This is a genomic window from Methylomonas sp. Kb3 (genome assembly GCF_002834115.1).
Lineage (GTDB): Bacteria > Pseudomonadota > Gammaproteobacteria > Methylococcales > Methylomonadaceae > Methylomonas > Methylomonas defluvii.
The window spans coordinates 1-55,604 of record NZ_PIZT01000028.1 but is presented as its reverse complement, the minus strand read 5'-3'; the positions used below and the strand labels follow the sequence as shown (position 1 = coordinate 55,604).

The 55,604-nt window shown below is 50.3% G+C and carries 57 protein-coding genes and 1 pseudogene; 13 read left to right on the top strand and 45 right to left on the bottom strand.

Going from position 1 to position 55,604, the window contains the following annotated elements:
* Nucleotides 1-459: 459 nt before the first annotated feature.
* Complete coding sequence (locus tag CWO84_RS14505; protein ID WP_033159438.1) at nucleotides 460-2,613, bottom strand: bifunctional TVP38/TMEM64 family protein/FAD-dependent oxidoreductase; 2,154 nt, start codon at nucleotides 2,611-2,613, stop codon at nucleotides 460-462.
* A 279-nt stretch (nucleotides 2,614-2,892) separates the two neighbouring features.
* On the opposite strand from CWO84_RS14505, the gene CWO84_RS14500 reads away from it, so the two are divergent.
* Nucleotides 2,893-3,387, top strand: a complete 495-nt coding sequence (locus tag CWO84_RS14500) for a MerR family transcriptional regulator (protein WP_051670526.1) — start codon at nucleotides 2,893-2,895, stop codon at nucleotides 3,385-3,387.
* Between the two features lie 166 nt (nucleotides 3,388-3,553).
* Here the strand turns inward: CWO84_RS14500 and CWO84_RS14495 are convergent, their stop codons facing one another.
* The 9 genes from CWO84_RS14495 to CWO84_RS14455 all read right to left on the bottom strand — a co-directional run bounded on the left by CWO84_RS14495 (nucleotide 3,554) and on the right by CWO84_RS14455 (nucleotide 10,789).
* Nucleotides 3,554-4,618, bottom strand: a complete 1,065-nt coding sequence (locus tag CWO84_RS14495; protein WP_033159439.1) for a cobalamin-independent methionine synthase II family protein — start codon at nucleotides 4,616-4,618, stop codon at nucleotides 3,554-3,556.
* A 67-nt stretch (nucleotides 4,619-4,685) separates the two neighbouring features.
* Nucleotides 4,686-4,985, bottom strand: a complete 300-nt coding sequence (nrtS, locus tag CWO84_RS14490) for a nitrate/nitrite transporter NrtS (protein ID WP_165786332.1) — start codon at nucleotides 4,983-4,985, stop codon at nucleotides 4,686-4,688.
* 230 nt (nucleotides 4,986-5,215) lie between these two features.
* On the bottom strand, nucleotides 5,216-6,178 hold the full coding sequence (gene arsS / locus CWO84_RS14485; RefSeq protein ID WP_033159440.1) for an arsenosugar biosynthesis radical SAM (seleno)protein ArsS: 963 nt from the start codon (nucleotides 6,176-6,178) through the stop codon (nucleotides 5,216-5,218).
* A 2-nt stretch (nucleotides 6,179-6,180) separates the two neighbouring features.
* Nucleotides 6,181-6,828 (bottom strand): DUF3047 domain-containing protein, encoded by a 648-nt coding sequence (locus CWO84_RS14480; protein WP_033159441.1) that lies wholly within the window; start codon nucleotides 6,826-6,828, stop codon nucleotides 6,181-6,183.
* A gap of 2 nt (nucleotides 6,829-6,830) precedes the next feature.
* Nucleotides 6,831-7,385 carry a DoxX family protein gene (locus tag CWO84_RS14475; protein ID WP_033159442.1) on the bottom strand — a complete coding sequence of 185 codons (555 nt, stop codon included), beginning with the start codon at nucleotides 7,383-7,385 and terminating at the stop codon, nucleotides 6,831-6,833.
* A 17-nt stretch (nucleotides 7,386-7,402) separates the two neighbouring features.
* On the bottom strand, nucleotides 7,403-8,164 hold the full coding sequence (locus CWO84_RS14470; RefSeq protein WP_101053409.1) for a putative DNA-binding domain-containing protein: 762 nt from the start codon (nucleotides 8,162-8,164) through the stop codon (nucleotides 7,403-7,405).
* Nucleotides 8,161-9,033 (bottom strand): DUF692 domain-containing protein, encoded by an 873-nt coding sequence (locus CWO84_RS14465; protein ID WP_033159444.1) that lies wholly within the window; start codon nucleotides 9,031-9,033, stop codon nucleotides 8,161-8,163. The genes CWO84_RS14470 and CWO84_RS14465 overlap by 4 nt, the downstream gene beginning before the upstream one ends.
* A gap of 15 nt (nucleotides 9,034-9,048) precedes the next feature.
* Entirely contained in the window at nucleotides 9,049-9,372 is a 324-nt protein-coding gene (locus CWO84_RS14460; protein WP_033159445.1) for a hypothetical protein, read from the bottom strand.
* Between the two features lie 115 nt (nucleotides 9,373-9,487).
* Complete coding sequence (locus tag CWO84_RS14455) at nucleotides 9,488-10,789, bottom strand: tetratricopeptide repeat protein (RefSeq protein ID WP_051670530.1); 1,302 nt, start codon at nucleotides 10,787-10,789, stop codon at nucleotides 9,488-9,490.
* A 207-nt stretch (nucleotides 10,790-10,996) separates the two neighbouring features.
* Between CWO84_RS14455 and CWO84_RS14450 the strand changes: the two genes are divergently transcribed.
* Nucleotides 10,997-11,905, top strand: a complete 909-nt coding sequence (locus tag CWO84_RS14450; RefSeq protein WP_033159446.1) for an HD-GYP domain-containing protein — start codon at nucleotides 10,997-10,999, stop codon at nucleotides 11,903-11,905.
* A 1-nt stretch (nucleotide 11,906) separates the two neighbouring features.
* On the opposite strand, the pseudogene CWO84_RS24985 reads toward CWO84_RS14450, so the two are convergent.
* The 15 genes and pseudogenes from CWO84_RS24985 to mobH form a co-directional block, all read right to left on the bottom strand.
* Nucleotides 11,907-12,064: pseudogene (locus CWO84_RS24985) on the bottom strand (GDCCVxC domain-containing (seleno)protein).
* Nucleotides 12,065-12,574: 510 nt separating this feature from the next.
* Complete coding sequence (locus tag CWO84_RS14440) at nucleotides 12,575-14,002, bottom strand: hypothetical protein (RefSeq protein ID WP_133120690.1); 1,428 nt, start codon at nucleotides 14,000-14,002, stop codon at nucleotides 12,575-12,577.
* The gene (locus CWO84_RS14435) at nucleotides 13,966-14,526 is read right to left on the bottom strand and encodes a carboxymuconolactone decarboxylase family protein (RefSeq protein ID WP_033159447.1); all 561 of its coding nucleotides are present in this window, start codon (nucleotides 14,524-14,526) and stop codon (nucleotides 13,966-13,968) included. The genes CWO84_RS14440 and CWO84_RS14435 overlap by 37 nt, the downstream gene beginning before the upstream one ends.
* A complete protein-coding gene (locus tag CWO84_RS14430; protein ID WP_051670536.1) occupies nucleotides 14,523-16,802 on the bottom strand; it encodes an NAD(P)-binding domain-containing protein in 2,280 nt (759 codons plus the stop codon). Before CWO84_RS14430 ends, CWO84_RS14435 begins: the two co-directional genes overlap by 4 nt.
* A 28-nt stretch (nucleotides 16,803-16,830) precedes the next feature.
* Nucleotides 16,831-17,571 (bottom strand): glycosyltransferase family 2 protein, encoded by a 741-nt coding sequence (locus CWO84_RS14425; RefSeq protein WP_033159448.1) that lies wholly within the window; start codon nucleotides 17,569-17,571, stop codon nucleotides 16,831-16,833.
* A gap of 12 nt (nucleotides 17,572-17,583) precedes the next feature.
* Nucleotides 17,584-18,432: a transporter gene (locus CWO84_RS14420; RefSeq protein ID WP_133120689.1), complete on the bottom strand. Its 849-nt coding sequence runs from the start codon at nucleotides 18,430-18,432 to the stop codon at nucleotides 17,584-17,586.
* Between the two features lie 25 nt (nucleotides 18,433-18,457).
* Complete coding sequence (locus CWO84_RS14415) at nucleotides 18,458-18,775, bottom strand: hypothetical protein (protein ID WP_033159450.1); 318 nt, start codon at nucleotides 18,773-18,775, stop codon at nucleotides 18,458-18,460.
* 299 nt (nucleotides 18,776-19,074) lie between these two features.
* Nucleotides 19,075-19,275 carry a zf-HC2 domain-containing protein gene (locus CWO84_RS14410; RefSeq protein ID WP_033159451.1) on the bottom strand — a complete coding sequence of 67 codons (201 nt, stop codon included), beginning with the start codon at nucleotides 19,273-19,275 and terminating at the stop codon, nucleotides 19,075-19,077.
* On the bottom strand, nucleotides 19,268-19,885 hold the full coding sequence (locus tag CWO84_RS14405; RefSeq protein ID WP_033159452.1) for a sigma-70 family RNA polymerase sigma factor: 618 nt from the start codon (nucleotides 19,883-19,885) through the stop codon (nucleotides 19,268-19,270). Before CWO84_RS14405 ends, CWO84_RS14410 begins: the two co-directional genes overlap by 8 nt.
* Nucleotides 19,876-20,919, bottom strand: a complete 1,044-nt coding sequence (locus CWO84_RS14400; RefSeq protein WP_033159453.1) for a methyltransferase domain-containing protein — start codon at nucleotides 20,917-20,919, stop codon at nucleotides 19,876-19,878. Before CWO84_RS14400 ends, CWO84_RS14405 begins: the two co-directional genes overlap by 10 nt.
* A 19-nt stretch (nucleotides 20,920-20,938) precedes the next feature.
* Nucleotides 20,939-22,060, bottom strand: coding sequence for an inorganic phosphate transporter (locus tag CWO84_RS14395; protein ID WP_033159454.1), 1,122 nt, complete (start codon nucleotides 22,058-22,060; stop codon nucleotides 20,939-20,941).
* 200 nt (nucleotides 22,061-22,260) lie between these two features.
* A complete protein-coding gene (locus CWO84_RS14390; protein ID WP_101053405.1) occupies nucleotides 22,261-22,893 on the bottom strand; it encodes a DUF4400 domain-containing protein in 633 nt (210 codons plus the stop codon).
* Complete coding sequence (gene traD, locus CWO84_RS14385; RefSeq protein WP_101053403.1) at nucleotides 22,890-24,734, bottom strand: conjugative transfer system coupling protein TraD; 1,845 nt, start codon at nucleotides 24,732-24,734, stop codon at nucleotides 22,890-22,892. The genes CWO84_RS14390 and traD overlap by 4 nt, the downstream gene beginning before the upstream one ends.
* Nucleotides 24,731-26,437, bottom strand: a complete 1,707-nt coding sequence (locus CWO84_RS14380) for a TraI domain-containing protein (RefSeq protein ID WP_240618061.1) — start codon at nucleotides 26,435-26,437, stop codon at nucleotides 24,731-24,733. Before CWO84_RS14380 ends, traD begins: the two co-directional genes overlap by 4 nt.
* The gene (gene mobH, locus CWO84_RS14375; RefSeq protein ID WP_165786331.1) at nucleotides 26,412-27,416 is read right to left on the bottom strand and encodes a MobH family relaxase; all 1,005 of its coding nucleotides are present in this window, start codon (nucleotides 27,414-27,416) and stop codon (nucleotides 26,412-26,414) included. Before mobH ends, CWO84_RS14380 begins: the two co-directional genes overlap by 26 nt.
* 245 nt (nucleotides 27,417-27,661) lie before the next feature.
* Here mobH and CWO84_RS14370 point away from each other — a divergent pair, with 245 nt between their 5' ends.
* Together CWO84_RS14370 and trfA are read left to right on the top strand one after the other, a co-directional pair.
* Complete coding sequence (locus CWO84_RS14370; protein ID WP_240618060.1) at nucleotides 27,662-28,012, top strand: hypothetical protein; 351 nt, start codon at nucleotides 27,662-27,664, stop codon at nucleotides 28,010-28,012.
* Nucleotides 28,013-28,022: 10 nt separating this feature from the next.
* Complete coding sequence (trfA, locus tag CWO84_RS14365) at nucleotides 28,023-28,892, top strand: plasmid replication initiator TrfA (RefSeq protein WP_033159458.1); 870 nt, start codon at nucleotides 28,023-28,025, stop codon at nucleotides 28,890-28,892.
* A gap of 650 nt (nucleotides 28,893-29,542) precedes the next feature.
* On the opposite strand, the gene CWO84_RS14360 is transcribed toward trfA, so the two are convergent.
* On the bottom strand, nucleotides 29,543-30,037 hold the full coding sequence (locus CWO84_RS14360; RefSeq protein WP_101053401.1) for a hypothetical protein: 495 nt from the start codon (nucleotides 30,035-30,037) through the stop codon (nucleotides 29,543-29,545).
* Nucleotides 30,034-30,540: a DUF6398 domain-containing protein gene (locus CWO84_RS14355; RefSeq protein ID WP_205800383.1), complete on the bottom strand. Its 507-nt coding sequence runs from the start codon at nucleotides 30,538-30,540 to the stop codon at nucleotides 30,034-30,036. The genes CWO84_RS14360 and CWO84_RS14355 overlap by 4 nt, the downstream gene beginning before the upstream one ends.
* A gap of 622 nt (nucleotides 30,541-31,162) precedes the next feature.
* Here CWO84_RS14355 and CWO84_RS14350 point away from each other — a divergent pair.
* Nucleotides 31,163-31,741 carry a TMEM175 family protein gene (locus CWO84_RS14350; RefSeq protein ID WP_036276723.1) on the top strand — a complete coding sequence of 193 codons (579 nt, stop codon included), beginning with the start codon at nucleotides 31,163-31,165 and terminating at the stop codon, nucleotides 31,739-31,741.
* A gap of 278 nt (nucleotides 31,742-32,019) precedes the next feature.
* On the opposite strand, the gene CWO84_RS14345 is transcribed toward CWO84_RS14350, so the two are convergent.
* The gene (locus tag CWO84_RS14345) at nucleotides 32,020-32,895 is read right to left on the bottom strand and encodes a LysR family transcriptional regulator (protein WP_036276725.1); all 876 of its coding nucleotides are present in this window, start codon (nucleotides 32,893-32,895) and stop codon (nucleotides 32,020-32,022) included.
* Between the two features lie 117 nt (nucleotides 32,896-33,012).
* Here CWO84_RS14345 and CWO84_RS14340 point away from each other — a divergent pair, with 117 nt between their 5' ends.
* From CWO84_RS14340 to CWO84_RS14330, 3 genes are read left to right on the top strand one after another with little or no spacing between them, the layout of a single operon-like run.
* On the top strand, nucleotides 33,013-33,339 hold the full coding sequence (locus CWO84_RS14340) for an EthD family reductase (protein WP_033159460.1): 327 nt from the start codon (nucleotides 33,013-33,015) through the stop codon (nucleotides 33,337-33,339).
* Between the two features lie 42 nt (nucleotides 33,340-33,381).
* Nucleotides 33,382-33,987, top strand: a complete 606-nt coding sequence (locus CWO84_RS14335) for a hypothetical protein (protein WP_064044749.1) — start codon at nucleotides 33,382-33,384, stop codon at nucleotides 33,985-33,987.
* Nucleotides 33,988-34,032: 45 nt separating this feature from the next.
* Nucleotides 34,033-34,926, top strand: coding sequence for a poly(3-hydroxybutyrate) depolymerase (locus CWO84_RS14330; RefSeq protein WP_101053411.1), 894 nt, complete (start codon nucleotides 34,033-34,035; stop codon nucleotides 34,924-34,926).
* 395 nt (nucleotides 34,927-35,321) lie between these two features.
* On the opposite strand, the gene CWO84_RS14320 is transcribed toward CWO84_RS14330, so the two are convergent.
* Nucleotides 35,322-36,572, bottom strand: coding sequence for an IS110 family transposase (locus tag CWO84_RS14320; RefSeq protein WP_033159462.1), 1,251 nt, complete (start codon nucleotides 36,570-36,572; stop codon nucleotides 35,322-35,324).
* 470 nt (nucleotides 36,573-37,042) lie between these two features.
* Nucleotides 37,043-37,498 (bottom strand): conjugative transfer protein MobI(A/C), encoded by a 456-nt coding sequence (gene mobI, locus CWO84_RS14315; protein ID WP_101053395.1) that lies wholly within the window; start codon nucleotides 37,496-37,498, stop codon nucleotides 37,043-37,045.
* 486 nt (nucleotides 37,499-37,984) lie between these two features.
* Between mobI and CWO84_RS14310 the strand changes: the two genes are divergently transcribed.
* From CWO84_RS14310 to CWO84_RS14300, 3 genes are read left to right on the top strand one after another with little or no spacing between them, the layout of a single operon-like run.
* Nucleotides 37,985-38,998 carry a conjugal transfer protein TraF gene (locus CWO84_RS14310; protein WP_033159474.1) on the top strand — a complete coding sequence of 338 codons (1,014 nt, stop codon included), beginning with the start codon at nucleotides 37,985-37,987 and terminating at the stop codon, nucleotides 38,996-38,998.
* On the top strand, nucleotides 38,995-40,518 hold the full coding sequence (locus tag CWO84_RS14305) for a conjugal transfer protein TraH (protein ID WP_240618059.1): 1,524 nt from the start codon (nucleotides 38,995-38,997) through the stop codon (nucleotides 40,516-40,518). The genes CWO84_RS14310 and CWO84_RS14305 overlap by 4 nt, the downstream gene beginning before the upstream one ends.
* Nucleotides 40,511-43,555, top strand: coding sequence for a conjugal transfer protein TraG N-terminal domain-containing protein (locus CWO84_RS14300; RefSeq protein ID WP_240618058.1), 3,045 nt, complete (start codon nucleotides 40,511-40,513; stop codon nucleotides 43,553-43,555). The genes CWO84_RS14305 and CWO84_RS14300 overlap by 8 nt, the downstream gene beginning before the upstream one ends.
* A 152-nt stretch (nucleotides 43,556-43,707) precedes the next feature.
* Here the strand turns inward: CWO84_RS14300 and CWO84_RS14295 are convergent, their stop codons facing one another.
* The 6 genes from CWO84_RS14295 to CWO84_RS14270 form a co-directional block, all read right to left on the bottom strand.
* A complete protein-coding gene (locus tag CWO84_RS14295; protein ID WP_240618057.1) occupies nucleotides 43,708-44,313 on the bottom strand; it encodes a hypothetical protein in 606 nt (201 codons plus the stop codon).
* 122 nt (nucleotides 44,314-44,435) lie between these two features.
* Nucleotides 44,436-44,924, bottom strand: coding sequence for a DUF3368 domain-containing protein (locus CWO84_RS14290; RefSeq protein ID WP_101053391.1), 489 nt, complete (start codon nucleotides 44,922-44,924; stop codon nucleotides 44,436-44,438).
* A complete protein-coding gene (locus CWO84_RS14285) occupies nucleotides 44,924-45,274 on the bottom strand; it encodes a UPF0175 family protein (protein WP_101053389.1) in 351 nt (116 codons plus the stop codon). Before CWO84_RS14285 ends, CWO84_RS14290 begins: the two co-directional genes overlap by 1 nt.
* Nucleotides 45,275-45,418: 144 nt before the next feature.
* Complete coding sequence (locus CWO84_RS14280) at nucleotides 45,419-45,976, bottom strand: FlhC family transcriptional regulator (protein ID WP_101053387.1); 558 nt, start codon at nucleotides 45,974-45,976, stop codon at nucleotides 45,419-45,421.
* Nucleotides 45,973-46,284: a flagellar transcriptional regulator FlhD gene (locus CWO84_RS14275; protein ID WP_101053385.1), complete on the bottom strand. Its 312-nt coding sequence runs from the start codon at nucleotides 46,282-46,284 to the stop codon at nucleotides 45,973-45,975. Before CWO84_RS14275 ends, CWO84_RS14280 begins: the two co-directional genes overlap by 4 nt.
* An 18-nt stretch (nucleotides 46,285-46,302) precedes the next feature.
* Nucleotides 46,303-46,950, bottom strand: a complete 648-nt coding sequence (locus CWO84_RS14270; RefSeq protein ID WP_101053383.1) for a transglycosylase SLT domain-containing protein — start codon at nucleotides 46,948-46,950, stop codon at nucleotides 46,303-46,305.
* A gap of 269 nt (nucleotides 46,951-47,219) precedes the next feature.
* On the opposite strand from CWO84_RS14270, the gene CWO84_RS14265 reads away from it, so the two are divergent.
* Nucleotides 47,220-48,626 (top strand): Fic family protein, encoded by a 1,407-nt coding sequence (locus CWO84_RS14265; RefSeq protein WP_101053381.1) that lies wholly within the window; start codon nucleotides 47,220-47,222, stop codon nucleotides 48,624-48,626.
* Nucleotides 48,627-48,682: 56 nt separating this feature from the next.
* On the opposite strand, the gene CWO84_RS14260 is transcribed toward CWO84_RS14265, so the two are convergent.
* From CWO84_RS14260 to CWO84_RS14250, 3 genes are all read right to left on the bottom strand, one after another.
* Nucleotides 48,683-49,873, bottom strand: a complete 1,191-nt coding sequence (locus tag CWO84_RS14260; RefSeq protein ID WP_101053379.1) for a site-specific integrase — start codon at nucleotides 49,871-49,873, stop codon at nucleotides 48,683-48,685.
* A 740-nt stretch (nucleotides 49,874-50,613) separates the two neighbouring features.
* Complete coding sequence (locus CWO84_RS24435; protein WP_165786330.1) at nucleotides 50,614-51,432, bottom strand: KilA-N domain-containing protein; 819 nt, start codon at nucleotides 51,430-51,432, stop codon at nucleotides 50,614-50,616.
* 751 nt (nucleotides 51,433-52,183) lie between these two features.
* On the bottom strand, nucleotides 52,184-52,729 hold the full coding sequence (locus CWO84_RS14250) for a hypothetical protein (protein ID WP_117433619.1): 546 nt from the start codon (nucleotides 52,727-52,729) through the stop codon (nucleotides 52,184-52,186).
* Between the two features lie 24 nt (nucleotides 52,730-52,753).
* Between CWO84_RS14250 and CWO84_RS14245 the strand changes: the two genes are divergently transcribed.
* On the top strand, nucleotides 52,754-53,113 hold the full coding sequence (locus CWO84_RS14245) for a hypothetical protein (protein WP_133120688.1): 360 nt from the start codon (nucleotides 52,754-52,756) through the stop codon (nucleotides 53,111-53,113).
* A 203-nt stretch (nucleotides 53,114-53,316) separates the two neighbouring features.
* Here the strand turns inward: CWO84_RS14245 and CWO84_RS14240 are convergent, their stop codons facing one another.
* From CWO84_RS14240 to CWO84_RS24430, 6 genes are all read right to left on the bottom strand, one after another.
* Nucleotides 53,317-53,769, bottom strand: coding sequence for a hypothetical protein (locus tag CWO84_RS14240; protein ID WP_101053373.1), 453 nt, complete (start codon nucleotides 53,767-53,769; stop codon nucleotides 53,317-53,319).
* A gap of 363 nt (nucleotides 53,770-54,132) precedes the next feature.
* Entirely contained in the window at nucleotides 54,133-54,582 is a 450-nt protein-coding gene (locus CWO84_RS14235; protein ID WP_101053371.1) for a hypothetical protein, read from the bottom strand.
* Nucleotides 54,579-54,812: a hypothetical protein gene (locus CWO84_RS14230; RefSeq protein ID WP_101053369.1), complete on the bottom strand. Its 234-nt coding sequence runs from the start codon at nucleotides 54,810-54,812 to the stop codon at nucleotides 54,579-54,581. Before CWO84_RS14230 ends, CWO84_RS14235 begins: the two co-directional genes overlap by 4 nt.
* Nucleotides 54,809-55,027, bottom strand: a complete 219-nt coding sequence (locus CWO84_RS14225; RefSeq protein ID WP_101053367.1) for a hypothetical protein — start codon at nucleotides 55,025-55,027, stop codon at nucleotides 54,809-54,811. Before CWO84_RS14225 ends, CWO84_RS14230 begins: the two co-directional genes overlap by 4 nt.
* Nucleotides 55,024-55,419, bottom strand: a complete 396-nt coding sequence (locus tag CWO84_RS14220; RefSeq protein ID WP_101053365.1) for a hypothetical protein — start codon at nucleotides 55,417-55,419, stop codon at nucleotides 55,024-55,026. Before CWO84_RS14220 ends, CWO84_RS14225 begins: the two co-directional genes overlap by 4 nt.
* The coding region (locus tag CWO84_RS24430; RefSeq protein WP_165786329.1) for a hypothetical protein at nucleotides 55,416-55,604 on the bottom strand (189 nt) is incomplete at its 5' end. The genes CWO84_RS24430 and CWO84_RS14220, both read right to left, overlap by 4 nt.

Here is a 55,604-nt window from a genome sequence, read left to right as displayed (position 1 = left end):
AAGACACGCTGTCGAAAATGCTCATCATACGTCTTCGGTGCGCCCGGCCGAGGTTCGTCTGACAGCCCCAAAAGCCCTTGAGTCATGAAACGGTTTCGTCACTTGATGACTGTATTGGCCCGCATTCGGCATTGCGCTGCAACCGCTTGGACTTGCGCGCCATCCAGGCAGCCCAGAATCATCCGGGCTCGCTCGACTACTCGAGCTTCTTCCGTACGGCTCGCTGCGCGTCGCTCTAACTCTGCCCGCACGTCCGCGGAACACTCAATTTTTGGGGCTACTCGTGACATCCCTACAAGATTACATTATTAGCGCTTAATAACGCAACTAAGCACTAGCACAAGTTGGCAACGGTCACGAAGTCCCTGCAAAGCCTGTAGTTCGCCGGCGAGATGTCCGGCTTCGTTGAGTACCGGGATGATGATGCTAATTGGGTAAGTCATGTTTGAAACTTGTCTCTCAAGCGTTGCGCCGCCAGGCGTGATAACGGCCCAGCCATTCCAGTACGCGCTGGGGCGCGTGATTGTGCTTCCAGACACCCGCTGCATATTTATTGGCTTCCGCCAGGGTGGGATAGATGTGAATGGTGCCGAGGATTTTATTCAAGCCGATACCGTGTTTCATCGCCAGCACGAATTCGGCGATTAAGTCGCCGGCATGTTCGCCGACGATGGTCACGCCAAGAATCTTGTCCTTGCCCGGCACGGTCAGCACTTTGACGAAACCATGGGCTTCGCCGTCGGCAATCGCCCGATCCAGATCGTCAATGCCATAGCTAGACACTTCGTAAGCGATATTCTGTGCTTGCGCATCCTGCTCGTTCAAACCGACGCGGGCCACTTCCGGGTCGGTGAAGGTCGACCAGGGAATCACCGAATAATCAGTGCGAAACTTCTTGAATTGCCCAAACAAGGCGTTGACCGCCGCATACCAGGCCTGATGCGCGGCGGTATGGGTGAACTGATAGGGGCCGGCTACATCGCCCACCGCGAAAATATTCGGATAATTGGTTTGCTGAAATGGGTTGGTCTCCAGTGTATTGCGCGGCGACAAGGCAATGCCCAATTCTTCGACACCGTAGCCTTTAATGTTGGCGGCGCGGCCGATGGCCACCAGTAATTGGTCGAAGGCAATTTTGACCGTTTGTCCGTCGTGCTCGGCCAGCAAAATATTTTCGCCATTTTCGATGATGAATGCCTTGGCGGTATGGTTGACTCGTACGTCCACGCCTTCCCGGCGAAACCGCGCTTCTACCAGCCCGGATACCTCACTATCTTCCCGCGCCATGATACGTGGCGCCATCTCCACCTGCGTGACTTGGCTGCCCAGGCGGGCGAAGGTTTGCGTCAATTCGCAGCCTATCGGCCCGCCGCCCAGTACCAGCAAGCGTTTGGGCTGCTCGCGCAGCTGCCAGACGCTGTCTGAGGTCAGATAGTCGATTTGCTCGATACCGGGAATCGGCGGCACGAACGGCCGAGCGCCGGCGGCAATCACGATCGAGCGCGTGGTCAGCGTTTTTTTTCCGCCTTCAGGCGTACTGACTTCGACTTCCCAGGGCGAAACGATTCTGGCGTTGCCCTGGATCACCTTGACGCCCAGTTCCGTGTAACGCTCCACCGAATCGTGTGGTTCAACCGTTTTGATCACCTGTTGAACCCGTTCCATCACCTCGGCAAAATCGAAATCGGCGGAGGCTGTGGCAATGCCGAATTCCGGCGCGCGTTGAATATGGGAGAGAAGCTTGGCCGAGCGAATCAAGGCCTTGGACGGCACGCAGCCGGTGTTCAGGCAATCGCCACCCATCTTGTGCTTTTCGATCAACGTGACTTTGGCTTTCAAGGCGGCGGCGATATAGGCACTCACCAGACCGCCGGCGCCGGCGCCGATTACGATCAGGTTGTTGTCGAAGCGTTTGGGCGTTTGCCAACCCGCATAGATTTTGCGCGCTTGCCAAACCGCCAACAGCTTTTTGGTCAGCAGTGGGAATAGCCCAAGCAAGGCGAACGACGCCAATAGCCCTGGCGACAGTATCCCTGACAGCGAGTCGATTTTCGCCAATTGGGTGCCGGCATTGACGTAAACCACGGTGCCGGCCAGCATGCCGATTTGGCTGATCCAGTAGAAAGTCCAGGTTTTCATCGGCGTCAATCCCATGGCCAGATTGATCAGAAAAAACGGGAACAGCGGCACCAAACGCAAGGTAAACAGATAGTAGGCGCCATCGCGCTGCAAACCGGCATTGATGGTCTGTAAACGCTGGCCGAACCGTGCTCTGACCCAATCGCGCAGTAGAAATCGTGCCGCCAAAAATGCCAGGGTCGCGCCGATGCTGGAGGCGAACGAGACGATCAGCGTACCCCAGAGCAAACCGAACACTGCGCCGCCGGCGAGCGTCAGTATCGTCGCTCCCGGTAATGACAACGCAATAACCGCAATATACAACATGGCATACAGTGCCGCCGTCAGCAATGGGTGAACCTGTCGGTAATAAGCAATGCCGGTCTGCCGGGTTTTTAAATTTTCCAGCGTCAAATAGTGCTGCAAATCCAGGGTTAAAAACGTCGCCATCAATGCGGCAATGCCCAGCATTAACAAAAGTCTGGATGTTTTCATGCCGACCTACCAATTCTGAGTGGGCTAGGCTTCGGAGGGTGTTTGCAAGTTGTCAGGCTAAACATCAGTGTTCCTTAAATACTATTGGGCTTGCCTGTTAGTCGTGTTTGCCGGTCATTCCTGACAAAAATCTCAACAAATTGAATTTAACAGGCTGAATAAATATCTTCACGAGTTAGTAGGCACCGTATCGGGCAGACGGTGTTGTAAGGGGAATTTGTATTCGGTTAATGCAATACCTACACTATGTGACGTCTACCTTATATTTTGTAACTCATTATGCGCCTTCCGCCCAAACACCAGCGCAATGTTCTCAAAATCGGTGAATTGGCCGAAGAGCTCGGCACTACACCAAGAACGATTCGCCTGTACGAGGAACTAGGACTGATCGCCCCCGACCGCACCGAGGGCGGCACACGTCTTTATGCTCGGAAAGATTTGAAACGTATGGCTATCGCGTTGCAGCTTGGTCGTGTCGGCATCGAACTGGACTCGGTTCAAAAGCTCGCTCAAACCCGGCAGAAATGTGCTTCCGGCAAAGAAGCATCGGCCGCGATGCAGCCGCTCCTGCATGATTTGCGTAAAAGAATTCGGGGATTGCTGGAAGATTTGCAGGAACTGGACAGTGATCTGGAGCGTGCGGATATGCTGATCCGCCAATGCGTAAATTGTCAAAATCGCCCCAATCGCCAGGATTGCCCGGAGTGTCCGGTCAACAAAAACGTTGATTTGACCAATATTGGTCGCCTGGTTTGGGATCCGAGTTGTCCATGACCGAGTTGTCGAGCCATTTCAAATATTACGTTAATGTAATTTATTGCTGTAGGGCGTAATCCGAAGGAGCTCAATTGTCATAGCCTTATTACGGCGTATGCATTTGTTTAACATTCGTTGCATTACCCGTTAGACATTGCGAGTTGTGGCCCGTTCGAACCCGCATTCAGTAATTCAACACCTTAGCAGCCATTTCCGTGCCGATGACGCGGGCTTTGATTTTGGCGAATGCCGTGTCCCGCCCGGTTGATGTGTCGTCTTCGAAAGGCGAAAAGCCGCAGTCGTCGGTGGTGCCGAGCTGATTTAGCGGGATGTATTCGGCTGCGCGCAATACACGATCTCGCACCAATTCCGGTTCTTCCACGTTGGGATTCAGCACGTCGATAACGCCGACAAACACTCGTTGGTCGGGACGAATATTGTCCTTGATGATAGCCAACACGCGCTCTGGCTCTTTTTCGTTAGCCATCTGCATGTAGAAATTACCGGCGTTGAGCTGGAACAAATTCGGTAGCAGCTCGGCGTAATCGACATCGGCGCTGTGGGTGGAATCATGGTCGCCGCCGGGACAGGTATGCACGCCGATGCGTTGGCGTTGTTCCGGGGTAAAGTGTGCCAATACCCGGTTGTTCAGGTCGATAAACTGCCGCAGCAATTGCTTGGATGGATCGAGTTTGACCGACAATCGCCCTTCGGTGAAATCGATTTGCACATGGTGTGCGCCTTGGTCCAAACAGCCGCGAATATCCGCTACCGTTTCCTTGACCAAGTCATCGATGAACGCTTCTCGTGAGTAACCGGTTATGCCTTCTGGCGGATAAAGCAGGCTCAAGGCGGAAGCCGAAATCACCGCCTGTTTGAGCGGGCGCGTGGTATAGCGTTTGGCGGCCTGCACAAATGCGCCGGCATAGACGCCGTAGCGAAATGGTCCCGTGGTTAATCGGGGTAATTGCCTGGTATGGCCATCGGCAAATGGAATCACGATGCCGTCTTCGGCGATATTGTGTAAACCTAGCAACGGGTAGGTGGCGAAGCTGGACTTGGTCTGTTCGCCATCGGAGATCACCGGTGATCCGGTGTCTGCAAAACGTTGTAAAGTGTCGCGTACCGCTTCGTCGTAGCAGGCATCGAGTCGTTGTTGCGATAGTCGGCCCGCGCGAAATTCCCGCAGTGCTTCCAGCAATTGCGGCGGACGGGGAATACTGCCAATAGATTCGGTGGGTATGGACATGTGGCGTTCCTGTATGGCGTTAAGGGAGTGGGTTGCAGAGGTTTTTAGGTCAAGTGAATGGCTGGGATTACGAGCCTGTCCGCTGCTCAGCAATGGTGGTTAAAGCACCGTAGGAAGCCACCAGAAATGGCACTCCATAGGTTAATAGCGCTTTGAAGACATCGAGTTGTTGCATGGCCGTGTAATCCAAAGACAGCAGGCCGAACACAGCTTGCGGCTGATTAATCAAATTCAACAGGGTTCCCACTACCAAAGCGACCTTGCCGGAGCGGCGGTATATGCCGAGTCGACCGGCCGTGCAATGCAGATCCAGTAATGTTGCAAAGAAATTTCCGACTGCTTCGTTGCAACCAAGCCACTTAACCATCCAGGATCACCTCTAACAAAAATGTAGATTTGGAGCGCGCTGTATGGCAAAAATCAATGCGCATAAAACCCTGCACTTAAGCGCTGACGATAAAAATGATAAGCCATGCTCTTTGTTCAAAATATACCATCAAGGTTACATTGTGTAAATTCTTGCATGTTTTATGTAATAGGCAGGACCTCCAAGCAAGCACTTTTGTATTGCTTGCTTAAGTCCGGGTAAGGCCAAAGTCAGAGCAAAGCCCCGCCGCAGCTGCTACCTTGGCCGGCGGTGCAACCGTAACAATGGGCTGCGGTGGCTATCGGTGCGTCTTGCAGTTGTTCCAGGTGCAATTCGTTAATATGTTGTTTGGGTTTAGCTGCGGCACCTAACGGCAAATCCAGCATCTGATTAAAATCGCAGTCGTAAACATAGCCTCGCCAATCGATGCTGAGAGTATTCAGGCACATCAGGTTTTCAAGATTTTCGGCGCGAAAACTGCCTTTTAATAACGCCAGGTAAGAATCGAAGCGGCCATGACTGATCAAGGTGCTACCAAAACGCCGAATCGGCATATTGGCGATGGCAAACAGGCGGTTGAAGACGATGCCGTAATGGTGCTGCAAGTGCTGTTTGTAAGCTTGTTCCAGTTGCTGTTGGTTGGGCGGCAACACGGCGTCTTGCGGGTTGAAAACCAAATTCAAGGCCAATCCGCTGTCCGGCTGACCATAACCCAGCCGATTCAGGCGTTGCAAGGCCGCCAGACTGTCTTTGAACACACCTTTGCCGCGCTGCTTATCAACATTTTCTTGCAAATAACACGGTAAGGAAGCAACGATCTCTACCTCATGTTCCGCTAGAAAATCGGCCAAAAATCGATAGCGTGGATCTTCCAAAATGGTCAGATTGCATCTGTCTATGACTTTAATACCCAATCGGCGTGCAGTACGAACCAGATACAAAAACTGCGGATGCATTTCCGGCGCGCCGCCGGTCAAATCCAGCGTGTCAATGTTAGCGGCCTCAGCCAAATCCAGCACCTGATCAATGGTTTCCCGACTCATCATCTCAGTGCGTTTGGGGCCGGCGTTGACATGGCAATGCACGCAACTCAGATTGCACAAATAGCCGAGATTGACTTGCAACACTTCCAGCGGCTTGCGGAATAGGGCCGGAAAGTCACTATTAATCAGCAGAGGTTTGGTGTCGTGCATGCTTAATCCTTGGAAAACCAGATGTCGCCATAAGTGGCAGCGGCTTGACCGCCATTGTTGTCGGTATCGGTCATGATGGCGACGGCATCGATAGCGGTGATGTCTTCACCGAATAGTTTCTTGAAATCGGCCCGGACATTGCGTTTTTCGGTTTGCCAAACATTCAGTGAGGCTTCCGGTCCACGTAAAGCCAACATCATCGCATGATCACCGGCAAAGGCATTGGGCCAGACGGTATCCTTTTTCGTATTGCCGGCCCAGACATAATTGATGGCCTTGGTTTGCCAAAACGCCAGCCCGCCTTTGACCACCACATATACCCGCGCCGCGTAATCGTCGCCGGGTTTGCTTTGTTCATTCAATCCGTTCAAACGCTTGCCGATGCGCCACGACCAGTTCAGGAACGGGGTTTGTTCCAGATCGATATGCTGCTCTTTGAACATGCCGGAACCGGCGGCACGACTATCGGCCGTCAATACCGTCACGCCATCGATAGCTTGCAGACTGTATTCGGTTTCGCCTTTGAAGCTTTTATGCTCCCAACCTTCCAGGCGATTCTGGCTGAACTCGCCGATAGGCAGTTTGTTATCGGCAACCGCCCCGTGATTCATCGATAGCATCGTTAAAAATATCCAGCAGAATTTTTTCATGTTTAACCCGCTGTGCGTTGTTTTAACCAAGTATCAATAGCCAAGCCGCCGCTGCCATTGAACAGCAGCGAACCGAGCATGAACAAATAAACCAACGGCAATTTGTAATTGCCATAACCTTGATCGGTGATGGCATAGCCTTTCCATAATTCGGCCAATGTGTGCCATTCGGCCGGCCAATGTACGGCCGCGATGGCCACCACGGTCAACACCATTAGCGCCGCGCTAAAAAAGCGGGTCATAAATCCCAAGATCAACGCCATCGGGGCGATGATTTCCAAGCCGGTGGCCAAGGTCCAGCTAAAATCCGTTGGCAATAAGCTGAACGGAAATGGGAAGCTCACATCGGCAAACCAGTTATCGCCATGGAGTTTTTCCAGGCCGGCTTCGCCGAACTCGTAAGCCAACAACAGACGTAGAAAAATTGGCGCCAAGCCCTGTAAGTTTCTGTCGAAACAGTGAGAAAGCAGGCTAGGCATAGTGCATAGCCGCTCGATGCAGGAAGGAATCAGACAAGCTGTACAAGGATCTTGGGCGGATTTAGCGAGGTCGTTCATCAGTGAGGCTCCAAAGTTCAAACCGGGCGAATATCGATAATCGCGCCCTGGCTATGTAGATCGGCCAGAATCTGCTGACCGAATTGGGTGAGTTCTAAAAATTGCGCGTCAGGGAGCTCGCCGCCACTCATTGCTTGCAAGGCCTGTTGCCCAGTCAAGCCGTTATTTAACAACAGGATCATCTTGGCCGTGGCCATATTCAGGGTTACAAACTGCACTTGATCATCGCTATCGCGAAAACCCAGGATATGAATCGCCGTGGTCTGTGGTTCACTAGGCAAAAAGTTTGGTCCAATGTCCTGCACCGGCCATTGGTAGCACAACAATTGCATGACCGGTGCAAACACAGGCACATTGGCCAGTAATTCGGCATCGGACAACTGCTTTCGCGTGACCGGCTCCGCCTCGGCAATTGACAGCTGTAATTCGATCCATTCGAACTGCGCCAGTTCGGCCAAAAACGGCCAATCATCGAGATGCTCACGTTCCTGTTGCAGATGCTGCAAAAATTCGTCGGGAATCTGCCGGTAATACGGCGTCAAGCAGCGATGTTTTGCGATGAAATTCAGCAGCAACGCCCGCCATTTTTCTTTAGATAATATACTGCAGGTGACCGGAAAACAGGCCGACAGGCTCTCGTCGAATTTGTTATAGAGTAGATCGACATACACGGCCAGCCGTTCAGGGGCGAAGCCTGCAGGTAGCTGCGATGTTTGCGGTTGCCGCAAGTAATTCAGAAACTGCCGCTGCTGTTGTTGAAAGGCCGGTGTCGGGTTCATGCCGCCACCTCGCTGATGTCATGGGGGTTGCGGTAGAGCCGATGAACATTTTGCAAGTCACGGATCCGTTCCACTTCGACCAATAACTCGGCCAAGGGCGGAATATTGCTATCCCGTTCCACCAAGGTCGGAAACACGCCAAAACGTCGATAAGCCTCGGCCAGCAAGTCCCAAACTGGTGCTATGGTATTCTGGCCGTGGGTGTCGATGATCAAGCCGGATGGCTCCAGGTCGTGACCGGCCACATGCCCATAAACGATGCGCTCGCCGGGCAAGCCGCGTAAAAACGCCACCGGATCGTAGCCGTGGTTAACGCTGTTGACATAAATATTGTTCACATCCAGATGCAGGTAACAGTCGGCTTCGGCCAATACCGCATTGATAAAAGTCAGTTCGTCCATCTCCGCCTGTGGCGGCTGGACATAGTAAGAGGCGTTTTCCAGGGCGATGGGCCGTTCCAGAATATCCTGAGTCTGGCGAATCCGGCTGGCGACATGCTTGACCGCCTGTTCGGTAAACGGGATCGGGTATAAGTCATAGAAATGTCCCTCATCGCTGCAAAAGCTGAAATGCTCGGTGTATAGGGCAAAATCGTGATGATCGAGAAATTGTTTCAGTTCGCCTAAAAACCCGGTATCGAGCGGCGCGGGGCCGCCCAACGACAAGGCCAAACCGTGCGCCACAAACAGGTGGCGCTCGGTCAGGCGGCGAAATTGCTTGCCGAGACGACCGCCGACGCCCACCCAATTTTCCGGTGATACCTCGAAAAAATCGATGCAGTGGGGCACTTCAACCTGCAAGGCCGACAGCATGCTGCGGCGCAAGCCCAAACCGGCGCCGTTCAAACGGAAAGGATGGGTGATAGACATCGGCGCGACTCCGGCTTATTTCGCTGTTTTACCGCTGCAACCTGCTTCCGGCATTTTGCCACTACAGCCTCCTTCAGGCATTTTTGCACTACAGCCGCCCTCGGCGCCTTTCATGTCCTTCATTTTGTTGGCACCACATTTGCCTTCGCCGCATTTACCTTCTTTCATCTTGGCGCTGCAACCGGCCTCAGCCGATTTGCCGTCAGCCGCCAATTGTTGCGCAGAATTGATGCTGGACATCGTAAACGGATTTTCGCCCGCTTGAATGGCGGGCGCCGCGCCCATCAAGGTTGAAGCCAACGCGCTGCCTAGTGTTAAAGACAAGGTTTTTTTGTTCATGGTGTTCTCTCCGATAGATAGATAAATGATCAGGACAAGCAACAATGCCTTCCTGCTCCATCAGTCGGAGTCAGTTTGAATTCCTTACAAATTTTTTTCGATGCTTTGATGTTTCTTAGCGTGCTATCTGTGTCAAGAACCCCATACCCAGCGTAGGCTTACCAAACTCATGCCTTATGTTTGCCTCGTGTTCTTGTAGCAGTATGAAGTCGTGTGCATTTAGCAGCTCAGTGAGATAGCTCTTACTGTGACTGTACCGACCACTAGCATTGAGTTGATAACCCAGAGAGGCTTCAACCGAACTAGCGGATTCGACAGTGAAGCAAAATGTCCCTAACGGCAACAACGCTTGACGGACCAATGCGAAAATGTCGCTTAGGTTGCCAAAATAAACCAGTGTGTCGGCCATTGTTATCAGATCAAACGATTGCTGTTTCCCTTTTAGATAACTAGTCAGTTCCGATTCTACCAAAACGTCGTAAAGCGCTCTTTCCGCCGCCTTGCCAAGCATGCGCGACGAAATATCTACGCCCGTAAGCAGACGTGCGTAAGGTTTTAATACTGGCGCGCACAGCCCCGTACCGCAACCACCGTCGAGTACCGATAGATTTGCATTCGCCGTCAAGTAGTCATTCAGCAAGTTACCGACAATATCGGGGCCGCAATAACCAAGTTTACCGACCAGTTTCGTATCGAAATTTTCAGCCATGTCGTTAAATAGGCTTATCAGGTAACGATCCGTGGCTTTAGCGGGGATGTCTTGACCGGTGCATGCGACAAGGTGATGTCTGGCCAACGGATTGTCGGGTTCGGCATCCAACCAGCTTCGATAACAGTCGGCGGCTTCGGCGACAAGTCCCAGCCGATAGTAAGCAATGCCTAGCATCTTCAAGGGTTTGTCGGTCAGAGGTGGCTGCACATATGCTCGGCAAGCAAAAAAAGAAGACTCTTCCACTTGGTTTTGTTCCGCCAGCAGCGCAGCCAAGTTGTTTAGCGCGGGCACGAAATTCGGACTAATACTGACTGCATTTCGATAGGCGGTTTCCGCTTCGGGAAATTCATTTAGCCGATGCAGTACCGACCCCAAATTGTTCCAGAGATTGGCATCGGTAGCGTTCAATTCAAGCGCGGCGGAAAACGCTTGGCGTGCTTCGGCAAAACGTCCGTTTTCCGTGAGAATGTTCCCCAGATCGTTGTAACGTTCCGGGCTGGATGCATCCAGTTGCAGGGCACGTAAAATCATCTCGATAGATTCCGCTGTATCTCCCTGCTGATGCAAGACTACGCCGAGATAGTGCAAAGCCTCTACATGATCCGGGTCGGCGGCAAGCATTTCACGGTAAGCGATGGCGGCATCGACAATCTCACCGGCCACGTGTTTTGCCGATGCTAAATCAAAGACGGTTTGATTTTTCAAGAGACTTCACCCAAGTTTGATGTGTTATTAAGAGAAGTAATCCTATCGCTGGTGGGTTGAGGGATTAAGTTAGCAACAGGGCACCTATCAGTCGCATCCCGGTCAAAATCCTTACACAGGTCGTATAAAAACCTGTGTAAGGAAATCATCCATTCTCACGACAAAGAAAAATGTACTGAATACAGTATTGCCAAACAGGAGATGCCGATGAAATCAATACAAAATGCAAGTCACACTCAAAATTTGCTGCACACCTTGTACAGCATGGCGTTTCTGGTCGAAGCCCGCGATCCTTATACCGGCGGGCATCTATGGCGGGTGTCGCTGTATTCGACGCGATTGGCATTGGCGTGTGGGTTTTCCAAACAGGACGCTGTGGTTGCTGGGTTGGGCGGCTTTTTACATGATTTGGGCAAAGTCGGCGTGCCGGACACTATTCTTAATAATCCCGGCAAGCTTACCGATGCGGAATATGCCGTGATGAAAACCCATCCGGCCTTGGGCGCTCAAGTGTTAGAGGGGCATCCTTTGGCGCCATTGGCAATGGATGTGGTGCTAAGTCATCATGAGCGCGTTGATGGCCGGGGCTATCCGTCCGGTTTAAGCGGCAGAAAGATTGCGGAATCGGCTCGTATCGTGGGCATTGCAGATGCCTTTGACGCGATGACCAGCACCCGACCTTATCGACGAGGAATGTCTCTGGTTGCGGCGATTGAACAAATCGAGGTGAATCTGGACAAGCAATTTGATCTGCATTTCGGTCGCCGTTTCATCGAGTTGGCACAATCCGGTGAACTGGATGGCATTATCGGACATAGCGACACTGGCATTCCGATGCGCGAATGCCCGGTGTGCGGACCGGTTGTGGTGGTGCATAAACACCAGAAAGCCGGCGACAAGGTCTTCTGCCGGGTGTGTGGCAACGGCTTTGCTTTGGAAAAGCAGCAAGGCAAATTGGCTCTTAAGCCAACCATGCAAAAAGGCAGCGCAGCGGATTTACAAGCCTTGATCGATCATGACTTGCTGGCAAGATTGCTGGAGGAATCGCTGCCGTATTTACCGGTCTGTAGTGGCAACGGCAAAAGCTGGCTGCGGCAGCTGCGGGACTGGCTGTGAATCAGGTTTCGCCGCAACACCCGGCCTGTTTGCCGTGTAACTGCATCGGCGGACAGGGCACGCTACCATAGGATCAGAATACGCAACAATCGCCGGGCTTGGGTTTTAACAGGGTATGACAGCCCTGACACTCGTAAAACCATTGGCAGGCATGGGCATGGTCTCGGTTTTGCGGCACCCGCATTCCGGTCAGATCAGTGTGGATTCCAAAATAATACTTTTCATGGTGTTACCTCTTTTAGCGTCGAAGTATATTCGACGTCGCAAGAGCACTCAGCACGGCTTCGAAAGTGGTTTTAGCCGCATTGAAGTGCACAATCGCTTGACGGCTATCGGGGTTAAACGTCGTGTCTGTGACCCCCGTGATCCGATTCAGAGCTATTTTTTAGACCGCTCAGATCATGCCGGGTAACGTAATTACAGCGGTGCGAGATTTGGCTGATGCCGGTTGAGCAACAGCGAAACTCATCATGAACAAAGCCAGGTATCGATTCATGATATTGGCTTAATAAAAGCAGGAAAGCAGATAAGGAAAAAATCAGCGCCAACAGAATAATCATCGACACCACCCAAAACCGAGTGACTCCCCGTTGACGTTATGGCGATGGTGAGTAGGATTCGCCGGGTTGGCAAGCGGGCATCGAACTCAATATGTGTTGGGACTGCTCACTAATTCATTCGTTGGTTAAACTCTGGCAGCTCACAGGGCTGGAAATATTCGTCAAGCCCCCTGCTTTGCGAGGGTGTTCTGACCGATTGCCGCTTGTCAAACGCCATTCCGAGGGCAATTATTCCGAATTCCAAGGGCCTAACCCACGATGGATGCTCATACGGGGCGAATACGAAATCTTGCAGGTTTAGGCCAGTCACATAAGACAAAATTAGCGCAGCCGATGCAATCCAAACCCCTAAGCCTGAGTAAATACAGGCAAACGGCATTAGCCACAGCAGATACCAGGGATTAATAACCGGGGATATGATCAATAAGCCGCCAAATAACCAGTCTCCGCGAGGCAAATTTTGGCTTCCAAGCCGCCAATACCGGAAAAAATAAACTGAGGTCATACCAATAAAAGCTATACCTAACAGCATTTTTGTCCAATTTGCTGGTAACCCAAGTCTTATCAAGCCGTACAGCGCGGAATTGAATTCAAATTCCTGAGCAAAAACACGGAGTCCTGTCATGTCTGTGGCGCCTTGAACCCAAAAGGGTAGATAAAGCAGCAGATACCCACCTACAAAAGCAGCTATGCCCAAGCACCCGATATTGATGGCAATAAAAGGTACCAATAGCCATGCAGAAGCCTTGGATGCCACAGCGGCGACCAGCATTAGACCAGCAATGATTGGTCGGCCTCGTGAGCTGAATAACCAACTACCGATAAGCAATGCCGGAATCAGGCCATCGGGATGAGCGGTAAAGGCAATTTCTTTAATTACCAGCGGATTCCAGGCATATAGCAGCGTTTGCTTTGCGCCGGCGAAGCGAAATAGCCCCTGGATTAACAACAAATCAGCGGCAATCAATAACAACTTTAAGGCCCACAATTGCCCAGGCGCTATCCAGTTGGCAATCAGAAAAAAATATTGGAAAGTGGGCGCATAGATAGTTGGAATATCCGGATGATTAATCTGGCTCAGGATTGTCCGAAAAGCCTTAGGAACGCTGGGGTCGTTAAAAAATGATTCGGGAGGACGACCGAAAGGTGTTCCGTCGCTGGCAAAGCGATAGCCATCCCACAAATAACGGAAATAATCATCCTCAAATATGGGTTCGCCCAACAAACCGGATAGGCGTAACAGCAGAGCCCAGAAAAATACCGTTCTTGCCATATGTGAACCAGACTGCTGAATCGTTCGGTATGCGATAACATAAAAGGCAAACATTAGCCCCATGGTCCCCGCAAATGTAGGCAAGTTCAAAAATTGCGGTGCACGCGATAACCAAGCGAGCAAGCCGCAGCACCCTAATAGACAAATGCCGAAGCTATTTGGATGGATCAGGCGCGTCAATCGCATTGGACTTTCGGTGTTTAAAAGGCGGTAAATGGTTTTTTCCCTCAATCCGAAGGAAGGTATCCGTAATGGGTCATACATAATTCTTGAGGCGATGCACCTAAGGCAGCATTGAATTTTGCAGACATGTTTTGGTGGGCGATGAGAGCGGTTAAGGCTACGATACTGTCATCATCAAAAGTGTGCCGCAGCTGTTCAATTAGGCTTGCATCAGCCACATTTCCAAGGGTTGTGACAGTCTCCGCATAGGCTAAAGCTACTTTCTCGGCATCGCTATACAATGACGAGTCGGAAAACCAGGCGAGGGCTTCTAACTTTTCACGACTGAGACCGCAATCCAAGGCGCGGGCAGCATTTAAATCGATGCAAAACCGGCAGCCATTGAGTTGAGAAACGCGCGTTCGGACTAAAGCGCGAAGCGTTTTGCTTAATGACGGATTCCCATGATCCAAGGCACGGTTCATCAGTAAAAATCCAAAAAATGCCATGGGCTGACGCGCCCACAAACGTACTGGCTCCGATAATCCGCTCCGGCGTCTGCTCATTAGGGCCAGCAACGGGCGTATATACCATGCATAGGAATGGTGGGAGTCGATAATACTCATGATCGCTCCGACTGAGCTAGCGCTTCTCGGATTTGTACCGGTGAGGCAGGAAGCCGATCAAGCATTATGCTGCCATCGGACTGTAAACGGCCAAAGCTCAATGTGCCGGTTGGACAACTACTCACACAGGCGGAACAGCGCACGCATTGCGGATCTGCCATCGGTAGGCCTTTATTGGCAAAATTCATTACATCGATGCCTTGGTGACATACCGAAGAACAGACATTGCAGGAAATGCATTTTTCTTTTTCGGCGAAGATCCTGAATTGGCTGAATCTGCCATAAATGTTCATCAATGCCGCTAACGGACAAAAAAAGCGGCACCAGGTTCTGCCGCTAAAATGAAAATAAAGACCGAGGCCAATTAGCCCAGACAAAAAATAATCCACCACAGCTGAATAATTCAGCGGAATACCAAGCAATGTATAGTCGAAAGTTAGTTGGGTGAACAATGCGCCGACAGCTTCACCTGTTGGTTGAGAGTGCAATAGCCAGGAAACCACTCTAAGCCCCAGTAATACTAGCACTCCGCCTAAAATGACTTGCCCGGCCATATTTACTTTATTCCAAACCGGACCGTGGGGCATTTTAGCGCGCTGGGCGTCACCCAAGGTTTCCGCTAACGCTCCGCAGGAACAAATCCAGCCACAATAAACCCCTTTACCGTATCGGCGCACCAGCCAGGGGATTAACACAAAGGTTTGCAGAAAGGCAATCACCAGCCATAGCAGGTTGGGTTGCGGTGTAAATACATTCCAAATAAATAATGGCCAAGCCAGAATAAAACCCACACTGCGCCAGTATTCTCGGTCTCCACCGTCCCCGACAGGAAACAATTGGTCGGCTAACCATTCCCCTGCGTCTGTTTCAAACAACCCCCATTCCCCGAACAATGGCAAAATAAAGTAAGGCAATATAAACAAGGGAATGGTTTGCACCAAAATCAAAGATGTAGTTTGCCAACGGACATAGGGTGTCGGTGTGCGGAGCATTCTTCGAATGCCAAAAACGATAATGACCAACGTGTAGAGCAGTTCGTAATAGAAACCTGGTGAGTTAACTTCATGTTGGAGGATTTTGACCAGCGGATTTTCGGTAGGCCCGATAGCCACGTCAATGTTATTGGGGAACCAGTTTTTCTCCAGAAATAAATCGGCGACTGCGCTATTTTCAGTTTTCCAGCGATAGATGAATAGCACTGCTAACAGCGTGAAAGCGAAGCCTATCGTCTTTCGCAATGACCAATGGCCCCGGATACTGATGCCGGTACGATGAAAAAAATCCACCGGTGCTTCCCGGCCAATCAACACAAAAACGGCATCATTTGGCAGTTCGATTTGGGTATTTTCGGCGTCATGTAAATAGACCTTGTCGGTTTCGATGCGGGTAACGCGGGTTTGGTACAGTATCTGGCTGCCCAGTAATGCTTGAGCTTGATCGATATTTTCCTGCTTTGGGCGAGTAAAGTTTGAGCCGCGATAACTCAATGTCACCTCTGCTCCGGCTTCACTTAGACTGATAGCCGCTTCCAATGCAGAATCGCCACCGCCCACCACCATGACCTTTTTACCCGTATAGTCTTTGGGATCAAATAATCGATTGTGGACCTTGTCGAGATCTTCTCCGGAAACGTCTAGCTTGTAGTGGTCACCGCTTCTGCCGGTGCAAATTAGGACTCTCGTTGTGCGGACAGCAGTATTGGGTTCGGTGAACTGCACTTCCAACATCTTACCTTTACGAACGATACGGTCTACACGGCGAATTTCGAAAGGGACAGCGGCTTGTAGTGCCTGATTTTGCAATTCTGCGAGCAAATCTTTTTTAACCGATGCGGACAGCTTGACATCGCCTTGCGGCTGCATTTCTCGGGGATAGGTGAAAATCGGTTTGCCATTTGTAAAATTAACAATGGTGGCAAATGGCTCACTGGCTTCATAGACCACAAATTTGAGTCCGGCTTTTTGAGCTTCCAAGGCAGCAGCAAGGCCGGCAACCCCGCCGCCAACTATAGCCAAATCTAAATGATCCGACGCTTGAGTTTTATCAATAAACGCGTTTTCCGCAATAAACGCCCGTACCGCTCTTGCCCCGGAGTCTGCGGCGAATTTTAGTAGCGGCACACCCAAAAGATCGCCGGCAATCCGAATGCCCGGAATGGATGTCGCGCCATCCACACCTACCTCGGGAAGTGCTTCCGGTACTTCAGCCGGCCAGCGCAAATGCAGCCAGTTCGCATAGGCAATAAACGGGTTATTCAATTTATTGATGATATCCATGGTGATCCTTACTCGTTCAAAGATTGAATTAAATTGGCAAACTGGCTTTATCCGCCTGCCTGCCTTGCCACCACAAACGTACTATCATGCCGAACATCCCAAATGCTGCCCCGACTACACCCCGCACGGTGCCGCTAACTTTCGATCGCCCGACTCTAACTAAACAATCGACTGGAATCTCGCGTACGATCAAGCCTTGCTGCAGAGCCTTGACTTGCATTTTGACGGTCCAACCATAAGCACGATCTTGCATCGCCAGCTCTTGTAACGCCGAGTAACGAATTGCGCGGAATGGTCCAATATCCGTTACCTGGGCTTGCCAGAGCAAGGAAATAATCCTGGCAATCAATCCATTACCTATCCGTTGCGGTAAGCTCATTGAGCCGGGTTGGATGTAACCTAAGCAGCGCGAACCTATGGCTATGTCGGCACCATTTGACACGGGATCAAGTAAGAGGATTATCTGGGATACTTGCACTGAACAATCGCCATCGATAAACAGCACCACATCGGTTGCAACAATGCTGTTAATAGCAGCTAAACAAGCTGCTCCATAACCACGCTTTGGTTCGAAGACAACATTTGCACCCGCTACATTAGCCAGTGTTGCCGTGAGGTCGATGGAGCCATTATCAGCGACTATGATTTGATCAATTATGGGTTGGCCGTGATTGCCTTGCTGAGCAATTAAAGCACTAACAACTTGGCCAATTGCCTCTTGTTCATTCAATGCCGGGATAATAGCTGTAACATGTAATTGGTTATACATGGATCTTGCTTCCTAGAAAAAACTGTAGCCAAAATTGACCCCAACGATGTCCTGATTGCTGGTATTTCTTCCAGTGAGCGTGGTTCCATAATTAACTGATACAAATGCTTTTGGTGTTACTCGATAACTTAAATCAAGCCCAAATATCTGCGAGTCCTCGTTAAGCGCTGGAAAGCGGGCAAATGTAAAGCCAGGGCCTCCAATATCGATGCCACCGAGAGACTCGGCTACTTGGTACGAAACACCAACACCCAGTTTGGAGGTAATCGCATACCCGCTCCGCAGATTTGCAAAGAATTCGTTCGGTACTGGGGAATTGCGCGTGCGATAACCTATTTCGGCTGAAAGCGAGAGACCATTTTCGAAATAACGGCCGATCAACGTTGAAAATTCACCCCCCGAAGCACCATCACCAATTGCATTGATGGCGCCGGTCTTGTATGAGCCTTCTACAATCCCCGCAGCACGCAATGTAACTGTTGCCCAATCCCCGACCAGCTCATCCAATGCCCTCCACCGAATCCCTAAGTTGGTGTCGGTCAGGCCGTCCAAACTATCTGCGAAAGGGCTGGGGCCATCCGCCCCTGTTTTAAGAAAATCGCTGGCTGCGTAACCTAGCCGTGCGTCAATGGCAATATTGTCGGTAAGTCCGTATTCCAGATATAAACTTGCCGTATGCTGATCAAGGTCTGTTGGCAGTTCGGCCTTCGTATCGCCAAAATAAAAGTCATCGGCGGTTTGGAACACATAAGAAAGAACAGTGTTTAGGGAACCTGGTTCAGGTAGCCAGGGGTTGCTTGCAGCATGAACAGAGCTGGACAACGTAAGAATAACGAGCTTAAGCGGGCGATGAATATTCATAGTTAACATTCCTTATTCCATTGGATTAGTCGAGTTCGTAACGACGTTTTAGATATACGGTCACCGCCTCGCGCTCGACTTCAGACAGCTTTTCAGCGAGTTCCGGTTTATTAGCTAAGGATTGAATGACTTCTGTCGCTTTGGCGGCATCGATTTCCTGACCGGCCAAAGGGCAGCTTGAGCAGGCTAATTTTTTATAAACCGCTGACTTACCCAAGTTGTAAGCCTGGTTCGCATCACCGCCACCACCGCCGGTGCTATACGAGCCAGATGCAAATGCAAGATCATTGCTGACAACCAAAGTTATTAAGATAAAAATCGTGCGAAAAAAGAAGGATTGCATTTAATATCTCCCTATGCAGGTCAATTACAGTGGATGAACGGGTAAACGGAGCGCGTACTTGCGGGATTAATATCAATCCTCGAAAAGGACCTAGCGTGATTTGAAACTGCGGATATCAATAGCTGCCGGACTCCGAAAATTAGTCGCCGCAAATTGCTATTCCTTACAACAAAAATTAAATATATTTTTTGGATGCGACTTAAATCTGCGATAGAGCGGATTTATTCGGATAAATGAATGGGTTGAAGTGGCAGAGTGATAGAGTTATCGAACCCTGCCATAGAGTAGTTGGCCTCGATTTATGATTTTTTTTCTGACTCATCTTGGAGCCGCTCCAAGTAAGTCTGAGCAGTTGTGCGGATGAAATGCGCTTGACTTTGAAAGTTTCTGCAGCGGGAACACATCATCACATGCGCACCAATCGCCAGACGTTCGCCTAAGCTAAGTTGCTTGTCCATACCCTGTGACACCAGGCCGGTAATATCGCGACAACTACGCATGATTATTCTCCTTTTTTGACTGATTGAACCAGCGAACTTCCAGGCATTCACGCAGCCGCAATCGGGCTCTATGCATAGTAACCCAATAATTGGCGTCGCTTAAGCCGGTTTCTCCGCAGACTTCGGAGGCTTCCAGACCGACCAACTCGCGCAACATGAATACCTTGGCCATTTTCGGCGGTAGATTGTTCTGGCACGTTTCGTAAATGGCCCAGAATTCCTGTTGCTTGAGCGCCGCTTCGGGATCGTTCCAGGTGGTGGGGCCGCCGTTCCAGTGACCATTGCTCATGAAAAACACGTCTTCGTCTGCTTCGTCGTCAGGGTTATCGAGTTGATCGAATTCAGTCGTGACGACTTCGCGGGCACTGTGCCGCCAGTGGTCGGCGATTTTGTGTTTCAAAATACCGATTAGCCAGGTTCTGAGGCCTGCTTTGCCTTGGTAGGCTGCCGCTGTTTGCCAAGCGGCCAGCAAGGTTTCCTGCACTGCATCGTCGGCCAGTTCGTGATCGCGCAGTTTTAGCAAGGCGTAACGAAAAAGCACCGGACGGTGTTCAGACAGCACGGCTTCGCTCAAGCTGGGTGCCGTAACGGGCGCGCTTTTCAACAACATGCGCCGTCCGCCTGGGTGATGGTGTTGCGCGGCCCCGGCACGCAATCGAACAAACCAAAGTGCGTGGATTTATCGCCCAACACTTGAAAATGCCGGCCGTAACGGCTGGCGGCCAGCATGTCGGCAGTGTTGCCGCAAACCCTGAGCGGACGGCCGGTTTCGAAATGATGATGGTCATCCAGCTCGAAGCTGTGTGGGTGTTGCTCTATGCTGCCTAAATAGACCGCGACTTGGCCAAAGTCTTCGCAGCGATCCTCCAACGGCATTTTAAAAGCGCGCACTGTCACCGAGTCGAATTTGACCATGCCGATTTTGCCGAACACCTCGGGATCGTCAATGCTGATCGGGTTCTGTTTGACCTTGCGAACATCGGGGCAGCCCAAATCTTGCAAGATGCGCCGAAAGTCCTCCCAATACAAGGCGCCGCCCAGGCATTCCCCAAGTAGAACCGGGTCTTGGCGCAATTCGCTGGGAATGCGGCGGTCGGCAAATACGTCAGAGAAATACAGTTCGCCGCCCGGCTTCAGTACGCGGAAGATTTCCGCCAGTACCTTGGGTTTTTCCGGGGACAGGTTGATTACGCAGTTTGAAACCACGACGTCGATGCTGTTATCGGCAATGCCGACGGTGTGCAGGTTTTCGATATGGCCGTGCAGAAATTCCACGTTGGCGAAGCCGAAGCGTTCGGCATGCCATTCGCGATGCCGCACAGCAACTTCCAGTTGCTCCGGTGTCATATCGACGCCGATCACTCGGCCTGTCGGCCCGACCAGTGTCGACAGCAGATAACAATCGCGCCCGGTGCCGCAGCCCAAATCCAATACCGTCATGCCTGCCAATGCGGGCGGCAACGGCGAACCGCAGCCGTAAAAGCGTTCCAGCACTTCCGGATGCAAGCCAGCCAGCAGTGCTTTTAGATAAGTCGGCATGGCGTCGATACTACAGCAGGCGCTGGTTTTCAGGTCGCTACTGGACTGCAATACCTGCCCGTAATAGTGCTGGACAGATTCGCTGATTTCGAGGGTGGTGGTCATGGCTGATCCTAAATAAAAATTATTGAAAATGGCTGGCTGTGTAATACACCGCAGCGGCACAGATGGCCGCACAGGGCAGCGTCAATAGCCACGATAAGGCAATGGCTGCAATCATAGACCTATTGGCCTGGCCGTTCACCAGACCAATGCCGAACAGCGAGCCGACCGATACATGGGTGGTGGAAACCGGCATGCCCAGTTTGCTGGCAAAAATAACCAAAAATGCCGTCACCAGATTGGCGGAAAGCCCCTGGTCGTGGCTGATAGACGTGATTTTGTGGCTCATGGTCTCGGCGACGCGTCTCGCATTGAATATCCCGCCCAACAGCATCGCAATCGCTACTACGACAATGATTCCGTGCAGATCGAAACCCGGCGCCAATAACAACAACGCGGCAATTTTTGGCGTGTCGTTCAAACCGCGGGCAAAGCAAACCGCGCCGGCGCTGCAAACATGCAGGCCGTCGCGCAGGCGTTCAAGACTGAAACCCCAAATCTGGCTAGCTTGCCGCTCGGCGCAAGCCTCTTGACGATCGAGGCTTGGCGACGGAATCAATGTCGAATCGATTGCCATGGTCATATTGACGTTACCGGCCAGCGCCAGACTGTCCGGCCTTTCAACGCATAAACACCAGTCGTTATGGCTTGCCCGGCGGCCAAGCCACAGCTTAAGGCTTCGATACAGGAGCCCGGCCGACAATAACGCCACGAACGGACTGAGTAACAACGGCAACACAAAGTTGCTCAGCAAAGGCGCTAGGCTGATGCTGCCGGAGGTCGCCAACAAGGTACTGCCCGCCATGGCGCCCAACAAGGCATGGGTCGTGGAAATCGGAAAACCGAGACGGGTGGCCAGAATCACCGTCATTCCCGCACCGCCCGCAACGGCAATCATGAACGGCAGCGTGTGAATCAAATCGTCGGGTGCCAGACCTTTGCCGGAAAATTTGATCAGCAAGGTCTGGGCCAGAAACAGCGCCGCCATCGAGCCCGCCAAGGTCGTCAGCGTTGCCCAGGCCAACGCCTGTCGAAAACTGACGGTGCCGCTGCCGTATAAGCTGGCCACCCCTTTGAAGTTGTCGTTGGCGCCGTTGGCATAGGCCAGAAAGCAAACGCCGAGGAATAGCAAACTTGTCAACATCGGTAACGCTCCTATGATGAAATCGACTCTAACGGCCATGAGTCGTCTGGGGAGCGTGAAACCTTACAAAAAATTTGCGGTGTGTAATAAGTTGTAAACCACAGGATGTTATTAGATATTGCAACCCCTGGATCTCAGATAGGCCAATATTGCTTGAAAAGGCCTATCACGGAGCTGTAATGACGCTGTGTTGAACATGGCTAAACCCGCTTTTGCGTATTGGCCAACAGCACGTTGACGGCGTAGGCCACGACAAAAACGCCTACCGGCACGGCTTGCGGTGGAATCGGAAACGGTAAGGTCAAACTGACCAGCAATAGATACAGCGCGCCCAGAATCAGATAAAGGCTGTAGCGATGCGCCATGGGACTGGGGTAATCGAAGTTGGTCTGACTGATCTTGCGCCGCACCAGTCCGTCGACGACAAACGGTAGCAAGGCGGCTGCAAGGTACGGTAACCAGATACACGCCGTGGTCAGGCGCTTGATCATTTGAAAGATCGTGTCCCACAGCACATTCAGTCGGCTTTCGATAAAGGGAAATAAATCGTTACGTCCCACATCCTCGAAGCCTTTCGACATCTGGCGTTCGCGCTCGGTTGGGATGAAATAGCGGAACACGCTTTCTCGGATACCGGTGCTGACGAACAGGCGATCAAACCAGCGCTGTGCGGTATGGCTGATCTGTGATTCTTTATCGGCGCCAAAATAGCCGATCATCATTTGATCTTCGGCGCGTTGCAGTTCCCGCGTCCAGCGGTCGGACACGAAGCTGGCCACCAGGATCACTTCCAGTAGCCACAGCATCAGGCTGAACAACAGATTGCGCGTCATGAGCTAGCACCTTGTCGATTCCGTTGTCGATCCAGTTCCGACCGCAGGATCGGCAAGCGACCTTTGACGATCCGGCCGCCGGATAACTTGGCGATGTAATGCAAGTCCGGCAGTTGTCCGAGTAGCTGCGGGGCAAACAAATCACCTTCTTCTTCCATCAGGCGCTCACCGACATTTCCGGAAAACACCGTGGGATTGGTTGCACTGGTGGCCACGCCTTGGGTGCGCATGATGTACTTCAAGCGGGTTTTTGGCAGATTGTCGGTGATGTACTGCTGGGTTTCGCTGTCCATGATCCTGAGTGCGATCAGGTTGTTGACGTTACCCAGCACTTGCCGGGCTTTGTCTTGGGAACCGGTACGGGCGGCAAAATCGGCAAAGGTCTGGGTGGCAATGAACAAACGAATCTTGGCGCCACGGCCTTTGTTCAACACTTGGATGAAGGGATCATTGATGACTTCGGCCGCTTCGTCGACAAACACATTCACGGGTCTATCCGAGACGCCATAATTGTAGCGATCGCCGGCGACGGCGGCCAAGTCGGCTAACAGAATCGAACCAATCGCACTGCCCACCATGCCATCGGATAACGAGTCCAGGCCGATGTAAGCCACCTGGGCTTTTTCGATGATGTGACCTGTATTGGTAATCGGCCGCAGATCGTCCACGTCGTGCGGATTCGGCGACAGCAAAGGTCCCAATGAACCGGAGGTCAGCATGTTCATGATCGGAATCAAGGAGGCGACCATCTTGCTGAAATGCGTCCGGTCGTGTTCGAACAAAGACAACAAGCCTTCCAGATCCAAATTCGGCAATTGATACTGTACGACCTCCCGGTAAAACCGCACCAAGCCAACCGCTTTGGAATCGACGTCCTTAGCATTCTTCAGGTAAGGCCGCGCCTCTTGCCGCCAATGACCCAGGTTGTTGTCGAAATAGCGTTCCAAGGCCTGAATCACCAACGTGGAAGGGCCGCCTTCCAGATAACGGCGCAGCTTGACCAGGGTTGGTCGCTCCTCAATCACCATCAAACCTTGAATCACGTTGTCCAGCGATTTTTGGCCAAACGCCTTGAACGGATCGTTACTGCTTTCGCTAGGCGAAATGGCGCTGATGCGGCTGGCGATTTCCGAAGGCCGGTTGAAATTGTGCAAGGGATCGAGTCGGACGCTGTCTTCCGGAAACGCCGGGTGGAAATACACGAAACGATCCGGACGCTTGGCCAAGGCGCAGGCACGTTTGGCGCAGGTCATCAGATCCTTGTCGCCTTTGGGGTCGATGATGATCACCGCTTCGCCCCGCAATACCGCTTGCGTCACCAACACATCAAAGGCGCGCGTTTTACCTGCACCGGTGGTACCGACCAGCAGCGTATGACCGGCGGTATGCTGCAAGGGCTGACGAATATCGCTTTCGGACACTTCCAAGCCATGAATCCAGGCCGAGCCCATACGTTGATGATCGCTGGGTATCAAGGTCGATACATCGCGTTTCAAAATCTCGTAGGCCAATTGCGCATGCTTTTGCACCCAATCGAATCCCCAGCCGAACCACAAGGCTTCGGGATGATATTTCACCATCGCTACCAGCCTTTCGGCATCCAGGTATTGGAACCGAAACTGGCGCAATCGGCGTTTGCGATACCAGAGATTCAATGCCGGCGACAGCCGCCAACACGCCATCACTCCGCACGCCGTCATCAACCAATCGAAGGGTTCGCGCGGCAAACCCGACCAGCGACTGGTCAGATACGCCAGACCAGCCCCGCCCAGCCAGCCGCTGATGGCATACACCTCGAAGATCGGCCGCCAGGGAAACTGGTAGTCGTAATCGGATTTCATGGGCGTAACCGAACCTGGATGCCTTCCGTGGCACTGACCGCGCGGCAGTCCGGATGGTTGGCGAAATCCAGCATCAGGCGAGTGCGTTTGATCATCGGATGTTGCATCAGAAATTGTTCCAGCTCGGTATTGGACACTGTGTGCCAGTGACCGTCTGGCGATGATTCATCGGACGGAATGTTTTGTTGCCGCACATGAGTGATCAGCAAGTCGATTGTTCCGGGTTTTACCGGTGAGGTTGTTAGAGGAGCGTTTGCTTTGTCTGGCTCGGAATTGACCGAACCGTCTGACACGTTGCCGTTTATCGATTTTTGTTTGCCTGTTGCGTTTGGTTTGGACCGGACAGGCTTAGGCTCTCGAAAGGCCTCCTTTTGAGGCTGAGAAGATTTAATTCGATCTCCGGTCTTGTCAGCATTGCTGCTTGGGGTTTGCGCAGATGGCGCTGTCGGCGTGACTTTGACTTGGGACTCCAATAATGCCTTCAAAGCCAAACTCGGTTCCAATGCCAGCAGGACGCCGCGGACCGATTGGATGTTTTGTACCTTGCGCATTGGCGACAGGACGTCGGTCACCAGCCAACCTCTGTCCTCCAGGGTTTTGATGAACTGGGGCGGATCGACGGCGAGTTTTTCAGCCGTCGCCGGAAACGGTAGCAAGTATTTGTCTTGGAATTCCAATAGATCGCGGCCTAACTGCCATTGGCCTTGATTGAGCATGCTGGTGATGTCCATTAGCCATTGACCGGCATCGCCGTGATTTTCCAACCAGCACTTGGCGCTGTCGACTGGATTAGCGATGCTTTTCGTATCCGTCGTGGAGAGATCGAGTTTTGCCACTGAATCAGCTTTTTCTGTGTTGATCGCTTTGGCTGGCGGTGTGTTTTTCGGTTGCTCTGTCTGACACAGCGAAGGGGCGTCATCAGTTGATTTTGATTGCGACAGTCCTTGATCGGGATCTGGTGGCAAGGAATTCAAAATGCCTGGTGCCGATTTGAGGACCGGTAGATCGAGTTCAGTGCTCGTGTCATGAGCAGCTTCTATCTGCGGTTCTTTTGGCTCAATTGGGTTCGGATTGTCAGTGCGTTGGGATTGCTTCAGAACCGCGACATTTTTGGCTTTTGCCGGTTTGCTGATTTGCGGTGCCTGACTGGTAACCGGTTCGGTTTTTACGATGGTCGCATCCGGTTCGCTGACTTCGCGGGCTGTGACCACGAGCGGAGGTTCGCCACTAAAAATGAGTTCCGCGGATTTCAAGCGCAACAGATACAGCGGATTGTCCAAGCCTTCAGGCTGCATTTGCCAATAACGGTATTGCCGACCATCCGGCCTGGACTTAGGGATTGCCAAGCCGCGTTCGATCAGAATGTCTGCCAAGGTGTCTTCGTCACGCGGAATGCCGGGAACTTTGTCCTTGGTCAGCAATGTGACGATATCTTGCGCACCGGCACGCCAGACGATATGCAGGCCATCCTCAAAACGCCATAGCCGAGCGCCTTTTTCGTTGACGGTCCATTGTCCGGACTTGACCAATCGGCGCATGGCGTCGAACAAGTACTTTTCCACCGGCATGCCCAAGGCCGAGTCGATGTTTTGATAATGCGCTTTTAAATCCCGTTCCACACTTTTGCAGTCGGCGGTTATCACCAGTGCGTAAACTTTGGAGCCGCGGTCCAAACCGTTAATGGTTTCCAGCATGGCCTGCATGATGTCGGGGCCTGAACAGGTACTTTTCCACCGGCATGCCCAAGGCCGAGTCGATGTTTTGGTAGTGCGCTTTTAAATCACGTTCAACGCTTTTGCAGTCGGCGGTTATCACCAGTGCGTAAACTTTGGAGCCGCGGTCCAAACCGTTAATGGTTTCCAGCATGGCCTGCATGATGTCGGGGCCAGACTCCAGAATGAATGTGCGGGCTTCGCGGGTGAGGACGCGCTCGATCACCAAGGCCGAAAACTGTTCATGGCGTTTATGGCGGTTATCCCGCCAGCGCAGAAAGTATCGGTCGATCTCATTTCGTGTGCGGGCTTCGCGGGTCAGGACGCGCTCGATCACCAAGGCCGAAAACTGTTCGTGGCGTTTATGGCGGTTATCCCGCCAGCGCAGAAAGTATCGGTCGATCTCATTTCGCAAAGCCCAGTCGGTGATGTTTTCATCGCAAGGGTTCCAGGTATGTTGCCCCTGTGCGTTGACCACGGCGATATCGGCGACCGGTTTGCCGATGTCATGCAACAGCCCGGCAAAACAGACCGCCAGACGCCAGCGTAATTCTTGTGCTTTTCGTTCTTTGGGGGATGCTGACGTGGCAAACAAACTGCCTTGAGAAGCCAAAGTGGCCCAATGGGCGACTTCCAATCCGTGCCGAAATAAGCCGCCGGCGCCGCGATGATGATGTGACTCCGACGCAGGCAACAAGTGGCTGAAGGCGGCATAGCGACGGATGACCGGCGCGGCTATGCTCTGATAAAGGCTATCCGGCAGGGCCAGCGCCTGTTCGATGGCCACAATCAACTCCGTTTGACTGGACAGGATGCGTTCCACAGGTGCAGCCGGCAGACCCTTCATGAACGGCGGATAACGCGGCACGTCCTCATCAATCGTTGTCGCAACCTGACCGACAGGCGCGGACTCGACGCCAAATAAACGTTGGCGGATGCGGGTAATGAGAGTCGAGGGCGTATTTTCCATAACGCCGCATCTTGCCGGGAATTTTTCAATCGTCGCTTGCAGCTGGCGACGAATTCGACGTCAGCTGCAAGCAGGCCTGGCAAAAGAGTGTTTAGTGTAACGAGCTCCCTTTAATTACCCCTGGAGCTCTCATGAAATCCAAATCGCTCGTAATCCAGTGTCTTGTGTCCGCAGTGTGCGGTACGGCATGTACTTCGCTAAATCATCCCGATGCTGCCGTAAGCGAGACCGTTATCGAATCGATTGTGACGGTTCCATCTGAACAACCCTGGCGCCTGGATAATGCTTGGCAGCCAGGAGGATTGGGCGGTTCGGTATTTCGGTCAGCATCGATTGAACACGTTGTCAGGCAAGTCGATCAGCCGCTTGGCGTTTACGTGGCAAGTGACGACGCAGCGGGCCATGTCCTTAATGTCAGCACGTCCCACATCCCAGATAGCCCGGATGACGATGCACAGGTCATCGAACGCGCCTGGCGAAAATATTGCCATCATCAGCTCGATATGACATCGGAGGAGCAGGCGTTAGTCAAAACCATGCCAATTCCGCACAACGTTTTGAGTCATGGTTGTCATCCAGGCAGCTTGAAGAAGTGAGGTGGTCGTCATGGACAGAAATACCACCAACCATTCGCTCGATAATCTCACCGAACGTTTTCAATCTCTGACGGAGCGGAAAAAGGCCAAATTGCGGGTCGTCGAACCCATGACTTCACTACCCAATTGGCCATCGGCAATTCGCGGTACGCCCAATGCCTGTTTACGGAGCGCATTGTTCGCCGGCATCCAAGGCAAGGAGCGCATTGCCTACAAAAAGCGCACCCTGCTGGCTGCGGTCGATGGCATTGAGGTTCGTTACCTCGGTATACAGCTCAATCAATCGGACCTCGATGTCTGGATGCAGATCGTGCATTTGTCCCGGCAACAATTACCGGGATTTAGCGTGACCTTCAGCGCCCATGCCCTGTTGTCGGCATTGGGGCGCGGTAGCGGCAAAAGCCAACATGAATGGTTGAAAGAATCGATGGCCCGGTTGGGCGGCGCTTTTGTCGAAATCACCTTTCACGGCCGGGATGCCTTCGGTGAAAAAGGCTTCTTGCGTTATTACCGTGATGAACGGACGCAGCGTTACGTAGTGGAATTGACCGAATCCATGCTGCGTCTGTTCGAGGAGGGCTATACCTACATCGAATTCGAGCAGCGGCAGAAATTGCGCAAGCAACCCTTGGCATTATGGTTACACGGTTTTTTGTCGTCTCATGCTGCGCCGTTTCCGATGAAAATTACCACCATTCACCGACTCAGCGGCAGTGGCGCGAAAACCCTGCGTGATTTCAAATATCGGTTGGGTAAAGCGTTGGAGGCCTTGGTGAGTATTGGCACTTTGGCTAGCTTTGAATTCGCTGATGACATGGTGAAAATCAAACGCCAGCCGACGCCCAGTCAACAGCGTTTTCTCGACGACCAGCAGCACTAAAAAGCACGGCATTAGACCGACGCTATTTTGGGTCGGTCGAAGCCTCTCGATACGGCATTAGGCCGACGCGGATACGGCATTAGACCGACGGAGGCACGGCATTCGGCCGACAAGGTAACGGCATTAGACCGACGGGCACGGCATTAGACCGACAGAAAGCACGGCATTAGGCCGACGTTTAACACGGCATTAGACCGACGCTTCGAGTAAGTTGTGAAATCGCCGCAGGCCATGCTATTCGTGGGCTTCAGCAATTCTCTTGCGCTGAAATTTGAGGGTGCTAATCTATATATAATCTTTTTTTAATCTATATATAGGGACTGGTGATAGCAAGGATTTCTTTTTTGAAACGAATGCTAGTGAGGAGTTTGTCACTGGGCTTATATGGAATCGCCTTGGTTGTCTTGTGACGATCATATCTGACTGTAGCGTTTCTCCAAACCGGCCAGTCGGCCAAAGCCAGATTCTTGGAACGGGCGGGCTACAAAGCAGTCCTTGGCGACCGTATCAGAACGACCCAAACTTGACGGTCGCACTTCTCTAAACCGGCCAGTCAGCCAAATCCAGAGCATCGGAACTGGAGATTCACATAGCGGCCATTGGCGTCTTACTAGTAACCCTAACCAACAGAGTCATAATGTACTTTTAGCTTATGAAACCAATCGGGCTGAAGCAATACAGTTTACAAAGGTCATTGCAGCAATAATCAGGTTTTTATCACTTTCTTCGGGTTTAATGCGCTTTAACCAACTCTCTGTTTCAGCTTGAACATAAGCCAGTAAAGCAATTTCGTGATGTCCTTCGGCATACTGTTGAATTAACTGGTTTTGAAGCGAGTTATCCAAATCATTGGCGAAATTGACTGTCGCCACAAAGCGATTCATTTGCCGATCAATTTCATCTTCAGTAATTTTCATCCATTTCAAGCCAGAATCCTTCATAGCCTGGAAACAATTCAGTAGGATGTTTAGCAGGAAATCCATCTTCTCAAGAGAAACACCGAGCTTTTGTTGAACCAAAACCAAGCCCAACATGTGTGGCTGATTCTGATAAATTTCATCGAGTAGTAGCTCTTTTTGTCGAAAATCCATAGCCTGAATTTTCAATGTTGCGACTTTCAAAGTATCAATAGAGATGCGACTCACTTTTCCACCTTTGCTGGTATAAAAGGAATCAATCCCTGTTCGTAGGCTGCTTGTTGTAATTCAAGCGATTCATGCCGAATATCAACAATCAAGCCATTGACCTGCAACATCCACACCATAGGGTTATCAGCAAGACTGCTGGGAAGAGTCCAATCCGGCGACATTGGTCCCATATTTAATAGATCGCGAATTTCCTTCGATTTGTTTTGTCCGGTGGATTCCGCAATTCCAAAAAACTCATAAATTACTTTCGGTTTACAGTGCGGCGATTGACTGGGATCATCCAAAAAATTGGTACGACCAACCGCGTGAACGGCAGCGGCAGCCCAAACATTGTCTCTACCCTTAAGAAGTGGCGATGGTCGTTTCCTAGCCAATACACCAACCACACGGTGGATCATTGACCGATATTCATCGTTCAAATGCTGTTCACAGAATGAATCCGTTAAAGCAGTGATAGCGGCAAATTTGTCTGCCATGGATTTCGGAACTTTTTCAGTCATCATGACGAGGATATTAGTGGATAAATAGCTGGTTGGATGGCGATGGAATAGCCATCTTTATTTATCCTCATGATAATACAAATTCCCAAAAAGCTGGATCACCACAAAATCTGAATTTGCCTGGCTGATCGGTTTGAAGAAACGCGGCCTGCAAGAATGGATCGCCAAAGGACCGTATTCTCTTCAGATTCATCCCCCGAAAGCCGTCATTGAATTCCGGTGCCTGGAAGCAGCCGGTCGTCACAGTGCCAAACCGACCCAAACTTGACGGTCGCACTTCTCCAAACCAGTCAGTCAGCTAAATCCAGCGCCTGGGAACTGGAGATCTACAAAGCGGCCATTGGCGACCGCATCCAACGGCCAATTTTGCGACATCCACATATAGAGGGTGCCTGCCAATATCGAGCCCTCGCCATTTCGGCAAACACAGAGTGAGAAATCAATAAACACCTTTCCTTCGGTTTTACTTACACCCATTTTTTGCGGGACAAGTGATTACTGAAGGTGGACATGATAGCGATTATGTAAGAGCCCAATTGAATTTTGTATTTTAAAAAACAGTGCGTAACCATAGGCTGTAATAATAGCTACCCATCACTACAGTACGTTAACGAGGTAAGACATGGGTAAAGGTCGGCTGGAGGCATTCAGTGATGGGGTACTGGCCATCATTATCACCATCATGGTATTGGAATTGAAAGTACCCCATACTGCGGACATCAATGCGCTGATTCCTTTGATTCCTGTGCTTTTAAGCTATGTGTTGAGCTTCGTCTATGTAGGCATTTACTGGAATAACCATCACCATTTACTGCATACATGCCAAAAAGTCACTGGTTCGATATTGTGGGCAAACCTGCATTTATTGTTCTGGTTATCGTTATTTCCGTTCACAACTGCCTGGATGGGGGAAAATCACTTTGCGGCTATACCAACGATGGCTTACGGCGTGGTTCTATTGATGGCAGCAATCGCTTACATATTATTACAATACCTCATCATCGGTTCACAAGGGACAAATTCGCTATTAAAAAGAGCTGTCGGTAGCGACTGGAAGGGTAAATCCTCACCATTGATTTACTTAATAGCGACACTAAGCACGTTTTGGTCGCCATGGTTAGCTCAAGGGCTTTATGTGCTGGTCGCATTGCTATGGTTAGTGCCAGATCGCCGTATTGAGAACGTGATGTATGAATATTAAAAGGATTTTGATTTGCCAAGCAATTGACCAAATAAAACTGGGCTTTTCATTGTAACCTTCAACAATAAATTGAGTTGGTGAAGGTCTGCTCAAGCCTATTTGCAGGTCAGCTATTGAGAAACATGTATGACGGCTTTCTGGCCGATTGCTTCAGCACCCATTAAAACAATGGCTTGCGCGTCAATTTTTCTTGAAAAACTGCAATAATCAGAGGTTTCCTAACCCCTTTAAACGCCATAATCGGACTTTTGATTTAGTTTTGCCTAACCAGTGATTTTTTAAAAACTCATCCGCAGACTTTTCAATACTTCTGCCACTTCGGGTTTTGCGGCCGATGTGGGTGGGAATATAGCGCAGATGGTGCGACGAATTTCCGGATCTGACAGATAACGAACTCGAATCTGATCTGCATTTTTGGTGATGGTGAATTCCGGCATTAGCGCAACACCGATGCCGGCGCGTACCATACTCAGTATCCACTCTTCGCTATTACTTCTATAGGCAGCATAAAGATTGACCTGCCGTCCCTGGCACACACTCCTCAGTGTTTCACGCAATTCACAGTTCAGGCGATCCAAGTAAGGTTCAGCTTGTATGGTCGCTAAATCAATTTGTTGCATTTGATTGAAACGGTGTTTGTCGTTGAAGACAACGACATAGCGTTCTTCGTAAAGCTTTAAAGACTGGTAATGCTCTGCCAGTAAGGATGTTGGTGCGCTGATAACTAAATCCAGGCCATCTTCATCAAGTTGATTCAATAGATTGCATTCACTGTCGACAATTAATTCCAGTTCTACATGGGGTCGTTCTTGCTGAAAGTTAGTGAAGAATGGACTTAAATGGTGTGCGGCAATGGTCGTCATCACGCCGATGCGAAGTGGCACAGTATTTAAGCGGCTGAAACGCACAGCCTCAGCTTTGAGAGCTTGCGTCTTGCGCACTATTTCACGTATAGAAGGTTCGACCAAACGTCCTAAAGCCGTCAACCGACATCCGCTGCGGTCTCGGCTAAATAGCTCACCGCCAAGTTCTTCTTCCAATTTCTTAATTGCTTGGGTCAGCGAGGGTTGGGCCACATAGGTTGCTTGTGCAGCGCGAGTGAACGAACCTTTATCGCAGACGGCGAGAAAATAGCGAATTTGTTGCATTTCCACAGTTTGCCCCTTTTTGAATAGGAAAAACCTATTGTTTCATAGAAAATTGGTATTTTACTATTTTCCTAACTCATTATTTAATATAAACGTCCAATCAAATAAATATTCAATATTCCTATGAAAACTGCAAAATTAATCGTAATGTACCCTACGCCAACAGATTTAAAAACTTTTGAACGTCGTTATGCTGATGAGCATGTGCCGATGGCTGTCGAAAAGCTGGCCGGCAAAACACGATTTGTCGCCTCATTGATTCTTTCCAATGTAGACAAATCTGCAGCGCAGTTTCATCGAATTGCCGAGGTTTATTTTCCATCGCTCGCCGAATTAAAGGCTTGTCTGAATTCACCAGGCGGTCAAGAAACAGCTCAGCATGCCGTTGAGATTTCTAGCGGTGGTGAGCCGTTGTTTCTGATCTCCGAGGTGGAAACCTTTGATTTCTAATCCGACCATCGGATTTAACATAATCACAGTGGAGGCAAATCAATGTCTAACTCAATCAACAAACTAAAAAAGGTGGCTTATAAGCGCATTAGGTGGCTGGGTCTGCTGCCTGTTGTCTTTTGGGTCGGATTAATGCCAACTATTGCCCAAGCGCATCGAGGTGCGCCTGACGAGGCCGATGCTTGCGTTACGAGGGTTGGTTTTGAACGAGTCCATTTCACGGCCTATACCCCGACTCTGTCAGGGGATCGGGAATATTGCAGCATCATTCCCGAAATCGGCCCAACTAATTTGGTGTTCGACTACGAAGGTAAAAGTCTGCGCAATGTCAGCGTGGAATTCGAAATCACCAAAGAACCTGAAGGGCAAAGGGTTTTTTATCAGCAGCCGAAAAAAGTTAAAAACGGTACTTTCGATAGTATGGTCGATTTTAGTCAATATGGTGCTGGTAATTATTTGGCACACATCGCTATTGTCGACAAGGATAAGCGTCTTGATACTCATATTCCGTTCTCTGTTGGCCTGGAATCGGTTCCGGGAAAAGGCTATATGCTGCAGATTGTGATGATCGGAAGCTTGTTGTTGCTGGCTTATATAGTAATGAAGTTAGCGAATAAGGAAGCGCCCAATCACTCACCTGGGGCATGAGCGAATGGTGCAGGCGAGTCAAACGTACTTAGGGGGAATATGACTATGAATATGGCTCAATTAAAGGTTTTTCTTTTAAGAACCAATTCTTGGCAGAAAGTGCTATTCGGGTTACCGATATTAGTAATGGTTGTCATGCTTTTGATGGATCATAGCGGCGACTCGGTAGAATTGGGGCAGGCCGTGTATCGACCTGAGATGCTGCAACGTCTTTGCAAAGCTGATCAACTCAGTGGAGACGCTGGAGAGACTTATGGTGAAGAAACCGAAAATGGCATCAAATACAATGTCCGCACACCAGCCAATTATGATGCATCCGTTGCCCACCCACTATTACTGGTATTTTCTCCGGCCGGATCGAATCGGGCTAAAACCGAAAAAACAACTGGGTTCACTTTTCCTGCTACCCAAGCCGGTTTCATCGTGGCCTATGCGGATCACCCGGAATTATCGCCCAGCACTACCGTAGAATTAGGCACCATTCCCAGTTTAATGGCCAAAAAGTGGTGTATTGATGAAAAACAGGTCTATGTTACGGGACATTCCGATGGAGGAACTTCGGCAATGGCATTAGCGTTTATGACTGGCACACGACACATCCCACGTGCAATTGCGCCGAGCGCAGCAGGGGTTGCGTATGATGATTTACGCGACCGCAAATGCCCCGAGCCCTTGCCGGTTATGATCATGCACAGCAGCAAGGATCGCCTGTTTCCTGGTTATGGTCAGCAAGCGGTGGGTTGGTGGGCAGCTTGTAATAAATGTGATCCTATTCCGGATAAAATCGCAAATGGTTGCTCCTCTTATTCAGGGTGTGCCGGGGGCGTAAAAACGTTGTACTGTGAAGGTGATAACATCCATTCACATTGGCCCGAGCGAAGTCAGGATATCGTCGAGTTTTTTGTGTCAGCGACTCAAGTTAGCCCACGGGCAAAGTGAAATTGGCTCTATATGAATCGTAATGGATGCAAAGGTAAACCCGAAAGCAAACGGTCACCCGGATTCCTCTCGGGTCTGCCTGCTCCTTTTAGTGGCTGAACAGTTGGTTGACAACCGACCTGGACGTATTGAGCCTAGAGCCATCAAACGACGACCCAAAACGAAGCCGAATACCGGACAGCCGATTGGGTTACATGGTGCCTTAATTATTAAAATCGGATAGCTACTCCGAGCGGCGGGTTTTGGCCTTAGTGACGCAGTCATAAAGTCGATTTGCTTGCCGAATACCTGACATTCGGTTGGGTCACGGGTTGCCTTAATTTACTAAATTGGAAAGTTACCCCGACCGACCGGTTCACGCCCTGAGTTAGTCCGTCAAGATATTTTGACTATTTTTAAGCCTGTTTTAGCAATGGAGATCCGCGGTGCTCGAGAGCTTTTAGATAGGTGGATTCATTGTAAGGTTTGCCTGTTTGCCAGCATCGGTAAAGGATGCGAATCCACTTAAATGCCAAAGCTCGTACTGCGGCTTGGTAGGTGCAGCCTTTTGCGCGCTGCTGCTGATAATATTGGCCTGCCCAGAAGGATTTGTTGATCGTCTGTGCCGCCCATTCTGTAAACGTCTGTCGTAGGAAAGTCGGGCACTGCCAGCGCCAATGCACCCAATGCTTTTTACCGCTGCGCTCTGTCACTGGAGCAACGCCAGCGTATTTTTGTAAATCTGCCGCGCTCGGGTATCGTTCTCTTTGTTCACCAAATGCGACTAACAGTCTGGGTGCGAGCGAAGGTCCAGCCCCAGGCAATGCGCTAAACAAGGGGTAATCAGAATGCTTGCGGGCGATATTCTCGATTTCTTGGTCAAATTGCTTAATACCTTCCAGGGTAACGCTTAACTGTTCAATTAATACCAGCGCCTGAAGCCGATAAGGGATAATGATGGCGTCGTCGGAGGTCAAAGGTGTCGCGGTTTTTATAGCTTCTACTCGATCTGCCAACAGTTGGGCAAACCGCATGTTATGCTGATTGAAAAATGTTTCAAGCGTGTTCTTTCTGGCACGTTTGACTTGCGTTAGCGTTGGCCAATGCCGGATAAAATCGCAAAATAACGGGGTGTCGATATGGTCAAACCAGTCCAACACCTGCGGATAATACTGCTTGAAGGCAGAGCGCAAGCGATTGGTAATACGGATTTTATCGTTAACCAGGCTTCTGCGTTGCTCTACCAGAGATGACAATGCCCGTATTTCAATGCTTTGAGGTTGTAAGGGTTTAAAACGACCGGAATGACGCAACAGTAAATCAACGGCAAATTCCGCATCTGTCGGATCGTCTTTTGCCCTGCTGGGCGTAAACGCTTGTCTGTACTTGGCCAGGGTTGAAGGGTTTATTGGATAAATGACAAAACAATCAAATTTCTGCAGTGCCGACACAATCGGGCCTTTCGACAATTCAACAGCCACTGCGATGGGCGAGCCGAAGCGCTGGATTAAAGATTGCACCCAGTCATTGATCATTTCAACTTTATGCGGAATGACTAAGAACTCCCGCCTCTCACAGTCTGCTGGTTGGACACAAACGTCATGTTTCCTGTCTGCCCAGTCAATACCAATAAAGGCGGTAAAAGGTTGATTAGTAGGACTCTTCATAACTGATCTCCGGCATAACAAATAAAGTCTAAGGGGCATGCCTGCTTGGGATCTGCGAAAGAAATATAGGTGAGCCGATGCTACGGCAAGCCCTGAGTATTCGTTAACGATCACAAGCGCACCTGCGAGCTCGAAATAAAACCGGTGAACATCGAATGTTATGGCCGAACTATTCGTAGCTTGCAAGTGCATGTCCTGCTTTCACTGGCAGCTACCTGCCAGTTTGCTTACTATTACTGAAAACAGGACGGAAAGACTATATTTGGCCGTTATGACACAGTGATAATTTCAATTTGCTCGCCGAATTCCGGACATTCGAATCGATTTCAGGATGTGTTAATCGTTGGAATTTAATGGCCATCCCGACCGACAGGTAATCGCCGTACCGGGGCCTATCTTTCAAGCAAGCCCATTGGAACAATGCTCGTAATCTTGCAATCTCAACCGATGAATTTGTTATTGGCTTCGGCTTAAATTACCCTGCAATAACGCTGCACCGCATCTCGAATTTTTCCCAGTCGATCGAGCTGTTGCCGGATATGGGCAAACTCGGTTTCCAGTTCTTCGACTAATTCCGCCTCCCAGGCGGGTTCGCCCTTCAGCAGGTTGCCAAGCGGATAACGATAGCCACGGCCTTTCTTAACGTACTGCGCAATGGGCTTGGTTTGACCGTTTTTTCGCAACGTGGCCATGCGGTACCACTCAATGCTGAAAGCGCGTTGGTTTTCCCGGCAGCGGATGCGGACGCCGATTCGGCCCGATTCGCTTTTGCTGTGTTTCTGGCGCTGGCTTTTCAATTGGCGCCAATAATCATCAACCAATACTTTGGCTTGCGCCTGGAGATGATCGCACCGGGTTTCGATCCAATGCAGCAGGTCTTGTTCAGTAAGATTGAGCTGACTGTTGACAGGTTGTTCGCTGGACATGAATTTTCCTATTACTTAACTGTAGGGATAGACATGGATAATGCCTAACGGGATTTTCTGTTCATTGCGAGCCTTGGAAAGCGCCTTAGTGCATAGGTTTTGCACCTTAAATGCCTACCGAAGTAGGCATATCACTGTCATTTTCTGAATGGTTCATTTAGGCATTGCCTTGTCAAAACGGCGTGACTCATGCCTACCTAGGAAATAACTTCGGCTTTCAGGTCGATTACCGTTGCCACGTTTCCCTACTAGCGTAGGCAAATCGAAAGTCGATTTCCTATTAGTATTTGCGGGCCATCGCCCGTTCGCAATAACGCCGGCATTTTAGGCAACCGACATGGGATGCCGATTGCAGTTGACGCCGAATTTGCGATCGTCTGCAGTTACGGTCGGATTCTGCGATCGCTTTTGAACCATCTTGCAGCTGATGGCGTTTTCGTCGTCAGCTGCAAAAGTCGCTGGGAAAATCTGACGGACAATGGCGCGATGAACCGAAATGCCATTTCTTTACCGATCATCTTGAGCTTGTGTCTCAGAGCCTCTCTGGCGATGGGTAAGGACGACACGTCCGAAGTTTCCTATTTCGTCGACAAACAGCGCGGCTGGTTTTGGTATGAGGTGTTGCCGGAGCCGGTTAAAAAAGCCCAACCCGATATTCAAGCTGATCAGCACACACCGAAGCCTGACAGCAAACCGCCCAGCGTCGTTCATCAGGCTGAAACGGAACTCAAAACTCAAGCCCAGCCAGCTGCAGAACCCCAACCCCTGTCCTCTGCTTGGTTGAAGCAAAACCTGGAGCATTACCTGAACCAGGCCATTGATGATCCCACTCAGGAGAATGTCGCAGCGTTTTATTACCTGCAGCTGGTGATGATGGACAAAGCCGAGCGTTTTACCAATGCAGCGCGTTACGTGGTGATGTCGGATCCGCAACTCGATGAAACGGTGCGCCGGCCGGTGGCAACTTATGCGGCCAATGAAGCCAATCATCAAGCCAGCGTAGTGGCCGAGCGCGCCTTGAAAGCGATTGCCGCCCAAGTCGGTATTTTGTTCTTCTTTCGGTCCGATTGCCCTTATTGCCATGTGCAGGCGCCGATTCTGGCGATGCTGGAAAACGCCTACGGTTTCAAAATCTATCCGGTATCGCTGGATGGTTTGGCGATGCCGAATGGCTTTTTCAGTCAGTTCAAACGCGATAACGGGCAGGCGGCAATGTTGGGCGTTGAACAGACACCGGCGCTGTTCCTGATGAAACCGCCCAAGCAAATAGTACCGTTGGCGCAAGGTGCCTTGTCGTTGGAGGAAGTTACCGGACGGATTCTGTTGGCCGCCAAGGAAGCCGGTTGGATCGATGCCACCCAATACCAAACCACCCAGGGCATTCGTAATACGCCGATGTTGTTACCAACAGTTGGCAGTATCAGTCCTGCGGTTGCTCAAGATCCACTGTCACTGATCCAGGCATTGCAACGCAGTGCGCAAAGGGGGAGTACGCCATGACGTCGTTTACGTTTCGATTACGCTATCGTCAAATCGTAGTGTTGATTTTGTTGGTCGAGAGTGCTGATCCAGCCTATGCCGACCTGCAACAGGAAATGGACAGCATGTTCGGCACCATGACCAACTTCACGGCACCCACCGCGCATCTGGGACAGCGCCGTGGCGTGATTACCGGCGGCAGCCTGGTGGCGCGCAACGGTATCACTAACACCAATCTGGTGTCGTTCGTGCCGCCGTCGTTCAGCGCCGGCTGCGGGGGTATCGATTTGTTTGCAGGTAGTTTCAGTTTCATCAACTTCAACCAGTTCGTGCAATTGATGCGCAACGTGGCCGGCAATGCGGCAGGCTATGCCTTTCAACTGGCGGTCGGCGCCATGTGTCCCTGGTGTGCCTCCGTGATGACCGATCTGCAAAAGAAGATTCAGGAGATGAACCAGATGTTCAGTAACTCCTGCCGTTTGGCGCAAGGCTTGGTCAACGACACGGTCAAAGCCTTCGATCTACAAAGTAAAACCAATCTATCCAATGCCTCGTTTACCCAAGGCATATCGGATGTGTTTTCCAGCTGGACCAATACCAGCACCCTGGGCGATCCGGTACAACAAATCAAGCAGAACGACCCGACCGACATGACCAAGATCATCCAGGGTAATCTGGTCTGGCGAGCCTTGGTCAATCAAAATGCCGGCGGCTGGTTCCGCTTTGGCGGCAACAGTTTGCTGGAAGCGGCGATGAGTATTTCCGGTACCGTGATCGTCGATGCCCCGCAAGCCGCACCCGATGGCAAAGGCGAGAACAATGCCATCAGCGCGCCGCCACCGGTGCTGCGGATCAAGGATTTGATGTACGGCAATGACGTCGGCAATAGTTATCAAACCGTCAGGATGTACACCTGTTCGGATGGACACGATGCCGATCAGTGCCTCAAACCCATTGTCCAGAACGTCAATCTGGTGGGCTTGAAGCAACGGGTGATGGAAATCCTGCTGGGTTCTGCCAATACCGGCAACGGGTTAATCTACAAATTCTCGACCAACAGCGGCCAGATCACCGACAGCGAAAAAGCCTTCATGCAAACTGTGCCAGATGCCATCGGCGGCATGATCCATAACTTGGCAAGGGAGGATGCCGGCATTGCAAAGTTGTGGGCCGAGGAAGTCGCGCCGGTGATTGCTCTGGAATTGGCGCAATTGATCGTCAACGATTTGCTCAATGCTGTGCAAACCGCGGCGCACAATGAACGACCATGCCTACGCCAAATTGCTGATGGATGCCTTGAAAGACGCCCGCGAGCAGATTCAAGACGAGTACGTCACCATCGCCGGACGCTACGGCAATCCGCAAACCTTGATGGCGTTTTACCAGCAGTTGATGACCACCGTGAAGCCGAAACACTACGGTACCGTGGCACAGTTGCCGGCGTCCGGGATGGCGTGGCCAAGTCCTTAAACGCTCATTCCCCGTCCTCCCCACGATGCATTTCTCCCTCTTTCATTAAAAGGCAGGTCGCCCATGTTTGAAATTTTCTCCGTGGGCGATTCCGCCTATTTGCAAGCCATACTCAATGCCATCGCGATGATCTCCTGTACCGGCGATTACCGCACAGCAGCGGCCGTCGGCGGTTTGATCGGCGTCATCATCGTCATGCTTCGGGCCTTGTTGCAATGGGACGGCCGCGGCATACGCTATCAGGATTTGCTGTTAGCGTATGTGTTGTGGTTGATGCTGTATGCGCCTTCGGTTCGGGTGTCGATCGAGGATGCCTATACTGGCAGTGTAGTGGTGATCGACAACGTACCGCTGGGGCCGGCGGTGGTGGGAAGCGTGATGTCGAACATGGGTTATCGCACCACACGACTGTTCGAACAAGGCTTTGGCACACCATCGATGACCGGCAATGGATTTGCCGACAGTTTGCAGACCTTGACGGCGGTGCGGAAGAATCTATTGTCTCGAGTGAATCTAGGCGCGGCCAACGTGCCAAATGCCGGCAGTGATATGGAAACCTCGTTTGCCAATTACGTGCGCGAATGCACCTTAACCGGTGTCGATCTGAATCAGAAATCGGTGGATGCTATTTTGCGCGATGCGGATCCGTTGAATGCCATCCGCTTCGATTCCGACATCTACATGACGCAAATCTTTGTCGGCGGCCAACCGCAAACCAAAACCTGTACCGATGCCTGGGCCGATTTGAGTGGGGTGGCCAATGGCAATTTCGCGACGACGCTGGAAGGCTTGTTGCAACCGACCTTGGGCGTGCCGACTGCAGGCGATACGGTGCCGAAAATTCAGGATGCCTTCGATGCGCTAGCCGGTCCCGGCGTGGTCGATGCCGCCGATTACATGTTGATGTCGGCCATCCTGCCCATGTTCGAGAAAGGCGTCATCGGCCGGCACGAAGACGGTTTGCATTGGAACAAGGCGGCGATGGTCGATCAAGCCATTCAGCAACGCAATACCCAATGGGCCGCCGAACAAACCCTGTTTGCCAAGATCGTGCGGCCGATGATGGCATTTATCGAAGGTTTGAGTTATGCCATTGCACCGATCATGGCGTTTGTGGTGATGCTGGGCAATGTCGGTATTCGGATGAATATCGGCTACTTCTCAATGTTGCTGTGGATCCAGTTGTGGATGCCGATACTGGCGGTCATCAATCTGTTCATCCAGATGTCGGCCGCTGGCAAAATGGCGGCGCTGACCACCGCCACCTACAACTTGCCGTCAATGATGGGCATTTACCAGCTGGATATGGAGTTGCAGCAATGGCTGTCAATCGGCGGCATGCTGGCGGCGTCGACGCCGGCGATCACGTTGATGCTGATCTATCGCGGGGCGGTCACCGCCACCCATTTCCTGGGACGCATGGACGGGGGCGATTATGTGAACGAGAAAATTGCCACGCCCGATGTGATCAGCCCGGCACCGGTATTGAATGCTCAGGCGCAACATCAATACAGTCCACTTTCAGCAGTTACCCAAAACGGAGTCGATAAGGTGCTACCCACATTTACCGCCGGCAAGGATATGAGTGCCGCCGTTTCGTCAGCTTATTCCGCGTCCGAGCAAGCCACTAGTAGCTTCATGCACAGCGTGTCTTCAACGGCGTCGAAGTCGGCCAGCATCACCAGTGATGCGTTTGACACCCGTTCCTTGGGCAATCAAATCGCCAGTAGTTCCAGTTACACCGATGCTTACAACCGTCAGTTTGGTGAAGCCTTCGCCAAGAAACATGCCGATACCGGCATATCCGCCGATCAGTTCTCGGCGTTGGTGGCCGGCAGTGCCAATGCCGGCGCCAAGCTCGGTAACGACCAACTCAGCGGCGCAATTTCTGGCCGCTTGCAAAACGACTTCAAAGTCAGTCAGGACAAGTCAGATGCCATCGCCGCTGACATCAGTCAAACCGTCAAGGACAGTCAGGGCTATCAGGCCGGTTTAGCTAAAAGCCTGGCAATGGATGCGCAAACCGGCACCCGAAACGTCGCCTCAATGGGACTGCAAAATCAGTCGTTGTCCTCCTCGCAACACAGCGCAACCGATGCGGTATCCGCTAGCGAATCCTATCAACAAACCCTATCGGCCCAACAACGCTTCGGGACACAAGCCAGTTTCGGTGCGGCGGAGACGGGATACAAAATCGCACATTACCCAGGCTTGATGGAGCGTCTGGATCGTACACTCGATCAATACGGTTTGCGCGGCGATACGCAGCGGTTGGCATCGCAGTGGAAAGTGGCGGGTTGGATCAGCGATGCTGACCAAGCCTACGCGGCCGCCGGCATGTCGTTATTGACCGGATTCTCGTCACCTAGTTACCGCACGCTGGATTATCAACAATCGCATCAGGCGCATATCTCGGGTTACCAACTGCTCGGTGATGCCTTTAATGCGCCGCAAGCCGATCAAACCTGGAATGCCAACCGAAACGGATCCCTGAAAACCAATGCGCCGGAAACTGGTAAGGTTCAAGCCTCCGTCGAACAGGCCCATCTCAACGATCCACGCGACGAAACCGAATCGCTGAATCAACGTGCACAGTCGCAGATTCGTTCAGCGACGGGAAAAATTGCCGGTGGCGAAGCCCGTGTCGAAACCCAACACGATCGTAACCTGGCCGAGCGTGAACAAAATTCAAGAGAAGGCTTTGGTCAATTGGCGAATGTCAAAGCGGAGCATTTTAGGCAATCAATTGCGGCAGCGGCCAATGAAAAGCCTTCGGCTGCAGAGGCAACTTACGATTACTTAGGCGGGAGTATTTACAGCACCGCTAAAACCCTTGAAGCTGTTGGCAAGGTAGCCAATGAACATGTGAGTCAATTTATTGATTATGCGAGTAGTGCCTATGCCAGGGATGATAATGCTTGGGAGGCCGTTAAATCTGCTGCGGCTCAGTCATATCCTGGGTTTATGGCTGTGGCGCATGTTTGGGCTGATCAGAGGGTAAGTGAAGTGGCTGATAAGTTGACACCAAGCCAACAGGCTTACTATAAAGCCTCGATGTTTGAGGCTGTGCCGGAATTGCCGTTGGTGGAAAAGATGACGGAAGCCTAGGCTTGGCGAAACAAGGAATGCTAGATGAAGAAACGCCGGCTGACGCAGAGAATATTGCTGTATTATTGAGACAAGCGGCGGGGCAAAACCGATCAGATTTGATCGATCAAATTGCTAACTTTAATCGAGCACGGGGTCGAATCAATTATTAGTTACGATCTTTTTACACCCAAAGCTCGTAATGCGCTTACGGCAATCCAGCGTAACAGCATTACTCCTGAAAACAAAAGCGCATAGTCGATTAAATCTGGATTCTGACTCAACAAAACCGAGAGAATCAGAGCCAATCCTGCCCAGTAATAATTGCTTTCATGTGAGAGTTTTGCAGCTAAATGTTCTATCAGCTGAACAGTTAACTCTGCTGCAGCGATGATTAGCAAGGTAAGTGCGCCGATTGTTCCAATAAGGTTAAGAGATTTAGGTAGCTCAATCCATAGACTGATCAACCAAATCAAGCCGAAGCATGATGCGAAAAATATTAATTTTTTAAATGCATCAAATGAAAGGGTTCTTGAGTGGATACGTTCGAAAAATCGTTGTAAACCGGAGGAAAACTTGGCAAACGTTGCACCACAAAAAGGGCAAATCGATTTTGTTGGTTGCCCGTAATAGGTAATGACGCGCGGCAACATGATTCGATGGCATTCAGGGCAATCCACCGTTGCATGATGGCCATTAAACACCGAGTGATTTAATCGGGTTTGAATCGATTGGCTGGACCTTTTGAATCGATTTGAGAGTGATGACTGTGTCGGCATAGCATTCTCCATGCTTAAGCGGTTGGGCAATCCTACCGCGAATGAACTAACGTTCCAAGTCGGTTTTTTAAATCAAAACTATTTCAACAAGGCAAAGAAAGATGACCTACATATCGAACGGTTTACTCGCCGACACTTGCCAGAATTTTGTTGATGACCGTAGCCGAAATTCGAAAATCTGAACGGTGCAAGACTTCAAAAGCGGCTCGAGCTGACGCAATCAAACCTCGCTTTTTGGCTAATCCGATGACGGCGGCAGTGCCGACAACTTGCAATTGATATTCTTTGGCCACCGCCCGTCCGGCACGTTCGTCCATGAGCAGCAAATAGTTTTCAGGTGATGACAGTGCAATGTTGATGCAATCGGTTTCGCCAGCGTCCAGATCAATATCCAAACAGGGGATGATGATTTCCGGCCATACCGTTAACCAACCTGAGTCGAATGCTTGGGCGAATGCTTGTTCACCTGGCGCCGATTTGCCCGGCAAAACTTCTTGTTTAACCGTTTCGGGTACGAAAACCTGGCCAAATAACTGGGGCACCCAGATTAAACCATCGACCAGCGCCAGTCCGATCAATGGGCTCGCATCGACAATCACTTTTTGGGTCATCAGCGGTCAGACCTGGTGAGCCACTGATTCAGAGTGTCCAAATCATCCCCAACTTCGTCGGCCGTTTGATCGATGACGGAAATACCCAGGCGCGAGACGTGCGCAATAAAGTTTGCCAACGGCATATCGGCGAGTTTAGCGGAGCGGGCAAGGGACAGATTCCCGTCTTTGAATAAGGCCGTAGCCAGGGCCTTACGCACACCTGGCATACCAATGATTTTGGCGGATTTGAGACCGACCATCACCGCGTCAGGTTCGTTTCGATTCATGACCAGAACCATATCCTCGTGGGCCATGCGCAAGGCTTCGCTGGGATTGTTCTTTAGACCACTGACATTGACCGTTTTCATAGTCTGATTACATAGGAAGATTGGATGGGTGGATTATAATCCTCAGAATGAAAATTGATGCAACAATGTGAAGTGGGATTGATCTGCCTTGAAAACGCATCGGCCGCTATGGGACTCAGTGACTAGGTCTGACTGTTCCTTGGATCAGTTACTCATTGATCGCTCTCTGGATTTAGGGATTTGGTTTAGCATGCACATTTGGCAGACCTGTTGGTATTTACAGCCATGAATAACCAAATAAGGCGTATGGCAGGTCTTACAGTAAGGTAGTTCAGCGAGTCCGTCTCTCAGGGCTTCGACGATAATCCAGGCTTCATCAAAATTAGCTGGCCGTATGCGGCCAAACGGTCGGCGTTGTTGAATATGGCTTGGATAGAATGCACAAAATGTATCCCAGGCAAATACTAGGGCGTTTAGGTCCATTTCGGCGGAGATAGCACTTGAGCAAGCGCTTCGATAGATTGATGCAAATAGCGCCATGTAAAGAAACGACTCACGTGACTGTGGCATAGCTAGGATGCTAGGGACTAGGCCAGCGACCGGACTTTCTCCGTGTAGGGAAAAGTAGAGATTACATAAGTCTTTCTGTCGAAGGGTTTTGATGACCCGGCCGGCAAATTTTGTGCGTAATCTTCGTTTCAGCAATTGATAGGCCCAATACTGATCTTTAAGCCGAGTAGCAAATGGGCAATGGTTGCTCATGACTCAGGCGGGTGGGAAGACAAGAGCATCAGAAGATCGATGGTTCGTGCGTCGAGTGCATTGGGATCTTCGTTTTTTTCGACGGTTAGAAATTTGCTCCATTTATGGGGATTGAAACGGGGAACAAAGGTCAGGCAATCGCTTCGAGCCAAGCTCTTTAACTGCTCTAGCGGCATCTTTCGGAGTAATGAAACAGCTTCGGTTGTTAAGCCTAAGCAGAACATGGCTTTTTGTTCGCTCTCGGAAAAAATTAAGGACTGCGCGACGATGAGGTAGTCGAGATTGAGTTTGTATAGATTCTCATCCATTCTGCAATCCTCGATTGTCTAAAGAATTGCGCGAATTTGATTTGCCAGGGCGATTACTTTCTGCCCGTACTGGATGGCGGCGGGCTCGTTTTTCCAACTGTAGTATCGGCCTATGCCATGTGCGAGATTGCCAGGCACCGATTGGATGGCCTCGGAGAGTACACTTGCGCCGATTTCGAGATTGGTGCTTGGTATCAAGAGTTGCTCTGGTTTCGCAACACGGTGGCCATGCCACCGCAGATTGACTTGCATCATGCCAACGTCGATATTGCGTTTACCTTGCTCCAACATTTGATTGAGTAAGGCTTCGGCCTCCTGCTGGCTGCCAGGAATATAGGCGTTGCCAGCGTTGTTGATGGCCCATGGCGAGGGTATGACTTTATTCTGGTCATCGTTTTTTCGCGATTCAGTGAGCGCAACTGCATAGAGAATGTAGGGATCTATGCCATATCTCCGGGCAACTTGGCCCCACAGCGTGTTACGTAATGTGGTTTTTGAACCAGGAGACTGTTGGTTGCTACTGTTTATTTGAATGGCTCCATCAGCCATCGACTCCATAGGTTGGTTGATGATGCAAAAGCCGCCCATCATGCCAATCCGAAGATGCTTAACAATGTTCTGAAATGGACACTGAAGCTTAAGATTTTTTGAAAGAATATTGCGCATCGCAAACTCGCCGTAATGGTCTTGATGCGAGTTTACGATGTTGTCAAAAATTCTATACGCTGGAAAAACCGCTCTTTTCGCGGTTTTTCGCTGGTTCTCTGAATTACGCCTTGCTTGATCTTGCGGTCGGTACGGAGCGCGATGACTGGAGCGGGCTGAAGTTGGATTAAGTTTAAATGTGCAACCAAGAAGTTTTTATGGCGCGATTTTTGGTTTAATGACATATTAAATGGCGCACTAAAACTAATCGCGACACCAAAAATCAAATCATGCCAAAAATAGTCCCATCAGAAGAGCTGGAGAGAATCGAAAAGCTAATTGCTCAATATCCCGAAGGTATTGGCGCGAAAGACATTGCACAATGGCTAGATTTCGAAATCAAGGGCCGCACTTTACAACGTCGCTTGGCCACATTGGTGGCAGAGCGACGAATTGTTAGCGAAGGCGATGGGCGAGCACTGAAGTATAAAGTCGTAAAGCCTGGTACGGGTATCGCCACAGTTGATGGTGTGGATGACTCAAACCGGCAGGGCGTTGACGAAGTTTACATTCCCATTTCGCCTGAAGGCGAAGAGATCAAGTTCTTTATTCGTCAACCACGAACTCAAAGGCCTCCCGTCAGCTACCAACCGGATTTCCTGGGGCAGTACTATCCAAACCACACCTATTACTTATCAGCTGGTTTACGCGAACAATTACACACCCTGGGCAGGTCGCCGTCTGAGCAAACCCCGGCAGGAACGTTTGCCCGTGACATTCTGAATCGCCTGCTCATCGACCTTTCTTGGGCTTCTTCCCGTTTGGAAGGCAATACCTACAGTCGACTGGATACCGAACGCTTGATTGAGTTCGGTCAGGCGGCTGAAGGCAAGGATGTCATGGAAACCCAGATGATCCTCAATCACAAATCGGCTATTGAATATTTGGTACGCGATACCGAGCATGCCGGCGTTACGGCCGAAACCATCGTTGCCTTACATGCTTTTTTATCGGATGGTTTGTTGGCAGATCCGATGAGTTGTGGTCGCCTGCGCAATCGAGCGGTCGATATCGGCGGCAGTGTCTATTTGCCAATTGCGATGCCGCAACGGATTGAGGAGTTGTTTGGGATTGTCATGACCATGGCGGCGGAAATCAACGATCCGTTTGAACAATCGTTTTTCCTGATGGTGCATTTGCCTTACTTGCAACCCTTCGAAGACGTTAACAAACGGGTTTCGCGGTTGGCGGCCAATATTCCGCTGATTCAACACAATCTTTGCCCACTGTCGTTTATCGACGTGCCACAACAAGCTTATGTGGACGCGGTCCTAGGCATTTATGAACTGAACCAAATAGAATTATTGAGAGATGTCTATATCTGGGCTTATGAGCGTTCGTGTCAGCAATACGTTGCCGTGCAACAGCAGCTGGTACCACCGGACATCGTTCGATTACGTTACCGAAATGAGTTGGCCGAAGTCATACGAGCTATTGTCCGAGATGGACTGGCAACAGATGGAGCGGCAATTTTGGCTGGCACTCCGAATTCCGTGTCTCAGGAAGATAAGCAGAAATTTATTAATTTGGTACAAAACGAACTCAAAACGTTACATGCGGGAAATGCTATCCGTTTCGGCTTGCGTCCTCTAGAGTTTTCGGTATGGCAGGAAAAAGGAACAAAATTCTGTGATTGAATTGAACCAACAAATAACTAGGGGCTAATTTTTTATTGATCTAATAAAAATCAACACTATGTGTTTTTATCTCCACTCAACTCGATTAAGTAGTTTTCCCATTTTAGTAAGGCGCTTCGTTTTTCCTGTAAATAATCATATCTATCATAATGTTTTGAGCTTACATCATTTAGAGCATGATTTTGTATCCTATCTCTGATGCTTTTTTCAATGCCAATTTCTCCCATACGAGTCTTTACTGTTCTTCTTAAATCTCTTGGGGTAAAAGTATCGATACTGCTTATTCGCGTGATAGCGTGAGCCAAAGACGTTTTGTGTATTGGTTTTTCTTCGTTATATCTACTTGGAAAAAGATAATCAGAGTTTCCAGAATATGGCCATAATTCATTAAGTAATTTTTTAGCCAACGGAGTAATAGGCAATATCAGCCAGCGTTCGTTTTTCACGCGTTCTGGCGGGGCGCTCCAAATCATGGCTTCAAAATCAAACTCATGTTTCATTGCGCCGCAGAGTTCCCAAGAACGGCAGCCATATAGGAGTAGTAATTTTGTAGCTAGATGGAATTGCTCATGAAGGCATGTTTCGCTCCAAAGCACTTTGATTTCGGCAAATGATAATGCTCTTTCCCCAGCAACTTCGGCATTGGTATCTTTTGGAATTGCATCAACAGGGTTGGCTTGTATTTGAAAAGTAAAATCATTTGATAGGTTTTTGGGGTCGTTATCATGATAAACGCCTAATTCAAATGCTCTTCTTAAGTAAGACCGAATCCGATTAGCCTGAACATTCGAGCCTCGCGAAATAATGGTGTAAAGTATTTTCCTTATATGGGCTGGAGTTACGTCTTTAGCTTGTAAGTCCAAAATGTCTTTACAGTTGTAATGAAGATCGGCCTCGACTTTTTCAAAAGTTCGCTTTCCTGAATCAACCATGTGCTTGATGTAGTAATCAAACAAATCAGCTACGCTGCCAAGTCTCAGCTCAATGCGGGATTGTGGGTCAACTCCGCGATCGATCTCCCGTCTCAGTTCACGACACTTATCTCTTGCCTCAGATAGACTAATCGATGGATACCGGCCCAGGCTTGCGAATTTTTGTTTACCATCTGGACCTGCATATTGAATAAAAAAGGTTATGCTTCCGGCTGGCGTCACTTTGACACCAAAGCCTTTATCGGGCCCTTTTTCATAGAGTCTATATGCCGACGGTTTTGCCTTGAGCCCTTTGATTGATTTGTCAGTAAACATAATTTCGTGGTCACTTTGTGGTCACTTGAATTCCGCAACATAAGGTCGCAGAATGAAACAACCATGAACGGATGATGTTATAAAGTTCAATATAATCGGGCATTTAGGAATGTTCTGCAACATACAGAAATACGTGGTAACATGATCTTTAGCGACTGTTAATCACTAGGTCGGCGGTTCGAGCCCGTCCGGGGGAGCCAAATAAATTAAGGACTTACATGAAAATGTAGGTCCTTTTTTTTGGCCTAAAATTTTCTGGTCATGCTCTGGTCATGTTTCAAGGCAAATGCTTTAACTCAAAAAGATGCCGGAAAAATCCCCGCCGTTGCCGGGAATTCCAACTTCCACCGATGATGGATGTTTCAATCAAGAAAACTCACCCCTATCCAGCCAAGCCGAGCCGATATACTGGCCTTGCGTTAGGTTGGCGAGCTTAGCGCAGTTGGCCCAAGTTACCCAAATACTCGGGTCGGCATCTTGTCAGTTCATGAGATTGCAAGGATGTACCAGCCGGCAAGCCTTATACGGGGGCTTTGCCGGCTTTTTTATGGCTAACTGATTGAATTTCATTGATGACCGAATTTTCGGTTATATCTTCTCAAGCTCTTGAATTCATGCATAAAGCAATTTTGCGTTATCGAGACAGCCTAGATTGAAACTAGGGCGCTCATCACAACCAATGCCGCGTATTTCCGCGACATTCCTAAGGCCTTGCAAATAAAGGTAACGCAAAACTTGCGTTACTGAATTAATCGGCCTTCGCTCGCCAAAACTGGCGAGCAAAAACATTGAGCCGAATCTGCCAGCCGCAACTGATTGAAATGATCAATCACCCTGGCGGTTAGGTGTGCAACACCTTTTCCGGTAATCTTGAGCATCCTACGCGGCTTGCCGTTGATTTCTTCCACCGTGGTCATGAAGTATCCGGTACCCGTCGATTCGTGGTTTGCGTAGGGCAAATAGCCTTTCTCGCCGCGTGGCTTGAAGATGTATTTTTTATCAACGAGAAACTTAAACACCTCCCGCTCTCCAACACACAGGTTATTGTCGTTTTTCATCGTCTTTACCCACACGCGAACACACCTGGCGTTGGACGACTCGCCGATCAAGTTAGCCAGTCTGACCTTGGGCCTGTCGGCCTCTACCTTTAACGCCAAGGCCTCATTCTCCGCCGCCAAGGTACCTGCTAATAGCAATGCTTCAGACAAGGATTTAGGAATGGCGAATTGCGTTGGCTTATTAACCATTTCGTCGTATGCTCGAATCACATGCAAATGAAACTTGGCGCTGATCCACATGGCGTAGGAATAAACCAATTCCTTGACTACATAAGTCCCGCCTTTCCTGCCTTCTATGGTTTCTACTGGAATTCCGGTAGTTTCTGAAACTCCGGTAATTCCCGGAGTTAATTCTTTGACTAAATCTTGGGTTTGCTTAACGCGCAACCAGTCAGATGGTTGGTGACGTTCTTCTCCGCCAGACGCCATGCGGCGTTTTCCGAATCTGAAATAGGGCTTTGACGCTTGTTTGTGTGCTCCCCAATATTGGGGAATGATCACAATTCCGACGAATTATCGGAATTCATTGGCGCTGAACCATATTTCAAGACCGAAGGCGGAATTCCGCCTTTGGTCAGTTCGTCAATCAAATCCTTAGTTTGCTGGCTCTACATGATGTCGGCAATACCGACGTCATTTGAAATTAGGGCAATAGCCGGTTGCTGGGCTCACTAATGTTTAGGGAGTTGTTTTTCAATGACTTGGAATGCCCTGATTTCAATTCAGGGAAACTACCGGAATTCCAGGAGTTTCCTTGCAATTGTATCAATGCGGGATGATACAAAACCGCTCAGCCCAGTAAATTCGCGGAACGAGCGGTATTGATGAGCTTGCAAATCGGAACTCGTGGTTCCGATTTGGCCGGTGATGATGCGCGAAGCCTCAACCCATCACTGCAACAGCTTTTGTTCCTTGGCCTTGGCTAATTGCGCCAGGAAGTAGGTATCGTAATTCCAGCCTGGTCGAGGCGGCGGCGGTGTGCGTGGTTTTGGCATGGTCATCATTGTGATATTGCGAGTCTTAAGACTGATAGTTTATGCCTTGGATTGGGCAATGTTCCTGACGTAGCCAAACCACCGGCTTCAGGTTCAAATCCTCAAGGTAAATCTGCACACAACCCAATCTACGAGCAAAAGTAAATATCTAAAGCCTGGCCTCCCGTCCCACTGAAACCCTTTATCGAATCGCCCAAGCCAAAGTGAATGAGTTCTGGTTAAAGATGGTCCCGAACTTCAAATGCGTGCGGCGTTTTTTATCTGCCTAAGTTATAAATGATGTCGCTAATAACACCAGTCGCAAGATTTAGCATCAAAATGTCAGACGCGGATTGCACATAGCCATAACCAGCAGGAGGCTGTCCAAGTCGGTACAAAAGTTCAGGTGGCAGGTAGTTATAGGATGCACTCTGAGGGAATCGTTGGCCAATACTCCATTTTTTTGCTTGGCCAGGCGGCATACAGCCATTACGTTTTTTAGCCAAGCCTGGTGGACAATGGCCTGAGCGTTCTTGCTCATAATAGTAGTTACGAATTTGAACTCGGTGTTGATCGTTAAATAAAAACTGTCGGACCGTTTCGTATGAGTTGGGAGCAGGATTGTCATAACGACTTTCACCTTCGATGCGGTAATTTTGGCCACCATCATCGTGATCACGTTGTTCGTAATCATGGTGTTTTTCTTTGTGCGATTTGTGCTGTTTGTCATCATGGCTTTTCCAGTCGGGCTTTTCAGCCCAGACGTTGCCTGCAAAAATGCTGGTAACGGCGATGATGAGTAGGCTTTTTTTCTTGGTAAACATGACGTGCTCCCTTGGGTTAGGTACGTGCAATTACAGTCTAGCACTGGCAAGAAACACGGCAAACGGGAATTGGTTTCGGAGTACGTCAGAGTAAAAGTTAACTATCACTTCTTGCTCTCGTCTGATGGAGTCGGCAATACCAAGCCTAAATCAGATGAACGCAAATTTGCTGGCGTCTACATGATGTCGGCATTACCGACGCCATCAAAACTGACGCGGGTTGGGATGGTGCGCAGCTTTCAACAGAAACCTAGCAAACTCGCGGGCGGGCGAGGTGCGGGAGAATTTCCCTTCACCTATCAAGGCCTTGTTTTGACTCAATACCTGGAATTCCGGTTATTGGCCTTGCAACTGTATCAATGCGGGATGATACAAAACCGCTAAAACCCAGTAAATTAGCGGAGCGAGCGGCGTTTCCTATTTTAATTCCTGGAATTCCAGGTAATAGAATCCGAAGCTGGTCCTGATTTTGGACCAGTCTTTAAAGGAGGTTATGGCAAGCCAATCATGCTGATAAACGACACAGCTCAGGCTTTATCATGGTAACTGTTTGTTTTGTGGGGACAAGTCAAATCGGGAATTCCCGGTTAGCCTTGTAACTGTTTGGCCGACCCCGCCATCAAGTCAATGTTGCTCCGAACGTAAGCCAGCGCCTCCTGAAGCTGCTTGAATTGATCAGTAAAGCCTTCCACCTTGTCCGGGTGCGTTCGTTGCATCATGGCCTTTAGATTTTTGATAACCTGCTCCTTTTGGCCTTCACTCACTGGCTGTTCAATCAGTCCGCCGAAGAACATCACACCGTGAACCCTGCCGGCCAGTCGGCAAGCCGAATTAACTTCATTGATCAGCTTGTTCCGCTCTACCTCGCCGGCAAGCTGCCAGTATTTGACTCGTTGCGGCAAATTACCGTTGAAGCCGTCGTCTATGCGGTATTCGAATGCAATCAAGCCGGCTGCGTACAGATCCCTTAGTGTGCGATGTATTTGCGAGATGCTTACCGGATTAGCCGCGCCATACCACTCAGGCGTGTATTCGAGCATGTGCTTTATTGATTGCGCCGAGTACGGTGGAGCCCCGCCACAATCGTCGTTCGGCTCAGACAGGCATTTCAAAATAACTTGACGGTTTCTGGTATTTTTCACGTTTCTAATTGTATCAATACGGAACAGTACAATAACAAAGGGTAGGCACAAAAAAAGCCGGGGGTTTCCCGGCTCTGTGCTTTGGCGTGGGTTAGTGCGTGGCCCACGTCCACCGCATGAAAATGTAAAAAGCAGTCACCACCTCGAACGCTGCCAAGCTTAGCCGCCTGATGATTTTAGGTTGTGTATGGCTATATCGCCTCATGATGGCCGCGCGAACCCAGAACACCGCCATGCAAAGCTTAAACTTGATGTACCAGTTCATTTCGCACCACCTTTGCCGTGCTGGCTTGCCCCAGCAGTGGCAGAATCATTGACTGCCGCTACGGCCCGGTATTTCTTCAACTCGGCGTCGATTCCTGCGGCTTGTTCGGCAGTGATTTCGGCAAAGTTGATTAGCTTGGTCAAGATGACTGCTTCTGGGTAGGCCTCAGCGGGATCGGCAGTATAAGTCGGTTTTGCCTGCGGCTGGTTTGACTCTGACTGGTCATACTCCCCATCTTGATACGCCTCAGTGATGGCCCGAATATCAGTCATTTCACGCTTGGCCGCGCACAGGGCGTAGAACAGATCTTGATCGGTGTTGTCATTGCTCATTAATCGCTGCAATGCCAACTCAAGCACGCCGCTCGCGCGCTCAGCCGATTGCATAATCACATCAATCACGGTCTCGCCGGTGCAGATGGGTTTTACAAAATTCGCGGCACTCATATTGCTAACCTCTTACGGCCGCGTTTCTTTTCAACTTTTGTGGTTTCATCAGTCAAGTTGTATTCTTCGAGTAACCATTTTTCGATCACAGCAGTCGGCCACGCAATTTTTGGGATCTTGCTAGATGGCGGCGGCACATCGCCGTCTTTGATCATTCGCTCCAGGGTTCTCACGCTGATCGAAAGCTCTTCCGCCAAGGCGGATTTGTCTAGGGTTAGTTTGTTGTTCATGGCGCACCACCATCGCTTTTAGCGGGATTGGTAGTGTCGCCCAAGGCCTCTTTGATTTCTCTAAGTTCGCGTTCCACCGCCCACAGTGAATAAATAACAGTGTCAGTATACGCTGGGGAATAACAGGATTCGGCCAGCAATAAAATCACGGCGTGGGCGCGTTGCGCGGACTCGAAAACACTGTCCAGGCTTGGGGTGGCTATATTTGCACTCATGCTTCACCGCCTTTTTGTGCGCTGGTATCCTGCGGGTTATCTATGCCAGTCTTGACGTATCGCTCAGGGTGAATTAACCGATCTGTCGCGCTTGCGCAGATTCCCGCCATGCCGACTACCGCATATGCCTGATTTGAGAGACAAAACAGCAAATCCCTAAAATCATCAACATCGCTATCCTCGGCGGTGTGGCAGTAAAAGCTCTCCAACGCATCCGCAAGACCAAGCGCTTGTTGCTCTGCTGTTTCCCCAAGGCCGGCAAACCATTTTAATTCGTCATTACTGAATTGATTGCTCGCCTTAGACCAAAGGGCTTTTAACGCAACGTCGATTCTTTTCGTGCCGAATGAGGGGCTGGCGGGTTGTTTATTGGCTTGGGCTTGGGTGCTCATGCTGCGTCTCCTTTAGCACTGTCGCGAAGGAATAGGCCGGCTTTGACTTTGGCGTCTGCCAGCGATTCAGCTTCGAATTCGACCAGCATTGCCTTGGTGTTGCTGTCGAACAGTCGGTATAGGTTGCCGGCGGCTTGCAGGTGGTTGTCTGCCCAGCGCTCGACCTCGGTGAATTCTTGCGGCTT

What these genes read in the sequence shown, in the direction of transcription:
- CWO84_RS14340 (WP_033159460.1), top strand. Translation starts at nt 33,013, where the DNA reads ATGAAAACTGCAAAATTAATCGTAATGTACCCTACGCCAACAGATTTA.
- CWO84_RS14450 (WP_033159446.1), top strand. Translation starts at nt 10,997, where the DNA reads ATGAAATCAATACAAAATGCAAGTCACACTCAAAATTTGCTGCACACC.
- CWO84_RS14285 (WP_101053389.1), bottom strand. Translation starts at nt 45,274, where the DNA reads ATGAAAACGGTCAATGTCAGTGGTCTAAAGAACAATCCCAGCGAAGCC.
- CWO84_RS14300 (WP_240618058.1), top strand. Translation starts at nt 40,511, where the DNA reads ATGTTTGAAATTTTCTCCGTGGGCGATTCCGCCTATTTGCAAGCCATA.
- CWO84_RS14240 (WP_101053373.1), bottom strand. Translation starts at nt 53,769, where the DNA reads ATGCTCGAATACACGCCTGAGTGGTATGGCGCGGCTAATCCGGTAAGC.
- CWO84_RS14235 (WP_101053371.1), bottom strand. Translation starts at nt 54,582, where the DNA reads ATGAGTGCCGCGAATTTTGTAAAACCCATCTGCACCGGCGAGACCGTG.
- mobI (WP_101053395.1), bottom strand. Translation starts at nt 37,498, where the DNA reads ATGTCCAGCGAACAACCTGTCAACAGTCAGCTCAATCTTACTGAACAA.
- CWO84_RS14270 (WP_101053383.1), bottom strand. Translation starts at nt 46,950, where the DNA reads ATGCGCAATATTCTTTCAAAAAATCTTAAGCTTCAGTGTCCATTTCAG.
- CWO84_RS14310 (WP_033159474.1), top strand. Translation starts at nt 37,985, where the DNA reads ATGAACCGAAATGCCATTTCTTTACCGATCATCTTGAGCTTGTGTCTC.
- CWO84_RS14415 (WP_033159450.1), bottom strand. Translation starts at nt 18,775, where the DNA reads ATGCAATCCTTCTTTTTTCGCACGATTTTTATCTTAATAACTTTGGTT.
- CWO84_RS14330 (WP_101053411.1), top strand. Translation starts at nt 34,033, where the DNA reads ATGAATATGGCTCAATTAAAGGTTTTTCTTTTAAGAACCAATTCTTGG.
- CWO84_RS14290 (WP_101053391.1), bottom strand. Translation starts at nt 44,924, where the DNA reads ATGACCCAAAAAGTGATTGTCGATGCGAGCCCATTGATCGGACTGGCG.
- CWO84_RS14250 (WP_117433619.1), bottom strand. Translation starts at nt 52,729, where the DNA reads ATGTTTACCAAGAAAAAAAGCCTACTCATCATCGCCGTTACCAGCATT.
- CWO84_RS14495 (WP_033159439.1), bottom strand. Translation starts at nt 4,618, where the DNA reads ATGTCCATACCCACCGAATCTATTGGCAGTATTCCCCGTCCGCCGCAA.
- CWO84_RS14350 (WP_036276723.1), top strand. Translation starts at nt 31,163, where the DNA reads ATGGGTAAAGGTCGGCTGGAGGCATTCAGTGATGGGGTACTGGCCATC.
- CWO84_RS14380 (WP_240618061.1), bottom strand. Translation starts at nt 26,437, where the DNA reads ATGCAGGCCATGCTGGAAACCATTAACGGTTTGGACCGCGGCTCCAAA.
- CWO84_RS14405 (WP_033159452.1), bottom strand. Translation starts at nt 19,885, where the DNA reads ATGTTGTTGAAAAGCGCGCCCGTTACGGCACCCAGCTTGAGCGAAGCC.
- trfA (WP_033159458.1), top strand. Translation starts at nt 28,023, where the DNA reads ATGGACAGAAATACCACCAACCATTCGCTCGATAATCTCACCGAACGT.
- CWO84_RS14500 (WP_051670526.1), top strand. Translation starts at nt 2,893, where the DNA reads ATGCGCCTTCCGCCCAAACACCAGCGCAATGTTCTCAAAATCGGTGAA.
- CWO84_RS14280 (WP_101053387.1), bottom strand. Translation starts at nt 45,976, where the DNA reads ATGAGCAACCATTGCCCATTTGCTACTCGGCTTAAAGATCAGTATTGG.
- CWO84_RS14505 (WP_033159438.1), bottom strand. Translation starts at nt 2,613, where the DNA reads ATGAAAACATCCAGACTTTTGTTAATGCTGGGCATTGCCGCATTGATG.
- CWO84_RS14295 (WP_240618057.1), bottom strand. Translation starts at nt 44,313, where the DNA reads ATGCCGACACAGTCATCACTCTCAAATCGATTCAAAAGGTCCAGCCAA.
- CWO84_RS14420 (WP_133120689.1), bottom strand. Translation starts at nt 18,432, where the DNA reads ATGAATATTCATCGCCCGCTTAAGCTCGTTATTCTTACGTTGTCCAGC.
- CWO84_RS14335 (WP_064044749.1), top strand. Translation starts at nt 33,382, where the DNA reads ATGTCTAACTCAATCAACAAACTAAAAAAGGTGGCTTATAAGCGCATT.
- CWO84_RS14230 (WP_101053369.1), bottom strand. Translation starts at nt 54,812, where the DNA reads ATGAACAACAAACTAACCCTAGACAAATCCGCCTTGGCGGAAGAGCTT.
- traD (WP_101053403.1), bottom strand. Translation starts at nt 24,734, where the DNA reads ATGAAATCCGATTACGACTACCAGTTTCCCTGGCGGCCGATCTTCGAG.
- CWO84_RS14480 (WP_033159441.1), bottom strand. Translation starts at nt 6,828, where the DNA reads ATGAAAAAATTCTGCTGGATATTTTTAACGATGCTATCGATGAATCAC.
- CWO84_RS14395 (WP_033159454.1), bottom strand. Translation starts at nt 22,060, where the DNA reads ATGTTGACAAGTTTGCTATTCCTCGGCGTTTGCTTTCTGGCCTATGCC.
- CWO84_RS14410 (WP_033159451.1), bottom strand. Translation starts at nt 19,275, where the DNA reads ATGCGTAGTTGTCGCGATATTACCGGCCTGGTGTCACAGGGTATGGAC.
- CWO84_RS14320 (WP_033159462.1), bottom strand. Translation starts at nt 36,572, where the DNA reads ATGAAGAGTCCTACTAATCAACCTTTTACCGCCTTTATTGGTATTGAC.
- CWO84_RS14430 (WP_051670536.1), bottom strand. Translation starts at nt 16,802, where the DNA reads ATGGATATCATCAATAAATTGAATAACCCGTTTATTGCCTATGCGAAC.
- CWO84_RS14400 (WP_033159453.1), bottom strand. Translation starts at nt 20,919, where the DNA reads ATGACCACCACCCTCGAAATCAGCGAATCTGTCCAGCACTATTACGGG.
- CWO84_RS14390 (WP_101053405.1), bottom strand. Translation starts at nt 22,893, where the DNA reads ATGACGCGCAATCTGTTGTTCAGCCTGATGCTGTGGCTACTGGAAGTG.
- mobH (WP_165786331.1), bottom strand. Translation starts at nt 27,416, where the DNA reads ATGGAAAATACGCCCTCGACTCTCATTACCCGCATCCGCCAACGTTTA.
- CWO84_RS14460 (WP_033159445.1), bottom strand. Translation starts at nt 9,372, where the DNA reads ATGAACAAAAAAACCTTGTCTTTAACACTAGGCAGCGCGTTGGCTTCA.
- CWO84_RS14275 (WP_101053385.1), bottom strand. Translation starts at nt 46,284, where the DNA reads ATGGATGAGAATCTATACAAACTCAATCTCGACTACCTCATCGTCGCG.
- CWO84_RS14260 (WP_101053379.1), bottom strand. Translation starts at nt 49,873, where the DNA reads ATGTTTACTGACAAATCAATCAAAGGGCTCAAGGCAAAACCGTCGGCA.
- CWO84_RS14465 (WP_033159444.1), bottom strand. Translation starts at nt 9,033, where the DNA reads ATGTCTATCACCCATCCTTTCCGTTTGAACGGCGCCGGTTTGGGCTTG.
- CWO84_RS14225 (WP_101053367.1), bottom strand. Translation starts at nt 55,027, where the DNA reads ATGAGTGCAAATATAGCCACCCCAAGCCTGGACAGTGTTTTCGAGTCC.
- CWO84_RS14220 (WP_101053365.1), bottom strand. Translation starts at nt 55,419, where the DNA reads ATGAGCACCCAAGCCCAAGCCAATAAACAACCCGCCAGCCCCTCATTC.
- arsS (WP_033159440.1), bottom strand. Translation starts at nt 6,178, where the DNA reads ATGCACGACACCAAACCTCTGCTGATTAATAGTGACTTTCCGGCCCTA.
- CWO84_RS14265 (WP_101053381.1), top strand. Translation starts at nt 47,220, where the DNA reads ATGCCAAAAATAGTCCCATCAGAAGAGCTGGAGAGAATCGAAAAGCTA.
- CWO84_RS14440 (WP_133120690.1), bottom strand. Translation starts at nt 14,002, where the DNA reads ATGTATGACCCATTACGGATACCTTCCTTCGGATTGAGGGAAAAAACC.
- CWO84_RS14305 (WP_240618059.1), top strand. Translation starts at nt 38,995, where the DNA reads ATGACGTCGTTTACGTTTCGATTACGCTATCGTCAAATCGTAGTGTTG.
- CWO84_RS14355 (WP_205800383.1), bottom strand. Translation starts at nt 30,540, where the DNA reads ATGACTGAAAAAGTTCCGAAATCCATGGCAGACAAATTTGCCGCTATC.
- CWO84_RS14425 (WP_033159448.1), bottom strand. Translation starts at nt 17,571, where the DNA reads ATGTATAACCAATTACATGTTACAGCTATTATCCCGGCATTGAATGAA.
- CWO84_RS14435 (WP_033159447.1), bottom strand. Translation starts at nt 14,526, where the DNA reads ATGAGTATTATCGACTCCCACCATTCCTATGCATGGTATATACGCCCG.
- CWO84_RS14475 (WP_033159442.1), bottom strand. Translation starts at nt 7,385, where the DNA reads ATGAACGACCTCGCTAAATCCGCCCAAGATCCTTGTACAGCTTGTCTG.
- nrtS (WP_165786332.1), bottom strand. Translation starts at nt 4,985, where the DNA reads ATGGTTAAGTGGCTTGGTTGCAACGAAGCAGTCGGAAATTTCTTTGCA.
- CWO84_RS14470 (WP_101053409.1), bottom strand. Translation starts at nt 8,164, where the DNA reads ATGAACCCGACACCGGCCTTTCAACAACAGCAGCGGCAGTTTCTGAAT.